Source organism: Pseudoalteromonas sp. MTN2-4, from assembly GCF_042848605.1.
Taxonomy (GTDB): Bacteria; Pseudomonadota; Gammaproteobacteria; order Enterobacterales; family Alteromonadaceae; genus Pseudoalteromonas.
The window spans coordinates 1-57,671 of the sequence record NZ_BTGK01000010.1; the positions used below are offsets into that span (position 1 = coordinate 1).

The window sequence follows — 57,671 nt, forward strand, 5'->3', positions numbered from 1 at the left end:
ATCGCTAGCCTTTTACACCTTCCTTGCACAAAAGAAGCGCTCTCACTGCGTTCGCAGTCGCTAATTTTGCACGATAGCGTCGATGATAGTGTGGGCGCGGCCAGCCTGGCTTCCCATGTGAAAGAAGAACATCGCCAGCAAAGGTTGCCCCGGACAATTAAAGAAACCCGTTGCAGCAATGCAGCGGGTTTTTTGTGTTTATAGTGCAGAATTTTCGCATCGATATGTAAGTGTCTTAGCGCTTGTTAAAATGGATTGGTTCACCTTGAGCAAATCAAATGTGCTCGCTGTAATTAATTTTGCACTTTATTGCATTAAATCTATCCAGATTTAGTTTGCCATTTTGACATAACTGTATATACTCACAGTATCTTTACCTGTATGGAAAACCAGTTGTATGCGACCACTAACGAAACGACAAGAACAAGTATTTGAACTAATCAAAGTCTTTATCAAAGATACAGGTATGCCTCCTACACGTGTTGAAATTGCTGATGCGCTTGGTTTTAAAAGTGCAAATGCGGCCGAGGAACATTTGAAAGCCTTAGCTAAGAAAGGGGTGATAGAAATGGTGCCAGGAGCTAGCCGTGGAATACGTCTAGTCGACGATGGCTCTTCTGAAGATGCAGGTCTTCCCTTGATTGGTAAAGTTGCTGCAGGAGAGCCTATTTTGGCTCAAGAACATATCGAAAGTCATTATGAGGTTGATCCGAGCTTATTTAAACCTGCTGCTGATTACTTATTACGTGTAGATGGAATGAGCATGAAAGACATCGGTATTCTTGATGGTGATCTTTTGGCTGTACATAAAGCGCAAGTTGCTCAAAATGGTCAAGTTGTTGTTGCTCGAGTAGACAACGATGTAACAGTTAAAAGGTTAGAACAAAAAGGTTGTAAAGTGCTGTTACATGCTGAAAATGAAGAGTTTTCCCCAATCGAGGTTGATCTAGAACACGAATCTTTTGCTATTGAAGGTCTTGCTGTAGGTGTTATAAGAAATTCTAATTGGATGTAACTTCTATATAATTCTAACAATAGGTTAGCTGTACTCTTCTTCTGTTTCTTCAGTCAGCTAACCATATCTCTTCTTACTTTCCATTTTAATATATCAAATTCTTCTATTTTACTTTCTTGCTAATTGTTTATTTATTGACTAATTGTTAATAGGTCATGTATTGCCTTCGACTTTAGTCGGATCCTATGACGGTCATCCAATAATTCTAACTGCGAACTTCTTGCTGAAGTCGATAAATGGGGGCGTCGTATGAGAATAAGTAAATTTGCTTATTTGCTTACTTTTTTGTTGCTTAGTCCACTTTCATTAGCCAATAGTGACTACAACATGAGAAAAGGGGTTACTGATGTAAGTCATAGTGTTTATGAACTACATATGACCATTTTTCTAATCTGTTGTGTAATCGGCTTGATTGTATTTTCGGTGATGTTTTGGGCTTTATTAAAGCACCGAAAATCAAAAGGAGCTGTAGCTGCACAGTTTCATGAAAGTACTAAAGTAGAAATTGTTTGGACTGCAATTCCTTTTCTTATTCTTGTCATCATGGCGATCCCTGCAACTAAGACTTTAATTGCTATGGAGGATACCAGCAAGGCTGACATAACAATTAAGGTCACAGGCTCACAATGGAAATGGCACTATGAATACCTTAGTCATGACGTCGATTTCTTTTCTGTGTTATCTACGCCTTTATCTCAGGTTAATAATGAGGAAGAAAAAACAGAGACCTACCTATTGGATGTTGATAAACCGCTGGTAATACCTACAAACAAAAAAGTGAGATTTTTAATGACGTCAGATGACGTTATTCATTCATGGTGGGTACCTGATTTTGCGGTTAAAAAAGATGCTAATCCGGGCTTTATCAATGAAGCTTGGACCAAAGTAAATGAAGAAGGTATTTACCGAGGCCAGTGTGCTGAGCTATGTGGTAAAGACCATGGCTTCATGCCTGTTGTTGTTGAAGCTGTCTCGCCTGAAAAATTCGAACAATGGTTAACTCAACAACAGTTAGCCAAAGCAGAAGCAGTGAAAGAGGCCGAAGCTCTACTATCACAAACTCTAAGTAAAGAAGAGCTGATGACAGAAGGTCAGAGTGTTTACATGGGTTATTGTGCAGCTTGTCATCAACCGACAGGGTTGGGGCTGCCTGGCGTCTTCCCTGGTCTTAAAGATAATGCGGTTGTTAAAGGGGATCTAGATGAGCATATAGATGTGCTGCTAAACGGTCGCCCAGGTACAGCAATGCAGGCATTTGCAAAGCAGCTTACAGTCAAACAAATTGCGGCTGTTATCACTTACAAACGTAATAGCTGGGGTAATGATACGGGTGAAGTTATCCAGCCAAGCCGAGTTCAAGCATTCATCGATAAAACGTCAGGAGAGTAATCATGAGTACTCAAGTTCAAAGTTCAGAACATGCTCATGAGGAGCATCTTACAGGCATCAAGCGCTGGCTTTTTACAACTAACCATAAAGAAATTGGTTCTCTTTATTTAATCTTTTCACTAGTGATGTTTTTGATTGGTGGGGCTATGGCTATGGTGATCAGAGCTGAGTTATTTCAGCCTGGACTACAGCTAGTTGATCCACACTTTTTTAATCAAATGACCACTGTGCATGGTTTGATCATGGTGTTTGGCGCTGTTATGCCTGCCTTTACAGGCCTCGCTAATTGGATGATCCCCATGATGATAGGCGCACCGGATATGGCGCTGCCTAGAATGAACAACTGGAGTTTTTGGATTTTACCTTTTGCATTTGCAATCTTACTTGCTTCACTGTTTATGGAAGGTGGAGGTCCAGCATTTGGATGGACTTTCTATGCGCCTTTATCCACGACATATAGTAACGACAATACTGCATTGTTTGTGTTTGCTGTTCATATAATGGGCATTAGTTCAATCATGGGAGCAATTAATGTCATTGTAACCATTGTCAATTTACGCGCCCCTGGTATGACATGGATGAAGTTACCTCTCTTTGTATGGACATGGCTAATAACCGCTTTTTTGTTGATTGCCGTAATGCCTGTATTGGCTGGCGCTGTAACTATGGTACTTACCGATAAATATTTTGGTACCAGCTTCTTTGATGCCGCGGGAGGTGGGGATCCAGTTATGTTTCAGCATATTTTCTGGTTCTTTGGCCATCCTGAAGTTTATATCATGATACTTCCGGCATTTGGCATAATATCGACGATAGTGCCTACTTTTTCTCGGAAAAAGCTATTTGGCTACTCTTCCATGGTATACGCGACCTCTTCTATTGCTTTTTTATCTTTTATCGTATGGGCACACCATATGTTTACCACAGGTATGCCATTGGCTGGAGAGCTATTCTTTATGTATGCGACCATGCTGATATCTGTACCAACGGGTGTCAAAGTCTTTAATTGGGTTGCAACTATGTGGCGTGGCTCGATTAGTTTTGAGATCCCCATGATGTTTTCCATCGCATTTATTGTGCTCTTTACGTTGGGGGGCTTCTCGGGTTTGATGCTTGCGATCACTCCAGCAGATTTCCAATACCATGATACCTATTTTGTTGTGGCGCACTTCCATTATGTACTTGTAACAGGGGCCGTATTTTCGATTATGGCGGCAGTTTACTATTGGTTACCAAAGTGGACTGGCCACATGTACTGCATCACCACAGCGAAGTGGCATTTTTGGATGTCATTAATTAGCGTCAACATTTTATTTTTCCCAATGCACTTTGTAGGCCTTGCCGGTATGCCAAGGCGCATACCTGATTACGCACTTCAGTTTGCTGATTTCAATGCCATCATTAGCATTGGTGGTTTTGCCTTTGGCCTTTCCCAGCTCATTTTTGTGTGGTGCGTATTCAAATGTGCTCGAGGTGGTGAATCGGTGCCAGCTAAAGTGTGGGATGGTGCAGAAGGACTAGAGTGGGAGGTACCTTCTCCAGCACCTTTGCATACATTTAGTACCCCTCCTGAGGTGAAATAGTATGCATGCGGCACTTGTTAAGCAACTCATTATTGCTGTTGTAGGTATGTTTGCTTTTGCTTTTGCACTGGTACCGCTTTACGACGTCTTTTGTGAAGTAACAGGCTTAAACGGAAAGCCAGATATGGAAGCGGCAAAGGCCAGTAGTTTAGTGGATGAATCTAGAATGGTTGATGTGAGTTTTATTACTCAAACTAAGCAAGGTGTGCCGTTTAGTGTGAAAGCAAAACAGTTTTCTGTCGCTGTAAAGCCAGGAGAGATGTCAGAGCTTATTTTTGTCGCTAAAAACCTAAGTGAATATCAGAGAGTGATGCAGGCAGTGCCGTCTGTTTCACCGGGAAAAGCAGCCAAATACTTACATAAAGTAGCTTGCTTTTGCTTTGATAGACAGCCATTCGAACCTAATCAAGAAGTTGAGTTCAAGCTCGTATTTTATGTTGATACAGAGTTACCTCAAGACGTTCAAGAGCTAACCTTATCTTACGCCATTTTTGATATCAGTGACGTCGCGTTAGTGCGTGATGGCGCGAAAACCGAACCTTACAAAGGTTAGGAGGAATTATGCAATCTCAAAGTTATTATGTACCCGCCCAAAGCCCTTGGCCGATTGTAGGAGCTGTGGCTATGTTCTTTATTGCCGTTGGTGCAGGCCTGACTGTCATGCAATTGGGGAGTGAAGATTTAAGTGGTGTTCTCATATTAGGATTAGGTGTCTTGATACTACTTTATATGCTTTTTGGCTGGTTTAAGCATGTTATCCAAGAGTCAGATAAAGGCTTATATTCAGCGCAAATGGATCGTTCATTCAAGCAAGGTATGAGCTGGTTTATTTTTTCTGAAGTAATGTTCTTTTTTGCATTCTTTGGTGCGCTTCTTTATGCGAGGGTATTTTCTGTACCTTGGCTAGGAGGAGCCAGTAATAACCAGATGACGAATGAGGTTTTGTGGCCAAACTTTGAAGCAATGTGGCCGCTACTTGCTACACCCGCCGGTGATGTAACACAGAGTATGCCATGGTATGGCTTGCCACTTATTAATACAGTTATTCTGCTTACTTCATCAGTTACCTTACATTTCGCGCATAAAGCCATAGAGTCAAATAAGCGTAAACCGCTTACGATTTACTTACTAATCACAGTAATACTTGGGTTTATATTCTTAGCGCTTCAAGCCCAAGAGTATGTACATGCATATGAAGCGCTCAACTTGACGCTTCAGTCAGGTATCTATGGCAATACCTTTTATCTTTTAACTGGGTTTCATGGCATGCATGTCACCATAGGCGCAATTTTATTAACGATTGTATTAATAAGAGTTACAAAGGGACATTTTACCGAAGACAAACATTTCGCTTTTCAAGCCGCTGCTTGGTATTGGCACTTTGTCGATGTTGTATGGGTTTGTTTATTTGTTTTCGTTTACGTTTTATAGGTGCGAAATGAGGGATTTATATGGCTTTAATCAAAGCGCTGCCATGGCAAGCTATAATCATTTGGCTAGTATGCATCACGGTTGTGACAACGTGCCTAGGTTTGTCTTACTGGCAGTTTTCTAGAGCAAAAGAAAAGCAGCTTCAACTTGATGAATTTAGTCAAGTTGAGCTGACTTCGTTCGAGTTTATCCAAGCATTGCAAAATCGCTCTATTGAAGGGTTGCATGGACAGGCTGTTTCTTTAATGGGAAGACTAGAGAAACAATACACTTGGTTTTTAGATAATAGAATTGTAGATGGACGTGTCGGTGTTGATGTTATTTCTCTTTTTAAAGTTGCGGGTTTAGAAAAGTATCTATTGGTTAATTTAGGGTTTATACCGCTTCAAGGCCGAGGACAGCCTGAAAAACTCTCTTTTGACGAAATTCAAAACTTAAATTTAGTGATAAAAAGCCGCCATTTAGAGCACTTTACTTTGGCAAAGTCAGCGCTTGAAGCTCATTCTCAGCGGTTACAGTTTATAGATCATTTGTACTTATCAAATTTAACAGGTAAAGATATCTACCCTGCCATTTTTTATCAATTACCTGACTCAGCAGTGATTGCTGAACCTCACTATCAACCAGTAGTAATGAGTCCTGAAAAACATCATGCCTATGCTTTGCAGTGGTTTTTAATTGCAGTCGCAGCGGCTTTTATCGCATTCAAAGCAACAAGAACAGAGGTGCCGAATGAAGCTTAAACCAATGTGGATGTTTGTTATCTGCTGTATTACGCCATTTATTTTAGCTTATGCGGCAATTCAGACAAATTGGCTACCAAATGACACAACCAATAAAGGACGTTTATTAAGTAGTGAAATACAAGTGCCCAATTGGCAGGCTCATGAGCATGCGCTTTGGAGCATCGCATTATCAGCTCCAATTGATTGCGGGTTAGTTTGTACTCAACAAAATCAACGCTTACAAAATGTGTATCAAGCTCTTGGCAAAAAACAAGACAAAGTAAGTCTAGTGATTTTTGGTGAGGTGAAAAATAATGACATGACTCAGTATCCGGCACTACCTGAGTTGCAAGCTGGATGGCTTTATCTTGTCGATCACCATGGTTTAGTTGTGCTTGCTTATCCATACGAAGAAAGTGAGCAAAAAAGTAGAGTGTTACATAAAGGATTGTTATCGGATCTAAAGAAGTTACTTAATTATGCGCGCAGTAGCTAGGAGGAAAAATGAATAAAAAATATATTTACCTCACTGTAATTAGCACATTTATTACTTTTTGTGTCGTTGCTTTAGGGGCTTATACTCGCTTGAGTAATGCGGGGTTAGGGTGCCCAGATTGGCCAGGGTGTTATGGCTTTTTAACTGTTCCTAACACTGCAGATGAGTTAAAAGCGGCGGCTAATGCCTTTCCTGGTAGTACAGTTGAACCTTTTAAAGCTTGGATTGAAATGATCCATCGTTATTTTGCGTCTTCGTTAGGTCTGTTGGTGATTGGCTTGTTGTATTTTGCGCTTAGGAAGCGTGTTGAAGAAGTGCCCAAAAAGTTAACTGTAGCTTTGTTTGTGTTGATTTTACTGCAAGGTAAGTTAGGCATGCTGACAGTCACAATGAATCTGCAGCCCTTTATAGTGATGGGCCATTTACTCGGTGGATTTACTATTCTGGCACTACTTTCAATGCATTGCTTTTATATATTTACACCAGAAAAGCGTTTTCTCGTATCTCCTCCAAAAATCCCTACTAGGTTGTCAGAAATTAGCTTGATTGTCTTGGTGTTACAAATCGCATTAGGCGGCTGGGTCGCTGCTAATTATGCAGCACCACACTGCGTCGGATTGCCTATTTGTGAGAATATCCATTTATTTTCTGTAGAAAGTTTATTTCATCTTCCCATTGGTGAGTTGAACTATGAATATGGTGTATTGCCATTTGAAACTCGGCTATCCATACATATGGTTCATAGAGTGTGGGCGGTTGTCACAGTACTTACACTTGGTATATGGGCATGGTATGTGTTGACTAATAGTAAAGAAAAACTCTTAAAGAATACTGCAAGTTTACTTATTGCTGGCTTAGTTCTTCAGCTGTTTTTGGGGGCATTGATCGTGCACCTGCAATTTCCAATATTAATTACACTCTTTCATAATCTAATGGCGGCATGTTTGCTGATTGTTAGCTTATTTTTGTGGTTTCTACTTGCTTATAAAAGCACCGAGGAGGCAGTATGAAAAGTCTTACTTTAAAGTCCGAAGCACTGTTCCAAACATTTAATTTATCTGCGTACTTGGGTATTTGTAAGGTAAAAGTGGTCGTTATGCTAGTTATTACCGCTTGGGTAGGGTTAAAGCTTGCGCCTGATATGAACAGAACGTTCCTTGAGCAAAGCATGAGTTTATTAGGTATAGGGCTATTGTCAGCATCGGCAGCTGCGATAAATCATGTCGTAGATCGAGAGATAGATAAAAAAATGGCAAGAACACGACATAGGCCGCTAGTGCAAACTCAACTGAGCGTGAAACAAGCACTTGGGTTTGCAGCGCTTATTGGTCTGATAGGGAGTGTGGTGTTATTTTATTGGAGCAATACTTTAACGCTCTTTATGACACTGGGCGCATTAGTTGGCTATGCGGTGGTATACACCATGTTTTTAAAAAGAGCGACACCACAAAATATTGTTATTGGTGGTTTGGCGGGTGCAATGCCACCGTTATTGGGGTGGATCAGTGAAACAGGTCAGCTCGATGTGCAAGCTTGGCTGCTAGTCATGATAATCTTTATTTGGACGCCGCCACACTTTTGGGCTTTGGCCATAGCAAGAAGGAATGACTACAAGCGCGCAGATATACCTATGTTACCTGTGACACATGGCAGTGAGTTTACTCGATTCTTCATTGTAATTTATTCAATTCTTTTATTTGTAGTTTGCTTGTTGCCTTATCTAGTTACTATGTCAGGCAACATATATTTGCTTTGTGTACTTATACTTAACAGTGTTTTCTTATATAAGAGCATCGTTCTGTATATAAAACGTTCAGATGAATCTGCGATGGCACTTTTTCATTTTTCAATTACTTATTTACTGCTACTCTTTATATCGCTATTTATTGATAGATGGATCCTTTGATGCGCTATATATTGTTTTTGCTAGCTTTATTATTGTTTGGCTGTGATGAAAATGTGCCTGTTTCAGAACATACTATTCACTATAAACAAGCAAAAGAAATCCAAGATTTTAATTTGCAAGATCAGTATGGCAATACAGTCACAAAGCGAGACTTACTTGAGCAATGGACATTGATATTTTTGGGATACACAAGTTGTCCTGATATTTGTCCAATGACACTAGCAAAGCTTACCGAGATAAATACTGAATTAGCACAGCAACATAATGTTAAAGTTTGGTTTGTTTCGGTCGATCCTAATAGAGATACTCAGCAACAGCGCAAGGCATATATAGACTATTTTAACTCAGACTTTAAGGCGGTATCGGCAGAGCATGCAAACCTATTTCCTTTTGTCAGAAATATTGGTTTGATATATGCCATCAATAACAGTAAGGAAACAGAATATTATGTGGACCACAGTGCCTCAGTTGCACTGATTAACCCACAAGGAAATCTAAGTGGTATTTTTAAGGCTAAATTTTCAGCGAATGAAGTACCATTAATTGATGCAGCGCAAGTAATAAAAGATTTTAATGCTATCGTGCATTAGAGTGCTTGAATAAACTGGGTGAGCTTTGTGATTTATTCATAAATCGAGCTAACACCCTAATAATTTTTAGCTTTTAGTTAATAACTTTTATGGCATTTCTGCTAACTGGGTCTAAGCTAAAAATATAAAAATTACACAAGGAGAGCGCATCGCGCATGTTAAAACTTCCTTCAGAACTAACAATAAGTCATGTTGAAGAGTTTCATCAACAGGTATTGCAAGTGCTTCATGCTGAGCACGATGTCAGTATTGATGTGTCAGATGTGATACGTGTAGACACAGCATCAATACAAGTTTTATGTGCTTTGCAAAAGCATCTTCTTGAAATTAACAATGGAATTCGTTGGCATGGTGAAAGTCAGTCGCTTAATAAAGCGGTTGATGAGCTTGGTTTAACAGAATTACTCGCCCTATCGGCGTGAATTAAGAGGTCATTATGAAAAAGATTTTGGCAGTGGATGATTCAGCATCTATGCGACAAATGGTTGGCTTTACTTTAAAGAAAGCGGGTTTTGAAGTAGTTGAAGCAAAGGATGGCAGTGAGGCTTTAGGTATTGCTAAGCAACAAAGCTTTGATGCCGTGATCTCCGATGTCAACATGCCTGTGATGGATGGGATTACACTTATTAAAGAGCTAAGAACATTACCTAGCTATAAGTTTACACCACTACTAATGCTTACGACCGAATCAGGTCTAGACAAAAAAACTGAAGGTAAAGCCGCAGGCGCGACAGGGTGGATTGTTAAACCTTTTAACCCAGATCAGTTACTAGCTGTTCTTAAAAAAGTTATTCGCTAAGCTAGGATTTTATTATGAGTATTGATTTAAGTCAGTTTTTCGAGGTCTTTTTTGAAGAGAGTCTCGAAGGGTTAGATGCAATGGAAGCGGAGCTCCTAAACTTAGAGCCCGGAAATGAAGACATGGAAACCATCAATACTATTTTTCGTGCTGCGCACTCTATAAAAGGAGGAAGTGGCACGTTCGGTTTTACTTCTGTTTCTGATTTCACACATGTATTAGAAACATTGTTAGATCAAATCAGAGATGGTCAACGTGCATTAACAGCTGAGCACGTAAACCTTTTACTGAAATCAGTTGATTGTTTAAGAGGCATGTTGGCAGCGTTACAGGCAGAGCAAGAGCCAGACTTAACAGAAGCCGATGAAATTAGAAAACGCTTTGAAGTTATTTTGGGTTTTTCTGAAGATACTGATTCAACCAGCTCAGAAACTCCAGAAACACAAAGCGAAAATACTTACCAAATTGACTTTAAGCCTCACCCTCATTTATTCAAAACGGGTAACGAGCCCTTATATATGATTTCAGAACTTGCCGAGCTAGGTGAGTTAGAAACGCAAGCGTTTTATGATGCCATACCCGATATAGATTCATTACATGCTGAAGAGTGCTTTTTAGCTTGGCGCTTTTTCTTAACGACATCTAAGCCTGAATCTGCGATTTCTGAAATATTTGAGTGGGTTGAAGACGATGCCGATATAGGCATAGTTTTATGTGGTGGGCTCTTTGAATCTGACTTATCAGATGATGAAGACTCCACTCCCTCAATTCAAGTGTCCACTGAATCTGAAAGTCGAATAGAAAACCCAGAGCCTGAAATCAAAGCGGTCACGTCAATCTCGACAAATGCACCTGTTGTAAAAAAAGCAGAGGCTAAGAAACCATCTGACTCTTCAGCAACCTCTATCCGTGTTGGTATAGATAAAGTTGATTCGTTAATTAATATGGTGGGTGAGCTTGTGATAACGCAAGCTATGTTGAGTCAAATTGGTGAGCAAGAAATTACTGAGTCAACGATTACAGCATTACAAGAAGGGTTAGCCCAACTTGCCCACAACACTAGGGATTTGCAAGAAAATGTCATGCGGATCCGCATGCTACCTATTAGTTTCGTGTTTAGTCGATTCCCAAGACTAGTTAGAGATACATCTCAGAAACTTGGTAAGCAAGTTGAATTGAAATTATTAGGTGAACAAACTGAACTTGATAAAACCGTCATGGAGAAAATATCAGATCCTATGGTTCACCTTGTGAGAAACTCTTTAGATCATGGGTTAGAGACGCCTGAGCAGCGTGTTGCAGCTGGTAAGGAGCCGGTTGGTACTGTGACGTTAAATGCGTTCCATCAAGGCGGTAACATTGTCATTGAGATTATGGATGATGGACAAGGTTTAAATACTGAAAAAATAAGAAGCAAAGCCATTGCCAACGGCCTAATTCAAGAAACTGATGAACTTTCGTCGGATGAAATAAATGAGCTAATTTTTATGCCAGGCTTTTCTACGGCTGATGAGGTAAGTGATATATCCGGCCGTGGCGTGGGCATGGATGTTGTCAGAAGAAATATTCAAGCGTTAAATGGTTCGGTTGAAGTCGCCTCGGCACCAGGAGTAGGATCAACCTTTACAATTCGTCTTCCGCTAACTTTGGCTATTTTGGATGGCCAATTAGTTAAGGTTGCGCAACATACTTACATTATCCCGCTCATTTCAATTGTTGAGTCATTACAAATAGATATTAGTAAAGTCAGTCGTGTAGGGAAAGACCTTGATGTGTTAAGGCTGAGAGATGAATATATTCCGATTCTTCGTCTATACGATATTTTCAACCACGATGGTGCCATTGAAGAATTAGATAAAACATTACTCGTTGTTGTCGAAAGTGATAACCACAAAGTTGGCTTATTGGTCGATGATTTACTTGCTCAACAGCAAGTGGTTATTAAGAGCCTTGAAGCGAATTACCAAAAAGTTGATGGTATCTCTGGTGCAACAATCTTAGGCGATGGCAGAGTGTCTTTAATTATCGATATCAGTGGTTTAATTAAATTAAGTGGTTTAAAAAGGCCAGGTTCCCAAGACTTAATTGTCGAGCAAAACGCAGTAGGGGGGGCAGCATAAATGTCAGAACAGGCAGGACACAATCAGCAGTTGATCTTGGAAGGTCAGCACGATGAGAATCAGTACCTGACATTTATGATGGCAGGTGAAGAGTACGGAATGAATATTCTGGCTGTACAAGAGATCCGCGGATGGGAAGATGTCACTGCGATCCCTAATTCTCCCAGTTTTGTGAAAGGTGCCATTAATCTACGTGGCACAATTGTACCAATTATAGATTTAAGACTACGATTCGGTATTGCAGATAATGAGTATGGTCCACTTACAGTTGTTATTGTTGTCGCAGTTGAAATAAATGGTCAGAACAAAGTAATGGGTATCGTGGTTGATGCTGTTTCAGATGTATATAGCATTTCTGAAGAGCAGGCTAAAGATGTGCCTGATTTTCAAGATTCAGATAACGCCGAGTTTGTTCATGGATTGGTTAATGTTGGGGAGAAAATGGTTGTTCTTCTTAATTTGGAAAGCGTTTTAAACTTAGAGTCAAAATAAACACGGGTAGGGTCAAGATGAGTGGTAGAAACGTTCAAAGTGAAATAACCAATAAGTTATTGATAGCAGCGGTAGTTATAGTGGCGTCAATCGCAATTGCATTGCAAATTTTAGGTGTTCCATTGAGTGGTGAAAATGCGATTGGGTTAGGCTTGCCTTTCGTCATCACTCTAGCGGTTATGTTTTATTTAAAGCAAAGTTTCAGCACTTATGCTGCACAATTAGAAACGGTTGATAGTGCAATAAACTTGTTAAAGTTTAAAGATGAAGAAGCCGCACAGCGATTACACTTAGATGCCTACCCTCAATTACGTACTTTGTTGGTTTCAGATAATACAGAAGCAGAGCAGGTGGATGATGGCCAACTTGTTGAAAGCATGATAAGTGCACTACAAGTATGTCAGGCAAATATTATGATTGCCGACGTTGATTTAAACATAAGTTACCTGAATGATTCAGTAACCGATATGCTCTCTGCTAATGAACATAAATTACAAAGAGATCTACCTAATTTCAATGTCGCCTCTTTAGTGGGTCAGAACATTGATGTTTTCCATAAAAACCCAAGTCACCAAAGAAGCTTACTAGCTAATTTAAGAACGGTTTATAAGACTCAAATTAATGTGGCTGGCCTTACCTTTGACTTGATTGCGACGCCTGTGTTTGATGCTGAACAGCAGCGTATCGCTACACTGGTAGAATGGAAAGATATCACTGAACAATTAGCGAATGAAAAAGAAAAGCAAGAAATGGCAGCAAATAATGCGCGTATTTCAAGCGCATTAGATGTGTGTCAAGCTAATGTCATGTTGGCTGACACAGACCTAAATATTGTCTTTGCAAACCATTCAGTACTTGAAATGTTGAGTAATAATCAAGCGCAGTTACGCACAGCACTACCAAACTTTGATGCAAGTAATTTAATTGGAGAAAACATTGATGTTTTCCATGCAAATCCAGCGCACCAAAGACAGATGCTTAATGCTTTAACAGATACTTATAAAACAGATATTAATGTTGCTGGGTTTACTTTTGGATTAATCGCCACCCCTGTTTATGATGATCAAGGCGAGAAAGTAGGTACCGTAGTCGAGTGGGACGATAAAACCCAACGACTAGCTGCTGAAGAAGCTGCAGCTAAACTTGCGAATGAAAATTCACGTGTTAAAAGTGCACTCGATAATGTTACTACAAATGCGATGATAGCCGATGCAGAATTTAACATTGTGTATTTAAATGATGCAGTTATAAGCATGATGCGCAATGCAGAAAGTGACTTGAAGAAAGACTTACCTAACTTTGATTCATCAAAGTTATTGGGTGCTAATATAGATATTTTCCATAAGAACCCTGCGCATCAAAGGGCAATGCTAGAAAGGCTAAGTTCAACATATAAAACAGAAATTGTTGTCGGTGGAAGAACTTTTGCTTTGGTCGCAAACCCAGTTTTCAACGATGAAAATGATAGAATTGGCACTATCGTAGAGTGGAATGACAGAACAAGTGAAGTCGTGATAGAAAAAGAAGTCGCAGACCTTGTTAGTGCAGCTTCAGAAGGTAATTTGACTCAGAGAATTAATGAGTCGGGTAAGGAAGGGTTCTACCTCAGATTATCACAAGGCTTAAACCAACTGGTCAGCATTGTAGATGATGCAGTAACAGACACTGCACAAATGCTTGATGCATTAGCGAATGGTGATTTAACACAAAGAATTACACAGGAATATCACGGTTCATTTGATAAATTAAAACGCGATGCGAATGTTACAGCTGATAAATTAACTGAGGTCATTAATCGTATTAGTTCGTCCGCGACGCTTGTGGCCAGTGGGGCTGAAGAAATCTCGCAAGGTAATGCAGACCTAAGTCAGCGTACAGAAGAACAGGCATCTTCGCTTGAAGAAACAGCTTCAAGTATGGAGCAAATGACAAGTACTGTTCGTCAGAATGCAGATAATGCAAAAGTTGCCAATGAACTTGCAGAAGAAACAAGCTCCAAGGCAATGCAAGGTGGCGAAGTTGTGAACCGTGCAGTACAAAGTATGTCTGGGATTAACGAATCTAGTAAAAAGATTGCTGATATCATTGGGGTTATTGATGAGATTGCTTTCCAAACCAATCTGCTTGCATTAAATGCAGCTGTGGAAGCGGCTAGAGCTGGAGAACAAGGGCGAGGTTTCGCAGTTGTGGCAGGTGAGGTTAGAAACCTTGCACAGCGTTCAGCTGGTGCTGCGAAAGAAATCAAAGACTTGATCCGCGATAGTGTTAGTAAAGTTGAAGACGGAACACTTCTCGTGAATGAGTCAGGTGAAACGTTGAAAGATATTGTCGCGTCGGTGAAGCGTGTTACTGACATGATTTCAGATATTGCAGAGGCTTCTGTTGAACAAAGTTCTGGAATTGAGCAAGTCAATAAAGCCGTGACACAAATGGACGAAATGACGCAACAAAATGCGGCATTAGTAGAAGAAGCTTCTGCTGCTGGTGAGTCTATGGCAGAGCAAGCTAATGATATGCGCCGTTTGCTTAACTTCTTTACAATAGATGACTCGACTTCAACATCGATGATGCTTTCAGAGGCTAAGCCAAATAAAGCACCAACAAGAATAGCTCCGACGCCCTCGGCTGTTCAAGAAACTAAGTCAGAGATCCAGTCACCAGTGAAGCCTCCTGTGAATCCTGTAGCGACTGCCAATAAATTCGCAGATAGCGCTGATGAATGGGAAGAGTTTTAATTAGGTATGAAGAAGGTGCTTATTATGAGCACCTTCAAATCTTAAATACACCTTTCTTGTTGAGTCACTCGTTTTAGTGTTGCCTGTTTATAGGATAAATGATGAGAGAATTTGTACTATCTGATCAGGATTTTCAGACCATTGCACAAAAAGTCTATAAAGCATGTGGTATTGTTCTTGGTCCTCATAAAAGGGAAATGGTTTATTCAAGACTGGCGAGGCGAATTAGGGCAAATCAGTTGGATTCATTCTCTTCATATTTAAGTTTCTTAGAAGAAAATGAAGAACAAGAGTTCAGTCAATTTATCAACGCTATCACGACAAACCTCACTTCATTCTTTCGAGAAAATCATCATTTTGAATATTTATCGAATACAGTTATTCCTAAGCTGCTAGAAGATAATAAATTCTCTAAGAGAATACGTATTTGGTCGGCTGGCTGCTCTACAGGTGAAGAACCCTATAGTATCGCCATGACAATCGCAAACCGTTTCCCGCCTGATTGGGATGTGAAAATTCTCGCAACAGATTTAGATTCCAATGTGCTCTCGAAGGCACAAAGTGGTGTTTATGATGCTGGCAATGTGACCGGGCTTGATAATGACGTTTTGAAAAAGTGGTTTTTGAAAAGCGCTGACAATCAAGCATATAAGGTTAAACCAAACTTGCAGTCATTAATCTTTTTTAAAAGGTTAAACCTACTTGAAAAATGGCCTATGAAAGGGCCCTTTGATGTGATTTTTTGCCGCAATGTGCTGATTTATTTTGATAAGGAAACAAAAGATAAGTTGTTTAAAGGTTACCACCAGATGCTAGGTGAAGACGGGCACTTATTTATTGGTCACTCAGAAACCATGGGTAAAGAACACCATGAGTTTAAGAACTTAGGCCGTACTATGTATCAAAAGGTATAGTATGGATAATCGATTTAAGCCGGTTATCAGAGGCTTTGAACACGTTAAACGATTTTGGGATTCAGGCCGAGGCTGTGTGATAGCTAAGGTGTTACCTGGCGAGTTTTATGTCTCTAAAAATGATGAACTTATCTCAACTGTATTAGGGTCATGTATTGCTGCTTGTGTATATGATGATAAGTTGGGCGTCGGTGGGATGAACCACTTTATGCTACCAGCAGCAAAAGGGATTAAAGAAATTCATGCCGATGATTTGACTTGCCGTTACGGAAACTGGGCAATGGAATACCTAATCAATGAAGTGCTCAAGAACGGAGCATCAAAAGCTAATCTGAAAGTTAAACTTTTTGGTGGTGGTAAAATAATTCGCTCAATGACAGATATTGGTATTGGCAATATTCGTTTCGCACATGCTTACATACAAGAGGAAGGACTCGAGTTGGTTTCTCATGATGTCGGTGGCCCATGGCCACGTAAAGTGGTATTTCATCCACAAACAGGTCGTGCGCAAGTTAAGAAATTAAGAGAAATGCATAACGACACGATTGAAAGACGAGAAGTGCGTTATTTACATGATATTGAATCGCAAGATGCACAGACAGATATTGAGCTGTTTTAGGAGTTGGCATGATAAAAGTTTTAATTGTTGATGACTCGCCTTTAATCCGAGGGATACTGACAGAGGTGATCCAACAGGCTAATGATCTTGAAGTGGTGGGTAGTGCTGAAGACCCTTACCAAGCGAGAGAGATGATAAAATCGCTTAATCCTGATGTGATTACGTTAGATATTGAAATGCCAAAAATGGACGGCATTAGCTTTTTAAGAAACCTGATGCGTCTTCGCCCTATGCCAGTTGTGATGATTTCTACTTTAACACAACAAGGCTCGCCTATTACGTTAGAGGCGCTAGAGATTGGTGCCGTAGACTTTATTGCCAAACCCAAAGTCAATGTCGCTGAACAGCTGCAACACTATGCAGAAACAGTGCAAGAAAAAGTTCGCACAGCTGCAACTGCCCGCTTACGACCATATCGTACGTCTGAGGCTGCAGCGCATAAAGCGCAACTAGCATCAGGGCAAGCGTTCGAACGAAACTCAATTATTGCTATTGGTGCTTCAACAGGTGGCACTGAGGCAATTAAAGAGGTTTTGGTTCAGATGCCAAAAGATGCACCACCTATCGTCATTACTCAGCATATCCCTCCTGTATTTAGTACGTCGTTTGCTATGAGGATGGATAAGACCTGTGCAATGCATGTAAAAGAAGCTGAAGATGGTGACATTCTTGAGTTTGGTAAAGTTTATATTGCGCCAGGTGATAAACACTTAAAAGTGGTCAGTAAAGGGCTAAATAAAGTCTGTGTTTTAGACGATGGTGAGCTTGTAAACAGACATAAACCAGCGGTAGATGTTTTGTTTGATTCCTTGAAGCCATTTGCAAAAAATGTTTCAGCAGTGCTACTGACAGGCATGGGGAGTGATGGCGCAAGGGGTATGCTGGGCTTGTTAGAGGCGGGTGCTAAAACAGCTGCACAAGATGAGCAAACTTGTGTTGTGTGGGGAATGCCAAAAGCGGCTGTCGATATGAACGCTGCGCAAAAAGTGCTACCACTACAAAGTGTGGCAGCACACCTGCTCAAGTCTAGTAGTCGTTAGTTTGCAGCACCCAAGGTTGTGAAAACCAATAAAACTGACCTGAGTGCTTGATGGAAGGGGCTGTACAGTTATAACGTGTACGGCCTTTTTTAATGTCTTTAGGTGAAGTGACCGACACCCTTTTCTCATTTTTCCAGATAATATCAGCACGTCCAATACCTGAAACAAAACATGCAAATTGAGATTTGTAAAAATCTTTACTGGCAAACTCTATCTCAATAGTAGGTGTTCGGTTGGTTGTCACAGAATCCGTGTAAGAAAGCTCTGAGATAGCAAAAGGCAGAGAGTGCAATTTGGTTTTTAAGGTATCTAACTTACTGTAAAAGCCCGATGCAGGGTATCGAGGAACACGTGTGTAGTCAGTAAATTCTGACACTGCACCAGAGTGTTGTCCAATACCAATAAAACCGAGTTCTTTAACGAGGTTTTGTAGTGGCCTATTGAACTCACCATAGGGGTAGGCGAGTAACTTTACATTATGGCCCACTTCTTCTTTGATACGCCTTTCTGAGAATAGGATATCTTCACGGACCCGCTTCAGCCATTGCGCTTGGGTTTCACCGTCTTGTTTTAAATGTAGGTAATCATGCTTCGCGCTGTGATTGGCAATTAATGCGCCGCGTTTTGCTAAAGCTCTGAGCTCCTCCCAAGTCATCACATACGATTTATTTTCATCGATAAGCTGAGGATTTACAAAAATGGTATACGGATAGCCAAACGCTTCAAGAATGGGAGCCGCTTGCTCGATGTTATTGTCGTAACCATCATCAAAAGTGATGGCCACGGTTTTGGCAGGCAGTGCCTTACCTTGTTGTGTATGATGCAGTAACTTATCCAAGTGAATAACATTAAAGTCATTTTCTTTTAGGTAGGTTAAGTGGGTTTTAAAGGTTTCTTCACTCACTGATGTTACCGCTGGTAGCTTCTCGCTGACGTGGTGATACTGTAAAATCACCGCTGATAGAGATGGGATTGAAAACAACAACAAAGCGAAAACAAAACAATGAAAGAGATATTTAAAAATCATAAAACGTACCATATAAGTCTGCTATTGCTAGCGGGTCCGATGATTTTATCAAATATATCTGTGCCATTGTTAGGGTTAGTTGATACAGCGGTGATCGGCCATCTATCAGAAGCTCACTTTCTGGCTGGTATCGCATTAGGGTCGGGCAGTATTTCATTGCTATTTTGGCTAGCAAGCTTTCTAAGGATGAGCGCCACAGGCGTGCTTGCGCAGTCTTTTGGGGCGAAAAACTGGCCTAGATTACAACAGCAGTTATTAGCCAGTTTATTGATTGCTTGGACTTTTTCAATCTCATTAATATTACTCTCTCCTTGGTTACTGGATAGCATAAAAGTCTTATCGAATGCTTCTCCGGATGTGTTTGCCCAGGCGAAAAGCTACTTTGAGATTCGAATATTTAGTGCTCCAGCCGCGATGACGAACTTGGTACTATTAGGTCTTATGCTGGGCATGCAATACGGAAAAGGGCCATTCTACTTACTGCTATTTACAAATATCACTAACATTATTTTAGATGTGCTGTTTGTGATTGGCTTTGGTTGGCAAGTGGCAGGCGCTGCTTGGGCATCTGTGATTGCAGATTACATGGCACTGCTGGTCGCGGTTGTATTAATTAAAAAGCAACTGGCACAGCACCAAGTTCATTGGCGTTGGTTGCTGCCAAACAAAGCGCAGTTTTTGGCATTGTTATCACTAAATCGAGATATTTTTATTCGCTCACTGTTATTGCAGCTTTGCTTTAGTTTTATGACTTTTTATGGCGCACGATTGGGCGAAACGACACTGGCGGTCAATGCCGTTTTATTAAATTTTTTAATGTTGGTGAGTTTTGCTTTAGATGGCATTGCTTATGCTGCAGAAGCAAAAGTAGGTCAGGCCAAGGGTGAAAACTCAGAAGCAAAAGTGAAAATTTGGGTCAACTTAAGCTTGTTTTGGGGGGCTGTGTTCGCGTTGCTCTACAGCTTAATCTTTGCTGTGTTTGGCTTAAGTATCGTCAAGCTTTTAACAAATATTCCAGAGGTTATCAGTGCCTCAAAAGCTTATCTATTCTGGCTCATTCTTTTACCTCTATTGGCAATGTGGTGCTTTATATTTGATGGGATTTTTGTCGGCTTAACCCGAGCTCAAGATATGCGAAATAGCATGTTCTTTTCTGCTGTTTTTGGGTTTATGGTGCCTATTTGGCTTACATTGGAGCATGAAAACCATGGCCTTTGGTTTGCTATGAGTTGTTTTATGTTATTGAGAGGTGTTACTTTGGTTTATCGTTATCGTCAAATTCAACGACAGGGTTTATTGTTGCAATAACTTGTGAGAAGCGGTTAGCAAAGATACCTAAATAGCCCCAACCTGCAAAGAAAAGTGCTGGCGCGAGAAATACCAGGCCAATTATTTGCACCCAAGGTTGGTGATAATAACCCCAAGCAATAAAAGCAACCGCAATAGCAAACAGCCCCAAACCGATAAAAAAGCGTTTGAGGCTGAGTTTAGGTTGTTGCCCTAGACGGTAAATTATGGGCTTCAACATAATTAATAGTAAGAGTGCTCACCAGCTTGGTGCTCTGTGATATCACGTACCCCAGTGATTTCTTCGAACTTAGCAACCATCTCTTTTTCGATGCCTTCTTTTAACGTTACATCGATCATTGAACAACCATTACAGCCACCACCAAATTGCACCACAGCGATACCTTCAGCTGTAATTTCAACTAGGCTTACTTGACCGCCATGATTGGCAAGTTGTGGGTTTACCTCAGTCGTTAGCATATGCTCAACACGCTCAGCTAAAGAAGCATCATCTTTAAGACGTTTAGCTTTAGCGTTAGGCGCTTTAAGTGTTAACTGAGTGCCCATTTTGTCAGTTACGAAGTCGATTTCAGCTTCATCTAAAAATGGTGCGCTTTCTTCATCAACAACCGCGTCGAAACCATTAAATGGTAGGCGAATATCAGTTTCTTCAACAGCATCAGGTGGACAGTAAGACACACCACATTCAGCTTGAGAAGTACCAGGGTTTACAACGAAAACACGAATGTTTGTGCCTTCAGTTTGATCAGCCAATAGCTTGGCAAAGTGACTTTGTGCAGTTTCAGAAATTGTGATCATAATCGAACTATACTTGACTAAATTACTCGGTTAATGGCTATGATACTCCGCTGGTGGCATTGTCGCCAGTGTTGAACGTAAAAATTTGGCTTATCTGATTTTGCTTGTTAGCTTACTTGCTACAATTTTAAGCAAAAGGTTTTAGTATGCGCACGCTCCTCGCACTCACATTGTTTTGCTGCACTTACTTACTCTCAAGTAGTGTAATAGCAAAACCGGTTTCCTATTACTTCCAACAAAATGTCCAGTTTGACCCCGCTATTCCAAAGCCTGAAGAGGTATTAGGTTATCAAGTCGGTCAGTGGCATGTGCGTCATGACCAATTGGTTCAGTATATGCGGGTGTTAGCTGAAAAAAGCCCTAGAGTGAGTATTGAAACCATAGGTTTTAGTCATGAAAAGCGACCGCTACTGCTACTAAAGTTTAGTAAATCAGAGAATATAGCTAAGTTAGATCAGCTTCGTGAGCAGCATCGCGCACAAGTATTTGCAAAGCAGCCAGCGAAAAATTTACCTGCTTTCATTTGGATGGGATATAGCGTGCATGGTAACGAATCATCTGGCAGTAATGCCGCTTTATTAGTTGCTTATTATTTGGCTGCCGCACAAGGAGAAGAGGTAGAGCAACTGCTAAATAACTCTGTGGTGTTACTAGACCCTGCTTTAAACCCGGATGGTTTGGCGCGTTTCGCTCAATGGGCAAATAGTAATCGAGGGCAAACCTTATCTGCAGATCCGCAACATAGAGAGCATGTTGAGCAGTGGCCTTCAGGTCGTACAAACCATTATATGTTCGATTTGAACCGAGATTGGCTGTTACTCCAACATCCTGAATCGCGCGCTCGAATCGCCGCATTTCATAAATGGCAGCCACATGTTTTAACTGACTTTCATGAAATGGGCCCTAACAGCACGTATTTCTTCCAGCCGGGGATCCCAACGCGTACTCATCCACTCACACCCAAGCAAAACACCCAGCTAACAACAGCGCTTGCAGATTTTCATGCGCAAGCTTTAGATGCACAAAATCAGCTTTATTTTACACAAGAAAGCTTTGATGACTTTTACTACGGAAAAGGCTCAACATACCCTGATATCAATGGCTCTGTGGGTATTCTCTTTGAACAGGCTAGTAGTCGAGGCCATGTCCAAGAGACCATTAATGGTCAGCTGACGTTTGCACAAAGCATTAAAAACCAAGTTACAACCAGCTTGTCTACTTTTGCTGGTGCGATGGCAAACAAGCAGCAATTAATTGACTTCAAGAATAACTTCTACCATCAAGCTGACACTTTGGCTGATAAAGAGAAGTTTATGGGCTATGTCGTTGCCAAGGGTCAAGATCCACAACGTTTCAATGAGTTTATGTCGGTACTTTCACAGCATCAAATTAAAGCCTATGCCTTAAATAAAGTCATCAAAGCATCCGATCAAAGCTTCGCTCAGGGTGATGTTTATATTCCATTGAAACAAGCGCAATTCCGTTTAATTAAAGCCATCTTTTCTGAGCAAACAAGTTTTCAAGATAATACCTTTTATGATGTATCGGGTTGGACACTACCACATGCTTACAACTTAAAGTTTGGTCAAGTATCTAGTCGTTGGGGGCTAGATGTATCAAAGCAAGCTTGGCAGTCAGAAAATGCTGGTTTTTCTGCAGTAAAAGAGAGTTATGCTTATGCCTTTGATTGGCAGCCAAGCGCAGCGCCTAAGCTATTAAATGCACTTTTACAGCAAGGGATTGATGCACGTGTTGCACTTAAAGGTTTTAAAGCAAAAACGGCACTGGGAAACCGAGAATTCAAAGCGGGTAGTATTGTTGTCGCTTCAGGTGTGCAAAGGCAATCAAACATTGTAGCCATCATGCAACGAGCACAAGCTGACTATGGTGTACAAATTCATGCAATTCAAAGCGGCTTAACCAGCGAAGGCGTTGATCTAGGCTCTCGTCAGTTAAGGCCAATTAAAGCACCGAAAGTCTTACTGGTAGGGGGAGCAGGCAGCAGTCAGTATGAAGTGGGCGAAGTTTGGTATCATTTAGATACACAGTTAGGTATAGCACCCACTATTATTGAACAAGACAGATTGCATCGTGCAGATCTCTCTAAATACACACACATTATCTTAGCTCATGGCAGTTATCGTCGTATGGCAGAAAAAGCCAAAACTAAAATTGCTGCTTGGGTGAGTAAAGGTGGGGTGATCTGGGGTCACAAAGGCGGTGCGAAATGGTTAGTTGATAATCAACTTTTGAGCGCACAATTGATCTCGCCTAAGCAGATGGCAGAGCAGTTTGATACTGCTGGTTTAAGTTATGGAGATAGAGAAGTATTATCAGGTAAGCAGCGTATTGCTGGTGCTATCTTTGCGTCAAAACTTGATTTAACACACCCACTCAGTTTTGGTTATGAGCGTGAATTGCTGCCGTTATTTAAAAATAGCACACAGCTTTTTGAGATGCCCGGCAAGCCATTTCTAACGGTTAGCCAATATCAGTCAAAACCTTTATTGGCAGGATATGCTGCTACAGAAAATGTCACTCAAATTGCAAACACGGCAGCATTGATAGGTCACCGTTATGGTCAGGGCAGTGTTGTTGGTATGATCGATAACCCTGTGTTTAGAGGTTTCTGGAAAGGCAGCAGCCGTTTACTAACGAATACATTATTTTTTGGTCACACTTTGGCTGTGCAAGGGCGTTAATGCTGTGGCATAAGCCCATATCTCATCAGCGCCTGCTGTATAACACGCTTTTGCAGCAGCGTTGATAGTCGACCCTGTGGTGATCACATCATCGATGATCGCCACTTTCTTACCTTTTAGATTTTGCTCTACTTCAAATGCGCGTTTTACATTTTGCTTGCGTTGTTTGAGACTCAAAGCACTTTGCGCTTTTGTGGCATTGATGCGTTTTAAAGTATCGGTACTTACTTTTGTATGAGGTAAATGACTTAACCAGGTCTGTGCAACTTGGTTAAATCCACGGTCGATTAAACGGTTTTTATGAAGCGGTAAAATGATATATAAATCGGGTGAGAAGGTGGATGTACTTTCAAAGTGAGCAAGTTGAGTCGCAATAACTGCATTGATAGCCGTTTGATAATGGCTCTGTTTGGTAAACTTAAATTCACTCAGCCATTGTCTCATAGCACCTTGATACCAAGCACATGCCATTAATCCATGACAATGAGGCAAATTAAAAATGCGTGCTATGTCAGGCTGGAATAGTAAGTTTGGCTGTTCTAATGAGATAAAAGGAAAGTCTGAGAGACAAAGTTGACAGATCCCTTCGTTACTTGAAAGTGGGTTATGGCACATATGGCAGTGACTTGGGAATAAGGCATCTGCTAAATTTCTTAATAGTGACATTGTGTTCATCCTTGGTATCAGTATCATACGCTTAAGTTTGGTTTAGAGTACAAATAATGCAAAAAGAGATAGTGCTACTTCATGGCTGGGGTATGAACCGACAGGTTTGGCAGTTATTAGAGCAAGAATTACAAGGCGTTGTTGAAGGGCAGGTAAAAAGTCTAGACTTACCGGGCTTTGGCTATGCTCAAATGCCAGAACAAACATATTCTCTTGCCTCCGCTGCAGCGCTTATTGCTGAACAACTAGCAGATAATTCAACCTTAGTTGGTTGGTCACTTGGTGGCTTGATTGCGCTTCATATTGCAAAGTACTATCCACAAAAAGTAAATAAAATAGTATTGATCGCTTCAACGCCGTTCTTTGCCGAATCAGATAATTGGTCAGGTATTAAGGTAGAGGTGTTAGAAAACTTTAAAGCACAATTACTCGAGAATAGTGCCAAGACCATAGAGCGTTTTTTAGCGATACAAGCTATGGGGTCAGAACACGCTAAGCAAGATGTTAAACAATTAAGAGCTTGGTTATTAGAAGCACCAGAGGCAAATTCCGAAGCCTTGAGTGCAGGGCTTGATATTCTATTAAATGATGATTACCGGGACGTTTTTAGTAAGCTTGAACAGCCAATATATGGCTTATTTGGTAAATTAGATTCTTTAGTGCCAAGACGAAGTATTGCAAAGATGAAGGCTTTAAATAGCAACTTCCAGGTAGAGGTTTTGTCTAAAGCATCACATGCGCCTTTTATCTCACACCGAACAGAAAGTTTAAATTTCCTAAAATCAGTACTTTAATAAAAAGCGGCAAAAAATTGCCGCTTTTTACTGTCGAAAACTTTATTTTGCACTACATTTGCGCAATAATTAAACATATTTTAGATTTTTGCAAAGGTGCTTATTATGCCAATTGGTGACGTGCTAAATAACGGTATAGACGGTTACAATCGCGCCAGTCAAGGTATTGAACGCGCTACGGCAGAGATAAATCGTTCTGCGGTGACCGAACAAGATGAATCTCAACTTGCACAACAACGTCAGTTGCAAGGTGCTAGCCCCGACGAAGCTGTCACTGCGCCTGTATCTCAGCCTGCAAAAATTGATGAGGCTTTAGTTAATCTCAAAGTTGAAGAGTTTAATGCTAAAGCAAATACCCAATCGATCCGAACAGCGGACGAGGCTTTAGGAACAATAATAGATATTTCAGTCTAATTCTAATGAATATTGTAACGCCGCAGCCGGCGATTAATCATAATACTTCAAACGTCTACACAGAAACCGCTAGGCGAGACAACCAGCTGCGCGAAGTGATACCTAAACCAGCCCCTTCCAATGCAAGTCACTCCGAAAATAAAGCACTGAATGACGGTGACAAATCGCGTCCTCAACTTGCTGATGACGGCGGTACTTACGACAGTACAGGTCAGTTGCAACAAAATAAGGTTATTGCAGAAGATGGTGAGGATCAAAATTCAGAGCAAGAAAACTCTAATTCTGAAGAAGAGAATTCAGAACAAGAACAGCGCAAAGAAGAGGCCGAACAGCAGAAAATTGTAGAGTTAAAGGCACGAGATCGCGAGGTTAGACTTCACGAAGAAGCGCATGCGCGTGTCGGCGGACAATACGCTGGCTCGCCAAGTTATGAGTTTCAGCGAGGGCCAGATGGCAATAACTATGCGATAGGCGGTCAGGTGATGATTGATGTTGCTGAGATCCCTGACAATCCACGTGCAACCATAGACAAGATGCAAACAGTACGCGCAGCTGCACTCGCCCCAGCCGAGCCCTCTGGCGCTGATCGAGCAATTGCTGCAGATGCAAACCAAAAATTAGCATCAGCTCAAGCTGACTTGGCAAAAGAGTCGATTAATGGTGAAGAGCAAGAAAAGAAAGTTTCATCAATAGGTGCATACCAAACACGTCGTTTAAGTGAAGATACAGAAAGAAGTTCTGAAGTTGAGCCAAATGATAGAGTAGCCTTACAAAGTGCCTCTGAACCATATTCTGTCGCGTTGCCGATAGCAGCAGACCCTGAAATTCAGGCAAGATCTTTACGAATTAACGATTTTTATCAGCATGTCGCGGTGCCAAACCCCGCTAGTAATTTTTCTTTGAACGTTTAGAAAGCAATTTTTTATTAAGCATTTGTAATGCATTATGAAACACAAGTCACTTTTTACGGAATATGCTAGTAAGCTGAGAATAAAAATTATGCTGCTGTGTTTTTACGTATCTTTTGTTTTAGAGAATATTGGAATAAGAATTAGGTTCGATAGCTTTAGCAAACAATAGACCAGCTTCTAATTAAAGATCTGGTCTATTGTTAAAAGTATTATCACTTTTTCAATTTAGCAAATGCTTCAGCAAAGGCATTGCCCATTGCGGCATTACCAGCCTCTTTTTTAGGACGCTGTACTTTAGCTTGCTTATTAGTCGGCTTGCTTTGTGAAGGTTTATTTGAAGTGGACTTACCCTGAGGTGCAGCTTGCTGAACTTCATCATCTAGGCGCATTGTAAAACTAATGCGCTTTCTAGGCACATCGACTTCCAAAACTTTCACTTTTACGATATCTCCCGCTTTTACGACTTCGCGCGGATCTGAAATAAATTTATTGGTGATCGCAGAAATGTGAACTAGACCATCTTGATGTACACCAACATCAACAAAGGCGCCAAAGTTAGCCACATTTGAGACCACACCTTCTAAAATCATGCCGACTTTAAGATCTTGAATGGTTTCGACACCGACTTTGAAGACCGCCGTTTTGAATTCAGGTCGAGGGTCGCGGCCCGGCTTGTCTAGTTCAGAAATGATGTCAGTGACAGTTGGTAAACCAAATTTGTCATTAGTGAATAGAGTAGGCTCGAGCTGTTTTAAAACATCGCTGTTACCAATTAGGTCACTCACTTCGATATTTTTTTCAGTACAGATCTGTTTAACCACAGGATACGCTTCAGGATGAACCGCTGAGCTATCAAGTGGATCAGCACCATTCACGATACGTAAGAAACCGGCTGCTTGTTCGAATGCTTTAGGCCCTAAGCGCGCGACCTTTTTCAATTGCGTGCGGTTATTGAATGAACCGTTTTCATCTCTGAACTGCACAATATTGCTTGCCAGCGTTTTGTTTAAACCTGAAACGCGTGTAAGCAATGGCACTGACGCGGTATTAACATCAACACCCACCGAGTTTACACAGTCTTCAACCACAGAGATCAGTGACTGACCTAGCTGACTTTGAGAAACATCGTGTTGGTATTGGCCTACACCAATTGATTTAGGCTCAATTTTTACCAGCTCTGCAAGTGGGTCTTGAAGTCGGCGAGCAATTGAAACTGCACCACGTAACGATACGTCTAAATTAGGGAATTCATTCGCGGCAAACTCAGAGGCAGAATAAACCGAAGCACCGGCTTCACTGACCATGATTTTGCTCATGTTGAGCTCTTTGTTGTTAGCCAGTAGTTCAGCTGCAAGCTTGTCTGTTTCTCGAGAAGCTGTACCGTTGCCAATGGCGATTAGCTCTACTTTATGCTGGCGACATAATTGTTCTAAAGTGCGTACTGACTTATCCCAATGGTTTTGCGGTGCATGTGGGAAAATAGTATTTGTCGTTAACAGCTTACCTGTCGCATCAACTACAGCCACTTTACAGCCTGTACGCAGGCCAGGGTCTATCCCCATAGTCACGCGCGGACCAGCAGGGGCTGCCATCAATAGATCTTTTAAGTTCTTGGCAAATACATCAATGGCTTGTGTCTCTGCTTTTTCACGCATGGTGCCTAAAAACTCATTTTCTAGGTGCAGAGATAGTTTTACTTTCCAAGCCCATTGAACCACTGATATTAACCAAGCACTTGCTGTTGCTGAGCTTATATTTAATTGATAATGATCAGCGATGATTTGAGCACAATACTGCGCTGGATTTTCGCTGCTCGGCTCAGGGTTAATGTTTAACTGTAATATTCCTTCGTTGCGGGCACGTAGCATAGCTAACGCACGATGCGAAGGGACTTTCGTGAGCTTCTCTGAATGCTCAAAGTAGTCGCGGTATTTAGTACCAGCGTCTTCTTGGCCTTTAATTACTTTAGCTTCGATCACACCTTGTGTGTCGATTTGTTTTCTAAGCTTTGCCAGTAACTTAGCATCTTCAGCGAAGCGTTCAATTAAAATAAATTTAGCGCCGTCTAGTGCTGCTTTGACATCTTCAATGCCTTTTTCAGCATTTACGAATTGAGCCGCGTGGCTTTCAGGGTCTAAATCAGCATCCTTATAAAGGGCATCAGCAAGTGGCTCTAAACCCGCTTCAATTGCAATTTGACCTTTAGTACGGCGCTTAGGCTTGTAGGGTAGATATAAATCTTCTAACTCGGTTTTGCTCTGCGCGTTGTTGATATCGCCAGCAAGGGCATCACTTAACTTACCTTGCTCTGAAATGGTATCAAGAATGAAGCGCCTTCTGTCTTCTAGTTCTCTTAGATAACCAAGTCTCTGTTCTAGAAGACGTAATTGCGTGTCGTCTAGACCGCCGGTTACTTCTTTACGGTAACGAGCAATAAATGGAACTGTGGCACCTTCATCAAGAAGTGCAGTGGCAGCAATGACTTGCTGTTCTTTTGCATTTAGCTCTTGTGCCAAACGTGCAGAGATGTTGCTCATGCAAAATCCTTATAAATTCAGATGTATACGTGCTGTCTAAGCGTATCTTATGTGGGCGATCATAGCATAGCGTCTATGAATGAGAAGCTTATTTCAGGTATTCGATAGTATTTACATACCAGAGCTTTTCTCCCTCTGGTGTGCGCACGACAAACTCGTCGTCGACTTCCTTACCTAATAGTGCTCGTGCCATTGGTGCGTCTATAGAAATATAGTCTTTCCGGTCATAAATTTCATCTGGACCGACAATTCTGAAACGTTTTATTTCCTCTTGTTCATTTTCAATTTCAACCCAAGCGCCAAAGTACACTTTGCCGGCTTGTTGTGGGTCATATTGAACAATCTTTAAATCGGGTAAACGTTTTCTTAAATAGCGTACCCTACGGTCTATTTGCCTTAATAAGCGCTTATTAAAGGTGTAATCAGCATTTTCAGAGCGATCACCTAAGCTGGCTGCCCAATTCACTATTTTGGTGATTTCAGGACGTTTTTCATACCAGAGGTGGTCATGCTCTTTTTGCAGTTGGTTATAACCCTCAGGGGTAATTAAGTTAGTTTTCATACATAAACTAGGGTCATTTCTACTCCACTGACACGGTAATAAAAAATCATCTGGGTGTCGAGCTAGCAAAATATTAAAAAATTGTAATGTTCGGTAACAAAACTCTTCATAGTAATGGTGTCGAGAAATCACATTTTCAATTATATTAAGCAAAGATATTGGATAAAAAGAAGAAATCAATCATGGGAAATGAAACTACCAAGGTATTAGTTGTCGACGATGATATGCGTTTACGCAGTTTGTTAGAGCGTTATCTCGTTGAACAAGGTTTTATTGTTCGTGCTGCGGCTAACAGTGAGCAAATGGATCGCTTACTGGAGCGCGAAAACTTCCATTTAATGGTGTTAGATTTAATGCTTCCTGGCGAAGATGGCTTGTCTATTTGCCGTCGCCTGCGTCAAAAAGAGAACGAGATCCCAATCGTTATGTTGACTGCTAAAGGTGATGAAGTTGACCGTATCATAGGGTTAGAGTTAGGGGCTGATGATTACATCCCTAAACCATTTAACCCAAGAGAGTTATTAGCGCGAATAAAGGCAATTTTGCGTCGTCGTGCCAAAGAAGTGCCGGGTGCGCCAGCTGCCGAAGAAAACGAAGTAGAGTTTGGTATTTTTAAACTGAACCTGGCGACCCGTGAAATGCAAAAGGGCGATGAAGTTATCTCGCTAACCAGTGGTGAATTTGCGGTATTGAAGGCTTTGGTGAGTCATCCAAGAGAGCCATTGAGTCGTGACAAATTAATGAACCTTGCACGTGGCCGTGATTACAGTGCCCTTGAGCGTAGTATCGACGTTCAAGTGTCGCGCTTGCGCCGCATGATCGAAGAAGATGCTGCGAACCCTAGATACATCCAAACTGTTTGGGGTCTAGGCTATGTGTTTGTGCCAGACGGTGAAAAGTAGTTTCGTTTATGAGCTTTTTTCCACGTAGCGCGTTTGGGCAAACAGTTTTCTTTGTTGGTGCTTTATTGCTTATCAACCAAATCGTTTCTTATATCACCGTGACACTGTATGTGTTTAAGCCAACCTTCGAGCAAGTAAATTTGATGTTGGCTAAGCAAGTCAAAACAGTATTCATTGATTGGGAAGAAGGGGTTGAAATAAATAAAGCGACCTCAGATAAGTTCTTTGAAATAACGGGCATCGAAGTAATGACCCAACGACAAGCCTATATGAATGGTTTAGAGAAAGCCAAAGAATATAGCTTGTTGTCAAAGAGTATGTCTGAGCAGCTTAATGGCTCTGCAAGAGTGAGGATCAGCCAAGGCGACCCTGTGGTCTATTGGGTGGAAGCGCCGCAAGCGCCTGGCTATTGGGTCAGAGTTCCACTGACAGGCTTTAGTGAAACAAAAATGGAGTTTTTGATTTTCTACCTGTCGAGTATTGGCTTTTTAAGTGTATTGGGAGGCTGGTGGTTTGCAAGACACCTTAACCGTCCTCTTAAGGCACTTCAAACTGCGGCTGGTCGAGTCGGTGTAGGAGACTTTTCTACCCGACTCGTGGAGCGAGGATCAACGGAAGTTGTTGAAGTAACACAAGCGTTTAACAAAATGTCGAAAGGCATTGCTGAGCTTGAGAATGACCGACGTCTTTTGATGGCCGGTGTTTCTCATGACTTGCGCACACCACTGACCCGTATTCGCTTAGCGACTGAAATGATGTCAGATGAAGAAGACTACTTAAAGGAAGGGATCATTGATGACATTGAAGATATGAATGCCATTATTGATCAGTTTATCGAGTATCTTCGTCACCACAACAGTGGTGAGATGCATCCTGATGATGTGAATAGTTTAGTGTCTGAGGTTGTGCATGCTGAGCAGCAACATCAGCGTGAAATTAATTTAACAGCCGCTGAGAGTTTACCAAGAGTGATCATGAATACGGTTGCGTTAAAACGCGTTGTCACCAATATGATAGAAAATGCTATTCGTTATTCGGATGAAGCCATTGATGTTAGTACAGCATACAACCCGCGTAAGAAAATGGTGATTGTCACTGTGAAAGACCGTGGACCGGGTATTCCTGAAGCTGAGCTTGAGAGTGTCTTTGAGCCTTTTAAGCAAGGAGACCAAGCAAGGGGTAGTGAAGGCAGTGGTTTAGGCTTGGCGATTATTAAACGCATAGTCGCGACACATGGCGGTACGGTGAAGCTTCGTAATCGTCAAGAGGGTGGTTTAAGTGCTGAAGTCTATTTACCGGCATTAGCCTAATATGTGATTTAGAAAGCAAAAAGGATGGCTCAGCCATCCTTTTTTGTACGTTATTAGATGAGCAGTGCTTAAATAACGCGTGAGAATCGCGTATTTTTAATCTGCTGTTGTAAATATGCGTCAAAGCACATACATATAATGCGAATGAATAAATTGCCTTTGCTGGTGACTTCAATACGCTGCGCTGACAATGTCACGAGCTCATCTTCTGCCAGAGGTTTGAGTGCTTCTAGGGCTTCGCTAAAGTAATCGTTAAAGTCGATATTATATTTAGCCTCAATCGCCTTGATGTCTAATTCAAAATGACAAATAAGTTGTTTGATAACATCGGCTCTGAGCTCATCGTCATTATTCAGACGCATCCCTTTATGGGTCGCACAGCCAATCTCGTTAATGTCTGAGTAATAGGCTTTAAGCTCTTTTTGGTTTTGCAAAATCGTATTACCAATTTGTGAAATAGACGAAACTCCTAGGCCTAATAAGTCGCAATTACCATGTGTTGTATAGCCTTGGAAGTTACGATGAAGCTCACCATTTCTTTGCGCAACTGCTAGCTCGTCGTCTTTTTTAGCAAAGTGGTCCATACCGATAAACTGATAACCTGCCTCAGTCATTTGCTGTAGCGTATTTTTAAAGATCTCGAGCTTTTGCTGCGGACTTGGCATATCCGCTTCTTTTAGTTTACGTTGCGCGGCAAATCTATCTGGGAGGTGAGCGTAGTTAAACACCGACACTCTGTCTGGGCCCAATGCTATCAGTTGCTCAATGCTTTGCTTAAAGCTTTCAGGTGTTTGGTGAGGTAAGCCGTAGATCATATCGGTATTGATTGATTTAAACTCGAGTGTTCTTGCTTGTTTTACCAATGCTAAAACCTCTTCGACACATTGCGGGCGGTTTACTGCAGCTTGTACTTCATCATTGAAATCTTGAATACCAAATGAAACTCGGTTGAAGCCTAAGGTTTTTAAAGTGACTAACATGTCGTCAGCAATAGAGCGTGGATCAATTTCAATACCGCGTTGCGCGTCTTCGGTGAAGTTGAAGTGTGCTTCAACAATATGAATTAGACGTGCCATCTGCACGGCAGTTAAAAACGTTGGCGTACCGCCACCTAAATGCAATTGCTCAACGCGGTAATGCGCAAACACAGAAGACTGCGCCTGTACCTCTTTCTCTAGATGATCTAAATAGACGTCAGCTTTTGACTGATAGCGTGTCACGATTTTATTGCAACCACAGTAGTAACAAAGCTGGTGGCAAAATGGGATATGAACATAGAGCGATAATGCTTGGTTTTTTGACTGCTTCACTGCGGTATGTAAATCAGCCTGTTGATAACCGCTTTCTAATGATAATGCAGTTGGATAAGAGGTATATCTTGGTCCAGATACATTATATTTGTTGATTAGGGATTCATCCCAAGTTGGTAAATTAATCACGATACGCACTCATCTATTAAATTAGAGCGTGTAGTGTATGACGAGAAGTGAAAGTGGATTTTGATCTGTAGCAAAGCAGGGCATAAATCATGCCCTGCTCAGAATAGTTAAAGCTTGAATTGGTTTACTGTACTATTAAGTGATTTAGCCAATCCATTTAATTCATGTGCCTCATCAGCCAAAGTGTGAGCGTGATTCGCTGTGCTGTTAACTAGATCATTAATCGCATTTAAGCTGGTGTTAATATCTTCAGCCACAATAGTCTGTTGCTCAGTCGCGGTTGCAATTTGATGGCTCTGATCTTGAACCGTTGCCACAGAGCTGGCGATTTCTTGCAATGAATCGAGCACTTCTTGTGTCTGTGATACAGAGCCTTCAGCTTGATCTTGGCCTTGTTGCATCATAGTGGATGCTTGCTGTGCAATTTGTTGTAGTCGCGTGATCATATTGCGAATATCGTCTGTTGATTCTTGCGTCCTACTAGCCAGCGAGCGCACTTCATCAGCAACTACTGCGAAGCCTCGACCTTGCTCACCAGCACGTGCCGCTTCAATCGCAGCGTTGAGTGCCAGTAAATTGGTTTGTTCTGCAATTCCATTGATCACGTCAATTACCGCGCCAATGTTAGTCGTTTCTTTTTCAAGACCTTCAACAACTTTCGCAGCCTCACCGATGTGGCTAGCCAATTTTGTCATAACAGTTTGTGCTTGGCTTGATCGCGTCGCGCCGTCGTTCGTCATGTGCTGTACTTGCTCAGCAGCGTAGCTTGCTTCTTGTGCATTGCGTGAGATTTCAGTCACAGTTGCAGCCATTTCTGTTACCGCAGCACTGACACTGTCAACTTGCTCTTTCTCTTGTTGGATCTCACTATTGGTACTAGCAGACACAGAGCTTAATTGTTCAGAGGCATGACCTAGTTGAGAGGCTTGTTGCGCCGTGGTTTGCATCATGGCACGTAGCTTTTCGATAAAGGTGTTCATATGGGAAGCAAGCTGACCAACTTCATCATTGCTTTCAATATTGATCCGACGCGTTAAGTCGCCTTCACCTGACGCAATGTCACGCATAGTGTCAGCAAGAGACACTATCGGTTTAGTGATCATTTGTGTCGCCCATAAGATCATAAGGACCACAATGCTAATAATCACTAGGAAGGCGATAACGGTACTCATGACGGCTTCATTTACCGGCTCTTCAATAAATGATACAGGGATCATGACACCCACATGCCAATCGAGTAATGGTTCATCGAGTTTTACGCTGTTATACACCACGTAATAGTCTTGCCCTTTGAAGGTAACGACTGACGTGCCTGACTCATGATTTTTAATTTCAGAGTTTAATGCTCGGAAGCCACTGGTATTTGAAAACTGTTTTTCTAACCCGTCTAAGCCTTCTTTTCCATTCGGACCCTCATCGGTAATAGACAGCTTGTGGCCTGTTTGTTTTGATAAATGAACAACGTTTAAATTGTTATCTAGCAGGAAGCCGTACCCTTGGCCTTGAAAGCGGATCTGCTCAACCAACTGGTTGATTTGTTCCATTTGCAAATCAATACCTGCGATCCCCAATAACTTACGTGATGAATTGTAGACAGGTAGTTTGATCACGGCAGATACGTCGCCTGTGTTTGCATCGACTGAAACCGGACTCACATGCAATTTACCAATCGCCATTGCCTCTGGCCACCATCCACGCTTATAAGCAAAATATGGACGACCATCAGAGAAGTGAGAAGTACGCTCGTTTTCTTTGAAGTACTCACCTGTAATAGCAGACGCAAAGAAAGTTGACAACACATTGTCATTATTTGTCGTGAGCCTATCAAAATCTCGGTTTACTAAATCATACCCCGGTTGAGTTGATAGCTCTGCTTCGCGTTCTGTATATTGTTCGAAAAAGTCCACAACATGTGCACTTTGAGCAAACGTACTAACTAGTTCACCATATTGTGCAAAAAAGGACTCCATCGACAACTTTTCAGCATATATATAGCTTTGTGCTTCACGCTCCACACTATCACGAGATATGGTAGCAAGGTGGTTTACGAAATAGCTAGACGCAATAATAAGCAGTACAGAAATTGTACCACCGATAAGTAGGAGTATTTTTCTCCTGAGGGATAAGTTGTTAAGCATGATATATTCTTTTTATTGGTAACCGCACTACACAATCAAATCATATCTGAGTCGCTTTGACCACAGTTTACATTAGATTGACGTTATATTGTTCCTATAATAATACATTTGCGGTTTGAAATTAATACAGAGGTATGAGATGAAGCTAGTTATTTTAGGGGCTGGTTGGTTGGGAAGTGCACTAATTGAGAGCGCCAAACTGGCGAATTGGCAAGTGCAGGGTACAAGTCGTAGCTCAAACTTTAGTAGTGCAATTATTCGACAGTTTACATTGCAAGGAGATAAGTTAATTCATTCTGTGGATTTAAAAGACGCTTATTGGGTGTGCGCTATTCCTCCGAGAGCACGTCATGCTGACAGCAATTATCTTGAAACTCTATCTGCTGCGTTAAGGCTTTCTGATAAATTAGCGTGTAAAGGGTTCTTGTTATGCTCAAGCACAGGTGTGTATTCAGAGCTAGATGGTACTTATACCGAAAATAGTGAATTAGATAGCGAAACCACGCGTAAAAAGGTTTTGCTTGCAGCAGAGCAAAAAGTATTTGATGCCAAGGGGAAGGTTTTACGTTTGGCGGGACTGGTGGGGCCAAATCGAGAACCTGGGCAATTTGTTGCGGGTAAAACACTTAAAAGTAGCAGTCAAGCGGCTGTAAACATGGTGCACCAAGCCGATGTCGTTACCGCCATTGAGACTGTAATACTTAACTGGGCAGAAGCTGACACCATTTATAACGTGTGTCATCCTTACCACCCAACTCGTCAAGATTATTACCAGCAAAGGTGCGCTAAATTAGGCACACAGCCCCCTTCATTTGCAAGTGACATCGCCAGTGCAAGAGTGATAGATGGTTCAGCCATTGAAACACTGGGCTTTTGCTATCAAGCTGAGATTTAACTGTTTGTTATTTCGTTTTTTTTTAAAGGTGAGATGACCGCCTAGACGGTATTTGCTACCTGGAGAAATGAGCCGGGTAAAGCTGACAATACCATTAGTACTCCATGTTCTTCTGATCATTTGTAAGCAAGGCTCTTCGTTATATAAGCCAAGCCACTGGCAAACATCTTGGTTTGGCATAATGGCTTCAATGGTGTGTTTTGCTTCAGTCAGCGGCGCCACTGCCGAAAGGTATTCATGTGGTGTGACGATAGTAAAATCTTGCGCCAGATAATCAGGTGCAAGTGCTGGGGTGACAAAGCGCTCTTCAGCTTGGAGTGCTAGGCCATTTTCATGGTGAACAATCACGCTGCGGTAGACTTTGCTGTCTATATCAACACCGAGTGCGATAGCGATAGGGGCCATGGCAGCGATTTCTTCTAGGGCTATGACCTCAGCACTGTACTCACCATTTCTCTCTTTTACTTCATCGGCGATATTTTTAATCTCCAACATAGAAGACTGTGACTTGAGGCTTGCTACAAACGTACCTAAACCCTGACTCCGCGTTAATACTCCACTGTCTGTCAATTCACTCAAAGCACGTCTGGCGGTCATACGACTTACACTAAATTGCTCAGCAAGTTCATTTTCAGAGGGAACACGTTGGTCTTCTTTCCAAATACCGGCACTAATTTGGTCGGTGATATGCTGCTTTATCAATGCAAATTTAGGTTCGTTGGCCATACTAGATAATGAAATAGAGAATACATGCCATTAAAAATGGCACAGATTTCTTGTATATACAAGTTTGCATGATAGGCTTATAGGCAATTAAACAAACTCAAATGAGGCAGTGATGTTTGAAGCAGATTTAGTGATCACCGATGTTAATTTGGCAACCATGGATAGCAATATAGATGTCCCTTATGGTGCTATTGAACAAGGCGCGTTAATAATCAAAGACGATAAAATTGTTTGGTTGGGTAAGCAAAGTGACTTGCCTGAGTTCGATGCTCTCGCAACACCTGTGATTAACGCAAAAGGACAGTGGTTAACGCCTGGCCTAATTGATTGTCATACGCATATTCTTTTTGCAGGAAACCGCGCTGGTGAGTTTGAACAACGCCTAAATGGTGTTTCTTACCAAGAGATAGCACAACAAGGCGGTGGTATTGCCAGTACCGTTCGAGCAACTAGACAGGCGGATGAAGAAACCTTGTTTGTAGCTGGGAAGAATCGTTTAAATAGCCTTATGAGTGAAGGTGTAACAACGGTTGAGAGTAAGTCGGGGTATGGCTTAGATCTAGACACTGAAATTAAATTACTTGAAGTGAATAAAGTCTTAAATGACAACCACCCAGTTGATATTCAAAGTACATTTTTGGGCGCACATGCATTACCGCCTGAATTTAAGCATGACTCAGATGCATATATCGATTTAGTATGCGATGTCATGTTGCCAAAAGTGGCTGAGCTGAACTTGGCAGATGCGGTCGATGTATTCTGTGAAAATGTAGGATTCAGTTACGCGCAAACAAAGCGGGTATTTGAAAAAGCACGCCAACTAGGCTTACCAGTAAAGTGCCATGCCGAACAATTATCTAATCAACATGGCACTGAGTTGGTTGCTGAGTTTAAGGGCCTATCGGCAGATCATATTGAGTATCTCGATGAAGCGGGTGTAAAAGCGATGGCCGAAGCCGGAACGGTTGCAGTGTTATTACCTGGTGCTTTTTATTTCCTACGAGAAATACAAAAGCCACCGCTTGAGTTACTTCGTCAATACAAGGTCCCGATGGCGATCGCCAGTGACTTTAACCCAGGCACAGCACCGCTGTGCTCATTACGTTTGATGCTGAATATGGGTTGTACTCTATTTAGATTAACACCAGAGGAGACTTTGCAGGGGGTAACGGTAAACGCTGCGAAAGCATTAGGGCTGGATGATCGAGGTATGCTTAAAGTGGGGATGCGAGCCGATTTAGCCCTGTGGGATATTGCAACACCAGCACAATTAAGTTATCAATTTGGTGTAAATGAGCTATCAAATTTGTGGATCTCAGGTAAACTGATCCAATAAGAAGTATTTAATTTATAGGTGAAAGTTGGTGATGACCTTACTAGGTACATTGACCAGCTTTCCTGTATTCAATGGATTGCAACAGGGGGAGCTGGCACTACTAACCGCATTTTTTGGCGGGTTAGTGTTAATGGGTAGTATCGCTTTAATTATCCTTACCCATTCGCAATTAAACCGTGCGCTTCATGTTGTCACTATGCTGGTGGCTTTTACCGCATTGCTTCCCAATATGTGGGCAACTTATGCAATCTCTCTGGTGCTATTTGGCCATCTTTATTTAGCGCTTAAACTTGGCTCAAGGGCTTTACTTATAGTGTCGTTTCTCGCGGCTGCAGCATATTTAATGTTGCTGGGGGGGTCGATAGTCTGGTACTGGCCTATTCAGTTAACGTTACTGCCTTTACTTTTGATCTATATTGCACAGCTCTATGAATTCTCTTTAAAGTCTAGTAAAGATACCCACTCAGATTTACTTGAACAGGGCAACCTAAGAAAGCAAGATGTGCTAGGCTTCCCCCCTAGAAGTGCGCTGAGAGATGCTTATTATGCTCACACAGAGCAAGATGATTCTCCTATGGTATTAGTAATGATCCGCCTCGAAGGTTTTGAGCAGGTAAATTTTCACTTGGGTCGGGAGTACGGTGATTTATTACTTGCACAATCCGCAAACAGAATTAAGCAGCAATTGCAAAACGAAGACATTGTAAATATAGAACAAGGGGATGAATACGCTAAGCTTGCGCACTTAGGAGGATTAAACTTTGTGTTCTTATGTTCTTTGGCTCATCAACAACATCTTCATGAACAAGTAATAGGGGCCATAGTGCAAACTACGTTAAAGCCGTTTAACGTAGGCCACTGCACCATAGAGATAAAAGCCAAGGCAAGTTATGTCTCTTTCGCTGATAAAGTCAGTGATTTTGATAATGCCATCACGTGTGCATTTTTAGCGCTCGATTCAGAGCCTCATAAGGTCGTGACTGAATATCAAAATAGCATGCGAACAGCGAAACAAGAGCAGCAAGCGCGTTTGGCTGAGCTTACTCATCACGACTTTAGAGATCAGCTCGAGCTTTATTTTCAACCAGTTATTCGTCATAGCGACAATGGTATCGAGTTCCTAGAGCTATTGTTACGTTGGCAGCACCCAAAGCAGGGAATTTTAGCTGCTGGTAAGTTCATCGATGATATTCGTATTGCAGGGTTAGCTTTGCCTGTCGCTCAGTTCGTGATAGAGCGAGCGGCGGAGATTGCAATGGCGCTAAAAATGGAAGGGATCAAAATGGCGTTGAGCGTCAATGTTTTTGGCCCAGAAATGCTGCATGAAGAATTTATCGAGTTTTTAGACGATGTACTGCTCACTCACCACCTTGAAGCTGGTGATTTAATTATTGAGTGTCCATCTGCACTGTTTATGTCTTTGGATGCACAGGGGGTGGCCATGATCGCGCGTCTTCGTAGTATTGGTGTTCGTCTGTGTGTAGACGGCTTTGGAGAAGCTCCGCTGGTATTGGCTAAGTTACCTAAATTAACCGTTGATTATGTCAAAGTAGGGAAGTCCCTTACCCGAGATCATCAACATCAAGGTGCACTCAGAGGCATTGTCAGAGGACTAGTAGACATGCAGCATCAGTTAGATTGTGCGGTTATTTGTGAGGGCGTTGAAAGCCAAGAGCAGCTTAACTTTGCGCAAAGCTTAAATACCTTTGCCGCTCAGGGATATTATTTCGAAAGGCCGTTGAGTAGTGTGGGTATGTTAAGCTGGATAAAGCAATATCAGCTTGAGCACCATCATTTAGTTGATCACTCAAAGGGGTAGCGTTGTGCTACCCTTGCTGTTTACCCAATAAATAACTACAGACTAGACCACTTAGTACTTGCCCAGCTTCAGTTATGCCTTGCTCTAAGCCATTCGGGTGTGTCGAAGGTGCTGCCTCACACAGGTGTAAATAACGGCTAGCGCTGTGTGTTGCACCCAGATAGACAAAATGTTCTGCATCGCTGACAGAAAAACCACAATTCGTGAAAGCGCTGACAGGCATGCCACTAATGGCGTCTACATCAACTTCGATACCTAATGGTTTATCAATTTTAAAGCGGGCTAAACTGTGTGTGCAGTCTGAAGTTAAACTGCGGCTGCGCATAACTTGTAGGGTTTGGTAAGTGGTGTAGGTAAACCCGGCATTAGTCAGTGAGCTGATAATGGTTTGATTATTTTTTTGCTCATGCATGCCAACCACATGGTAATCATATAAATATCCGTCTTGATATGCATAGTGGAAACCGTTGCCACTATGACGACCTTCAATGGCCCTAAAATCAGCATGTGGATCGAAGTTAATGGCATTACACGACTTAGCTTCACTGGTGCTTAAGGCCTTTAAAATTGGGTAACAATTATTGTGGCCACCACCAATGACAATGGCTTCTAACCCAGCATCAAAAACCGGTTTCAAAACGGCTGTTACTCTTTCATCTAATTCACTACATAAGCTTCTTAATTGTGCTAAATCTGCAGCATTTGCGTTATCTAATGCTTCGCTTTGCGATTGCAAATCATCACAATTGACCTCGCCTAACAGCAATACTGATTTTGGATCTAGAAACTCATTACTAGGTAAGTTTAAAAAGCGTTTTAAAAACGCTTGCCAACCTTGTGTTGCGCCTCCGCGACCACAGTTTGCTCTTGGGCCAATGTCCTCGTTAATGCCGAGTAAAACATATTTAATACCAAATTCAGCCGCATCTTTTAGTGCACTTTCTAAAGGCGCTGACTGGTCTAAAAAGGAGATTGATTGCCAAAAGCGAGTTTCATTCGCTCTGCTTGTGTTAAAGCACTTTATGTCGGCTTCACTATATCGAATTAACCAGTTGCCCATTATGCTTCGACTTCTTCAAGCGCATCTTCGAGTACCAGCTCTTCGGCGGAAATGATAATCCCAGTGCTGTCAGCATATAGATAATCGTCTTCGTAAAACGAAACTCCCGCAAAGTTGACGGGGACACCTTGCTCGCCACTGCCTTGGCTATCAGCTGCGACAGGAATAGACGCAATAGCTTGTATACCTAGTTCACACTCTTCGAGTTCATCAACATGTCTAACTGCGCCATAAACAACAATACCTTGCCAATGATTTTCTACAGCCAGCTCAGCTAATTCGATATCGATAAGTGCTCGGCGCGAAGAACCACCACCATCAATTAATAGAATTTTGCCAGTACCGTCTTGTTCTAAAATCTCTTGAATCAGTTCGTTGTTTTCAAAGCATTTCACTGTAACGATGCGACCGCAAAATGCAGAGTGTCCACCAAAGTTAATGAACATGGGTTCAAGTACATCGATTGCATCTGCAAAATGATCGCATAAGTCAGATGTGCTGTAGTCCATATTGAGTTCTCCAGAGAGTATGTGTTTGTTCCAGTATACTCTGATGCAAGCTCATAGCAATGGCAAAATTGCTGTAAAAGCAGGCACTTTGTACGTTCAATCAAACTCTTTTGAATTCCATAATAGTGTCTTAAAAAGTTCACCCAACTGTTATTTTTAAAGTCTAAAGTTTAATCAGTAGACAACGGTTTTGTGTAAGAAGTACCAGTTATGACAACGCCCTGGTGTTCTTGCCACAAGGAATGAATAAGGTGAAGTGCATTGAAAGTATTATATGCAGCAAAAATCATCGATCTTGCACAATTACAGCAAACACTCTTGTTGATTAAGTGCTTCAAAGCGCATCAGGTGAATACAGATGTGATCCTATCAGGTAATATCCTGTCAAAACCTATGAGTAAACAGGTAGTTGCTGAAATTGAAGCACTCAAAGTGGGGAGTTGCTTAGTGAGGCATAAACCAAATCGCTTTACGAAAACCTTCAGACAAAAAGTTTCTGACATTTTCACTCATCGAGCATACTTTAAAGTTGCGAATTATAATTTAGTTATTACTGACAACGAGTCTATCGTTGCCTGGTCGGCAAAGCTTTCAAGTATTCCTGTGCTCGCTTTGGGACATCATGTTGCAGTAAACCATCACCAACTGCCTTTTGAAGGGGCGAATTTAACTAGAATTTGGCAGCAATGGTTAGTCCCTGCAGATTACCGCTTAGGGTTTCACTGGATCCCTTTTGCGAAAAATATTTTACCGCCTATCGTACCAAGCTATCACACGACTTGTATTAAAAATAAGGTGGTCGTTTATTTGCCGTCAGAAAAGTTAGAGGCGATAGAGCTATTACTGGCAAGTTTTCCAAACACGGAATTTTATTGCTTTCATCCAGCAGCTGAGATGAAGTCGGTTGGCAATATTCACTACCGGCCCGATGATCATGATCAGTTATTACATGACATGAAAAGCTGCAAAGGCGTGATTGCACATGCGCAATTTGAAGTACTGAATGCAGCGCTGAATATGGGAAAAAGCCTATTAATTAAACCACTTGAGCAAGAACTAACACAGGTGATTGATGCAAGCTTGTTAATTAAACTTGGCTGGGCAAAGCAGATGCATTATTTAAATGCCAATGCAGTTGAAGATTTTTTGGACACCGCGCCTAAAAAGTCGGTGGATTTTTCAGCAGATCCGTGTGCCCTTGTTGAGTGGATTAAAGCAGAGCAATGGCATGATGTCAGCGCATTGCATGATTTCGTTTGGAAATCATTGAAAGTTGGATAGTTCCAAATAGAAAATCCGTTTAATTATTGCGCATGTTGGCACTTTTTTATTGTTTTTATGTGAAATCTAAAAGCCTAATTTTCAGCCTTGGTCTATACTAATCATATGTTTCATAACCTTAGGTAACGGTATGGCCTTATTAGAAAATTTAACCATCAAAAGGCGTTTACAGCTCAATGCGATAGTTGTTGGTATCGCAATGCTGGTAATGCTAGCGGTGATTATCTTTGAAGCTCGCACAATGCTTAAACTCAACGAAGCAATTCAGTACGCTGAAGAGCTTGAAATTCATGAGTTATCCATGCGCAAGTTTGAGAAGAATTTTCTATTCTATAAGGACACGGAAGCGCTTAGTAAATTTGATAAAGAATATCAGCACTTAATCACAAAGATAGATCTATTAAATGTTTTACTGGATGACTTATCTATTGATCAAGGGGAGCTTGAAAAGTTTCGTGGGTTAAGTCGATCTTACAAAGAAACATTTGAAACTGTAGTCGTTCTGCAAAAGAAGATTGGTTTACACCCTAAAGATGCATTATATGGTGCGTTACGTTCTGCGGTGCATGAAGTCGAAACAGGATTGAAGCAGCATAACAACTTCGAATTACTAAGCTTGATGCTTCAACTTAGACGAGCTGAAAAAGACTTTATGCTTCGCCTAGATACCAAATACCTAGGTAAATTTAATAAAACCTACGATGAGCTTTACCCCAAATTACAGTCTTACGGCTTATCACCTTTACTTTTGGAATATAAAAACAAGTTCACTAACCTTGTTGATGCACAAGTCGAACTAGGTGTATCGCTTGATAGCGGTGCATTAGGCGAGATGGTTAAAATTGTAAAGCAAGGTGATGCAACGGTTGAGAATATTGTACTGCAAACAAAGCAAGCTATTGAGGATAATGCTAGAGCAACGCAAGCTGCTGCCATAGGTATATTTGTCGTCGCAGCGATTATCGTTATGATTTTGGTACTGTCTACCAGTCGTTCAATCATTGGACCTGTGGAACGTGTCTATCAAACCATTGAGCGAATTCGCCGTGAAAACAACTTAGCAATTAAAATTGAGTCTACTGGTAATGATGAAATTACCACGATGACAGAAGATTTTAATAGCTTGATAGGTGACTTCAAGATTCTGATCTCAGAAGTAAACACGGCTTTAGGTACGATTAATGAAGCGACTCATCATTTAAGTGAAACTACCGCACAAACCAGTGCGGGTATGCATGAGCAATTGCACGAGGCAGATATGGTAGCGACAGCAGCGACTGAGATGCAGGCTACGATTCAAGATATCTCCCATAATACTGAAGCTGCAGCGAATAAAGCTGAGTCAACCAATGGTAATGCGCAACAAGGTAGGGTAGAAGTTGACGCGACAATTCAGCGTATTATGGCGTTATCTGATTCGTTAGGTGGCGCATCAGACGTTGTTTCGCAACTTGAGCGTGATGCAGAAACAATAGGCTCGGTTTTAGATGTAATCCGTGGTATTGCAGAGCAGACAAATTTACTTGCTTTGAATGCAGCAATTGAAGCTGCACGTGCAGGTGAGCAAGGTCGAGGCTTTGCTGTTGTTGCTGATGAAGTTCGATCTTTAGCACAGCGTACACAAGACTCGACACAAGAAATTGAGAGTATCATTTCTACTCTGCAAGAGCGCACCCAGTCTGTTGTGAGTATCATGCAACAATGTCGTACTCAAGGTAGTGAGAGTGTTTCTCAAGCCGAGAAGGCAGGTGAGTTGCTTAGTTCGATTACAGCGGATGTTCAAACTATTATGGAAATGAGTACGCACATCGCAACAGCCATTGATGAACAGAACCAAGTTGCTTCTGAGGTGAATAAGAACGTAGTTCGCATTCGAGATATTGCACAAGTTGCATCTGAGCATGCACAGAGTAATGCCCAAAGTAGTGAAGAGGTTTCAGAGCAAGCCAAAGTACTACATGAGGCGGTTGCCAAGTACCGCTACTAGATTGCTAATAAAACTAAAAAACGCAGCGTTTGCTGCGTTTTTTATATTCAAGTTTTAAGACTCAAAATTAAGGCGTGAACTTGATTGGAATGCGATCTTGATTGGCATGATAGTCCTCAACTCTCGCTTGGTATCTCTGCCAACGCTCAGACTGTTCTTCTGATAGTGCACGTAAATACTGCCAGCTATACAGACCGGAGTCATGGCCGTCATCAAAAATAAGTCTCACAGCATAATGTCCAACAGGCTCAAGCTTTCTGATGGCTACTTCTTGCTTATTTAACACCAAGTTCAGAGGGTCTTTAGACTGATTACCATGCCCTTGTACTTCAGCAGATGGAGAGTGTGTTCTTAAATACTCACAGCTTAACGTGAATATTTGTTTATCATCGAAATGAATGTCGAGCGCTTTGGAAACGGTATGATAGTGAAGTTTATTGACAATATACATTACTGCTCTCAATGAGTATTTTATCTGTATCTTACAAAAAAGCGGGGCACAGGCCCCGCTTAATAATAGCGCATAATCTTTGCTAAACTTAAAGAATAAAGCGGCTTAAGTCTTCATCTTGTACCAGCATGTCTAAATGCTGCTCAACATAGCTTGCATCGATAGTTAGCGTTGTGCCTGTCTTCTCAGAAGCATCAAAAGAGATTTCTTCCATCAGTTTTTCCATCACAGTGTGAAGGCGGCGTGCACCGATGTTTTCTGTTTTCTCGTTTACTTGCCATGCTGCTTCTGCAATCTTAGTGAGCGCATCATCAGTGAAGTCGATAGTCACTTGCTCTGTGCCTAGAAGTGCTTGTTGCTGTTCAGTAAGCGATGCATGAGGTTCGGTAAGGATGCGTTTGAAGTCAGCTGCCGATAAAGCTTCCAGTTCTACACGAATAGGTAAGCGGCCCTGCAACTCAGGAATTAAGTCAGACGGCTTTGCCATTTGGAATGCACCAGAGGCAATGAAAAGAATATGGTCAGTTTTAACCATACCGTGTTTCGTGCTGACCGTTGAGCCTTCAATTAGAGGCAGCAAGTCACGCTGTACACCTTCGCGGCTCACGTCTGGACCTTGTGCTTCACCGCGCTTACAGATTTTGTCGATTTCATCGATGAACACAATACCGTTTTGTTCTACGGCAAAAATAGCTTGTTCTTTCAGCTCTTCTTGATTCACCATTTTAGCGGCTTCTTCTTCAACAAGTAGCTTGAAAGCATCTTTGATTTTCAGCTTACGGCTCTTACGCTTGTCGCCACCCATGTTTTGAAATAGACCTTGTAATTGGTTGGTCATTTCTTCCATACCCGGTGGTGCCATGATCTCAACTTGAGGTGCAACTTCAGCAACATCAATGTCAATTTCTTTGTCGTCTAGCTGACCTTCACGCAATTTCTTACGGAATACCTGGCGTGTGCTGCTATTTTCTGCAGGCTGAGCTTCGCCCCAGGCGTCTTTCGCAGGTGGAAGTAGCGCATCAAGAATGCGCTCCTCAGCGGCTTCCTCAGCACGGTGTTGGTGCTTTTTCGCTTGTTGCTCACGCGTCATTTTGATTGAGATGTCAACAAGATCACGTATGATAGTCTCAACTTCTTTACCTACATAGCCCACTTCTGTGAATTTAGTTGCTTCAACTTTCAGGAAAGGCGCATTTGCAAGTTTTGCTAAACGGCGTGCAATCTCCGTTTTACCGACACCTGTTGGGCCGATCATTAGAATATTCTTTGGTGTAACTTCAGAGCGCAAATCGTCGTTAAGTTGCATACGACGCCAGCGGTTACGAAGTGCAATTGCCACGGCTTTTTTGGCTTTATCTTGACCGATAATGTGCTGATCTAACTCGTGCACGATCTCTCTTGGGGTCATCGCAGTCATGGCAATCCTCTATAGTTCTTCGATGGTTTGGAAATTATTAGTGAATACGCAAATATCGCCAGCAATTTTTAGGCTTTTTTCTACAATTTCACGTGCACTTAGCTCTGTATTCTCTAACAGTGCAGTTGCAGCAGATTGTGCAAAGTTACCACCACTACCAATGGCGATTAAATCATGCTCTGGTTGCACTACGTCACCGTTACCTGTGATGATCAATGAAGCGGTTTCATCAGCAACTGCCAACAGGGCTTCTAGTTTACGAAGCGCGCGGTCGCTACGCCAGTCTTTCGCCATTTCCACAGCTGCTTTGGTTAAATGGCCTTGGTGCATTTCTAGTTTGCTTTCAAAGCGCTCAAATAATGTAAATGCATCTGCAGTACCACCGGCAAAACCCGCTAATACTTTACCGTTATAAAGACGGCGTACTTTTTTGGCATTACCTTTCATTACTGTATTGCCAAGTGACACTTGACCGTCGCCGCCGATAACAACTTTGTCGTCACGACGCACGCTTACGATAGTAGTCATAAAATTCCTTACTGTGCGTTAACTCACACTTGTCTTACTTAAATATCTTAGATTGCTGTAGGTATATGGGCTATTAGTGAGAAATCAAGTCCAGCCCCAAATTCCACAGCTTACGATGTTGATACGCTTGAGCTTATTTTTATCGCTTTCCGCTTGTCGCTTACTTTCATAAGGGCCTAGGCGTACTCTAAACCAGACACCATTTGACCCTTCGGTTCTGCGGATTTCAGCAACTAGGCCAACAAAAGCAATTTGTGCTTTCATGCTCTCTGCGTCTTCGTGTTTTCTGAATGAACCACATTGCATCTGGTATGGACCGCGTTTTTTGATTTCTTTAATCTCGACTTTGATTTCTGCGTCTTTAATTTCTTGAATAAAGTCAGGATCTTTAGGCTTAGGTTTCACCACTGGTTGCTCTTTTTTGGCAATTGGTTTGGCGGCTTCTTCTACTTTTTTAAGATCGGCATTTTGTGTGATATACCAAAGACCATATGCAAAACCGCCAACGAGCAGTAAGGCCAGCAAGATAAGCAATTTTGAGACGGGTTTTGGGCTAGGCGCCGCTTTTTTGGTATTTCTGCCTTTTGGCTTTTTATTTATAAAGTCGTGTTGTGCCATAAGTTACTTAATAAGTATCCATAGGATCTATGTCTATACTCCAGCGCAGTCGGTTTGCTAATGGGTGCTTATCTACATAGGCTAATAACTGAGTTAAGTAACTATGAAGAATTGCACGGTCCTGCGCTTGAATATGTAATTGATATCGATATTTTCCTGCCACGCGCTCCATCGGCGCGGGAATTGGTCCGAGCAATTGTATACCAGAGAATGGGTTTGCAGGAACCAGATCCGATAAAAAGTCGCTGACTAATTTGGCATTGTTAGCTTCGGCGCGTATTAAAGCTAAGAAAGAAAATGGTGGTAATGCAACTTCTTCACGCTCTTTGAGTGCATAACGGGCAAAGTCGCCGTAGCCATTATTAACTAGATCTTGTAATAGCGGGTGTTCGCAATAATGAGTTTGTAATAATACCGTGCCGGGTTCGCCACTGCGCCCAGCGCGTCCAGCAACTTGAGTGATTAACTGAGCCATATGTTCTGTGGCTCTAAAGTCACTACTGTATAAACCACTGTCGACATCTAAGATAACCACTAGGCTGACATCGGCAAAGTGGTGACCTTTCGCCAGCATTTGAGTGCCAACCAGAATACGTGCGCCACCTTCATTAATTTCATTGAGGGCTTCTTCGAGTGCGCCTTTACGGCGGGTTGAATCTCGATCTATACGGCTCAGTGGCGCGTCGGGAAATTGCAATTCTAAAAACTGTTCAACTTGTTCAGTGCCCAAACCCACTGGCAAAATATTGGTACTGCCACAGTCAACACACTGGGGTGGCACATAGCTTTGCTCACCACAGTGATGGCATACTAAGCGTGACATGCCTTTATGGTAGGTGGCACTGGCACTACAGCGGTGACACTCGCTGAGCCAGCCACACTCATGACACATTAAAGTTGGCGCATAACCCCGTCGGTTTAAAAACACCATGACTTGCTTACCACGTGCAAGCGTACGTTCAATATGTTGTAAAGTAGTTGGTGCAAAACCATTTTGATGTGGCTGGCCTTTCATATCAACCAACAAGTAGGCGTTATCTACTTTAGTTTGTGCACGCTTGGTCAGCGACACTAATTGATATTTGTCACTGAGTGCATTGTGTAGGGTTTCTAGTGCGGGGGTTGCAGTGCCTAATAAAAGCGATATTTGCTGTGTTGCACAGCGGTAAACAGCCAAGTCTCGAGCGTGATAACGCAGTCCATCTTGTTGCTTAAAAGATCCGTCATGCTCTTCATCTACCACGACCATGCCTAGGCTTTTAAAAGGTAAGAAAATCCCTGAGCGAGTTGCGATAACTAGCGCGCTACTACCTTGCTCAGCGCGTCGCCAAGTGTGTAATCGCTCATTATCGGTTAAATTTGAATGCCATAAATCAATGGGAGTATTTGGAAAGCGACGCCTGAAGCGGTTTACAGTTTGTGGCGTCAGGCCAATTTCTGGTACTAAAACCAGGGCCTGTTTACCATCATTAAGTACTTTCTCTAAACATTGTAAGTAAACTTCAGTTTTACCACTGCCCGTGACGCCTTCAATTAAGAAAGTGCGATACCCTGCTTGTTGATTAACGGCAGCACAAATGGCAGCTTGCTCTTCATTGAGGCGTGGTTTGCTTGCAATCTCAAGTGTGTCTGACGACCAAGCTTCACAGTGATTAATGGCTTCTGTGATTAAGCCTTTCTCTTTGAGCGGTTTAATTTGTTGTGTTGTAAACCCTAATGCTTTTAACTCAGTGAGGCTCGTTACGCCCGAGCCTTTTAAATGCTCAATCAATGCTAATTGCTTTTTAGCGCGAAGCTTGGGAGAAGCTTTTCCTTCCTCAGTGAGTGTGTAATCGGGTACTTGGGTTTTATCTGGGTGCTCACCTTGACGCAAAGATGCTGGTAGCGCAGTAAAAATGGTTTCGCCTAGCGAGTGGCAATAATAACGTGCTGTAAATTTCAAAAAGGTAAGATAAGCATCACTGATAATAGGGCGCTCATCAATGACAGAGGTAATGTCTTTGATTTTATTATCGGGCACACCTGACTGAGTCTTGATATCAACGACCATGGCGACCAATTTTCTATTGGCAAAAGTCACCCATACACGACAGCCTTTTTGAACTGTAATATTCGGGTCGATTTTATAATCAAAGGTTCTATGTAGTGGGACTTTTAGGGCAACTTCAACAAATAGCATGAATGTTCGAACATGGCGGTAGATGGTTATAATGTACTAAAGCAGACCTTGAAATCCCAGTGAAAAACGTGAGGTAAATTGCTGTTCAATGGATTGGGTGCAATGAACGCCGAATTTATTTACTTTTTGTGCAATTATTGCTTGTAGATCTCGGACTACTTCAATAAAATACGCGTCCACTAATTTGAATATAACTACGTATGGTGCCAAACTTCGGGTTTGGAGAGCGATACGGCCTAACCTAGAGGTTTACTATGAAAGAAGGTATCCACCCTAAGTACGAGTCAATCACAGCAACTTGTTCATGTGGTAACAAATTCGAAACTCGTTCAACACTATGTAAAGACATTCACCTAGACGTATGTTCTTCATGTCACCCGTTCTACACTGGTAAGCAGAAGATCCTTGATACAGGTGGTCGTGTTGATCGCTTCAACAAGCGTTTCGGTGCTCTTAGCAGCAAGAAATAAGCATCGCTTGTTTGAGAAAGGCACCCATTTGGGTGCTTTTTTATGTCTGAATCTCATTAATCTTCTGAATATTCATTATTTCCAGCTGGCTTGGCATTGCTTATCTGATCGTTCTTCTGCAAAATTATTTCTGATACATCAAACCCTTTTCGTAGCACAGCCGTAGAAAATGGCGTAATAACTAAATGCATAACTTTGCACTTTTTATCGAGATTGTCTTTAGCTTTCTCAAAGATATGGTTGCTTTAACTGGTTTTTTTTAGAGTTAAAGTTATCTAAATGTGTTTAAAAGAGTCTAAAGTGCGGTAAATGTAGCTAAGTTGGGTTTTCTTTCTATGTTTGGTATGGTGACATTTTTAGTCGTATAAATTGCTGGTTTATTAAACGTATTGACCCTTTTTTAGGTCAGTAAAATGTCAAAAAAGCTAAAAGAATGTTTCATAAAATCTGCAAAATTACGGCATCTTGCAGATAAATTTCGCTAAAAAGTGGATAGACCTGAAATTGCTTGAATATATCTAGAAAGCGAGTATCTTTTAGTTATTGCAAATTATTTCACTCTCACTTTTAACTTCTTTGCAGGAAAAAATCGCGTCATGTCAGACTTTCGTGAACAAGCTTTACATTACCACGCTCATCCCGTTCCAGGTAAAATCAGTGTTGAATTAACTAAACCAGCCGAAACAGTTAAAGATCTTGCGTTGGCCTACAGCCCAGGTGTGGCTGAGCCGGTTCGAGAAATTGCTGCAGATCCTGCTAATGCTTACCGATATACAGGTAAAGGCAATATGGTTGCGGTGATCAGTAATGGCACTGCAATTTTAGGTTTAGGTAACTTAGGCCCACTTGCTTCTAAACCAGTCATGGAAGGTAAAGCGCTATTATTCAAACGTTTTGCAGGCTTAGATTCAATCGACATTGAAGTAAAGCACCGCACTACAGAAGATTTTATTAATACGGTTGCGAATATTGCAGACACCTTTGGTGGTATCAACCTTGAAGATATTAAAGCACCAGAATGTTTTGAGATTGAAAAAGCGCTCATAGAGCGTTGTGATATTCCTGTATTCCACGACGACCAGCATGGTACTGCGATTGTAACTGCTGCGGGTATGTTGAATGCACTGGAAGTACAAGGCAAAGACATTCATGACGCTATCATTGTATGTTTAGGTGCAGGTGCTGCAGCAATCGCATGTATGGAACTGCTGATTAAATGTGGCGCACAGCGTGAACACATTTACATGCTAGACCGTAAAGGCGTTATCCATACGCGTCGTGATGACTTAAACGAGTATAAAAAGCTATTTGCTAACAACACTGATAAGCGTACGCTTCAAGATGTAATTGCAGAAGCCGATGTGTTTGTGGGTGTATCTGGCCCTGATTTACTTTCTCCAGAAGACCTAAAGCTTATGGCAGACAAGCCAGTCGTGTTTGCATGCTCAAACCCTGACCCTGAAATTAATCCAGAAGTTGCACATGGTGCACGCAACGATTTAATTATGGCGACAGGTCGTTCAGATTACCCTAACCAGGTTAACAACGTTTTATGTTTCCCGTTTATCTTCCGTGGTGCACTTGATGTGCGTGCAACAGCGATTAACGATGAAATGAAAATCGCAGCGGTAGAGGCCATTCGTGGTATTGCGAAAGAGCCAGTGCCTGAGCAAGTGCTTAAAGCAGCCGATGTTGAGTCGTTAGAGTTTGGCGCTGAGTATATTATTCCTAAGCCAATGGATCCGCGTTTATTGCCTCGCATTGCTAAAGCTGTAGCACAGGCTGCGATTGATTCTGGCGTTGCGCAAATCGAACTACCAGAAAACTACATGGCACAATTTGAATCTTAATCTTAGAAAAGACTAGATTAATAAAAAACCTCGCAACGGCGAGGTTTTTTTATGTTTTCTTTGTAATAACAAAAAAGCTGATTAACCTTCTTCGTTAATCTCTGGGATCTCTAAGCCCATCTCTTTCATAATGTTACGCACTTCAACAGGGATCTTCTCTGGGTTGTCTTTACGTAAGTCCTCGTCGCTCGGCAACGGTTGGCCTGTAAAGGCATGCAGAAATGCTTCACACAGTAACTCGCTGTTTGTTGCATGGCGCAAGTTGTTCACCTGACGGCGGGTACGCTCATCAGTTAATACTTTTAATACATTTAAAGGAATAGATACGGTGATCTTCTTCACTTGTTCTGATTTTTTGCCATGCTCTGCATAAGGGTGAATGTATTCACCATTCCATTTAGCCATAATATTTTCTGATGCCTTAAGAGTAATTACTGCCAATAAGACTACGCTCGTTTGCGACGGTTTTAATTGACTTAGTTTGACTAACGCCCAACTCAAACTAAGGTTAATGTACCGATTTATGGTCAAAAACCCAGTCTTATTAACAATATTAGTTAACGAAGTGGCGAAATTTTATCGGTTTAAAAAAGATAGTCAAATTCTAGTTAAATAGCCATTTAGCAGTATAAATGTTTTGACTTCTCTAATTTGATCATCTAACCTTTTAGACGTCTAAACATCCATATACTAGGTGGTGATATGAGCCAACGCAATAAGTCAACAGTCGCAGTCAGACATGGTATCGAAGCCGATAAGCATCATGGTGCGGTTGTGCCTCCTCTTTATCTTTCAACAACGTATTCGTTCGCTGATTTCGATACTAAGCGTGATTATGACTATGGTCGTAGCGGTAACCCAAATCGCGATATTCTAGCTGAAGCATTAGCACAGCTTGAAGGCGGAGAAAAAGGTATCATCACAGCGACCGGTATGGCAGCTGTACACCTAGTAACACAACTTTTAAATCACGACGATACATTAGTTATTCCACATGATTGTTATGGCGGCAGTTATCGTTTATTTACATCACTTGAAAAGCGCGGTCTGTTAAAGCTGAAGGTTTTGGACTTAACTCGCACTGACAGTCTTGCACAAATTGCAGAGATCAAACCTAAACTGGTTTGGATTGAAACGCCGAGTAACCCAATTCTTCGTCTTACAGATATTGAGGCGGTTGTGAATGCAGCCCATGTAGTGGGTGCTTTAGTGGGGGCTGACAATACGTTTTTATCTCCAGCGCTACAGAACCCAATTTCATTTGGTGTTGATATTGTGGTGCATTCGACCACGAAATACATTAACGGCCATTCTGATGTCGTTGGTGGCGCGGTGATTGCGAAAACTCAAGCGTTAGGTGAAGAGCTGGCTTGGTGGGCAAATAACATTGGTATTACTGGTGCGCCATTCGATAGTTATCTTACATTACGTGGTTTAAGAACCCTTAAAGTACGCCTTAAACAACATGAAGAAAATGCCCTAGCTATCGCCAAATACTTAGAACAGTCTGAGTACGTTCGCAAAGTGTATTACCCTGGTCTTGAATCACACCCGCAACACGAACTGGCTAAAAAGCAGCAGTTAGGGTTTGGTGGCATGGTGAGTTTTGATATCGCAGGTGGTCTTGAAGATGCGGCGGCATTCTTAACAACAGTGAAAGAGTTCTCGTTGGCTGAGTCTTTAGGCGGTGTTGAGAGTTTAATTTGCCACCCAGCGACCATGACACATGCAGGCATGGAACCTAAAGCACGCTTAGAAGCAGGTGTAGGCGATACTTTGATCCGTATTTCTGTTGGTATTGAGGAAGTAGCAGATCTACTTGCAGACCTCGAAGCGGCTTTTGCTAAAACACAGCCAGGCAAGGCACCTGCGTCTGCTGATAGCAAAGCTTGTAAATTAACACCTGCCCATCCGGCACTTTGGTAAAAGAAAATGACAAGAGTAGTACATAAATTTGGTGGGTCGAGCTTAAGCTCGGCTTCGCGTTATGAGGCTGTCGCACAAATCGTGGTTGGCCAGTGTCAGTTGGGCGATTGTGTTGTGGTTTCTGCCGCAGGTAAAACCACCAATACCCTAGTTAAACTATGGCAAAGCTATCAGCAGCAAGAGCAGCAAAGTTTTAACGATATTTTGTTGCAGGTTGAGAACCATCAAATCGAACTGATTAATGCATTATTCCAGGGTGAAAAGCAGCGCCAACTAGCCGATACTCTATTGACTGAATTACAAGTTATCACCCAAGCCGCGAACAGTAAAACTCTAAATGAAGCTGAGCTATTAGCACATGGTGAATTATGGTCTGCGCGCATTCTAGCGAGCTACCTATCTGAAAGCGGTTTACAAGCCCAACCGATTGATGCCAGAACGTTATTTACTGTACATAACGGTCAATTAGTGCATCAAAAAAATAAGCAAGTGTGTTTAGCGACCTTAGATAACGATCATATTTTTGTGGTCACAGGTTTTATTGCAGCAGATGACCAAGGCAATACTGTGACGTTGGGACGTAATGGCAGTGACTACAGTGCAACATTGTTAGCAAATTATAGCGACGCAGAAGCAGTCTCAATCTGGACCGATACGCAAGGTGTATTCAGTACTGATCCTCGTAAAGTCAGCAATGCAATTAAATACCCTAAAGTTTGTCGAGAGCAGGCAAATCTGTTGGCGCGTTTAGGTAATCCTGTATTGCATGCTAAAACTTTATCTCCTTTGAAAAGTACGAGCATCAAGTTGCAGGTTCGTAGCAGTTTTGACCCTGAAGCACCAGGTACTGAAATTGTTAAAGCAGGTTACAGCAAGGCGAAACGTTTTATTACTTCATTTGATAACTTAGATCTTGTGCGTGTTGATCGTTTAGGTGTAAATGAAGTGCGAGAAGTGAGTCAGCTTATTCAGCACAGCATTCATCACTTTGTACAAAATGGTGAAGAGTTCTTATTGCTACCAGGCGCTTTTACACATCAAGTTAGCCAATATTTTACAGGGCGTCTCACTTTGGTTGAAAGTCACTTACAAGGCTTTGCGTTGGTAGCACCAAAGGCGGACATAGCTGCGTTAGAAGTGCAGGCGAAATCAGTACTAGCAGAGCAAGACGTCGTACTCAGGTTTGCGCACAGTGACGAAGATTATGCACTGTTCTTAACTGACCAAGCGATTGACAGCGATGTTTTGGCGATTCTACATGACAAACTAGTGAATAAAGGCCGAGAGCTGGCCGTTATCATAGCGGGCTTAGGTAATGTCGGAGAAGTTTTCCTTGAACAATGCCAAACTCAGGTTGCTCGTTTACAAGCGCAATTTGATTTAAAAGTCGTTGGCCTATTACGTTCACAGCAAATGCTATTTGCAGCCAGTGGTTTGAATTTAGATAACTGGCAAACTCAGTGGCAAAATGAAGCGCAAGCATACGAGCAAAATGAAGTGCTAGAGCGTATTGAAGAGCTAGATTATGAGCATAAAGTGGTGGTTGATATCACTGCGAGTGAGTCATTTAGCTTGTTATACCCAGAGTTCGTTAAGCGTGATTGCCACCTTATCAGTGCTAATAAGTATGCCGGCACAGCTCAACAAGACTGGTATTTGTCTTTGCGTCAACAGCTTGAAGAGCGCAATTTACTCTGGCGTTATAACACCAGTGTCGGTGCGGGTTTACCAGTTAATTTTGCATTAGCTGATTTGCAAAATAGTGGTGATAAAATCACTCAGGTCGAAGGGGTGTTTTCGGGCACTTTGTCTTGGCTGTGCAGCGAGTATGATGGCAGCAAAGCTTTCTCAGATTTAGTGCTAGAAGCACAAGCTATGGGCTATACCGAGCCAGATCCTCGCGAAGACTTATCGGGACGAGATATGCAGCGTAAGTTGTTAATTCTTGCTCGAGAGCTTGGTCTTTCACTGGATGTAGATGATATCGGTTTAGAGCCATTAATGCCTGAGCATTTAGCTGCGGGTAGCTGGCAAGATTTTCTTGCTAAGAAAAATGAGCTAGACGCGTTTTATGAGACTAAGTTTGCACAGGCGAAAGCCAATAATTGCGAACTGCGTTATACCGGCTTATTAAGTATCGCGGAAGATGGCAAGGTTGACGCAAAAGTGGGTATTGCGTTTGCTGAACAAGGCTCTGCGATTGCCAATTTAACACCAGGCGATAATATCTTTGTAGTTAAAACGCTATGGTATGATGCGAACCCACTGGTTATCCAAGGGCCTGGAGCAGGTAAAGAAGTGACTGCAGCAGGCATTCACTCAGATTTATTCTGGCTATGTCAGAATCTTAAGTAGTGAATAGCTAAGCCAGTTTAGAACCAAAAAAGCGAAGTGTTTTTAACACTTCGCTTTTTTGTTAAGGCGATTTTTATATTAATTAAAACAGCTCATCTTGTTCAGGTAAAGAGTCAGAAGAGAATGGAGTTTTTGACTTATCTTGCTGTACATATTTAGTAGGTACAGTGTCAGACTCAAAGTATTCGAAACGGCTAGTGTGATCGTTTTTAGAACTTAATAAGCCAGTTTTTAAATCAACTCTAACAGAAGTTAAGCCTGGTGCTGGGTCAACCGGTGCGAGCGGTTCGTTTTGAAGTGCCGTTTTCATAAAGCGCACCCAAGCTGGCTGAGCGGTAATCGCACCGGCTTCAGCACCTACGGCTTGGCCTTTACCTAAATTGCTGTTATATGCTGCGCGACCAAGAGATTTGCTTGCATCATCAAAGCCCACCCACACTGTGGTTAATACATTTCGATTGTAGCCTGTAAACCAAGTATCCACTGAGTTGTTGGTAGTACCTGTTTTACCTGATAAGTCTCTACGTTTTAAAGCTTGGGCTCGCCAACCTGTACCAACCCATCCTGTTTTGTGTTTCCAGCTACCACCACCCCAAATCGCGCTATGTAATGCACTTGAGACGAGAAAAGCATTTTGTTCACTGATTATTTGTGGTGCACATTGCATGGTATTTTCGAGACGCAGTTCTTCATCACATGCGATTAATGGTTGGGCTTTACCTAGTGAGTTACCATATGCGTCTGTTATCTCATTGATAAAATAAGGTTCGATTAGGTGACCGCCATTAGCAAAGGTACTCATGCCGCGTGCCATTTCTAATGGTGTGATTGCAGCGCTACCCAATGCTAAAGATTCACTGCGGTTAATGTCTTCATCAGCAAAGCCAAATTTAAGTAAATGA

Annotated in this window: 53 protein-coding genes (1 of these 53 running past the window's edge); 35 read left to right on the plus strand and 18 right to left on the minus strand. The window is 41.8% G+C overall.

The window, feature by feature from the left end; translation table 11 throughout:
* The 19 genes from ACGHEH_RS18185 to ACGHEH_RS18275 all read left to right on the plus strand — a co-directional run.
* Window positions 1–204: hypothetical protein (locus tag ACGHEH_RS18185; RefSeq protein WP_390448208.1), on the plus strand; the 204-nt coding region annotated here is incomplete at its 5' end.
* Between the two features lie 193 nt (window positions 205–397).
* The gene (lexA, locus tag ACGHEH_RS18190) at window positions 398–1,015 is read left to right on the plus strand and encodes a transcriptional repressor LexA (protein WP_390448211.1); all 618 of its coding nucleotides are present in this window, start codon (window positions 398–400) and stop codon (window positions 1,013–1,015) included.
* Between the two features lie 249 nt (window positions 1,016–1,264).
* Window positions 1,265–2,404, plus strand: coding sequence for a cytochrome c oxidase subunit II (coxB, locus tag ACGHEH_RS18195; RefSeq protein WP_390448213.1), 1,140 nt, complete (start codon window positions 1,265–1,267; stop codon window positions 2,402–2,404).
* Window positions 2,405–2,406: 2 nt separating this feature from the next.
* Entirely contained in the window at window positions 2,407–3,987 is a 1,581-nt protein-coding gene (gene ctaD / locus ACGHEH_RS18200) for a cytochrome c oxidase subunit I (protein ID WP_138478192.1), read from the plus strand.
* 1 nt (window position 3,988) lies between these two features.
* Window positions 3,989–4,540 carry a cytochrome c oxidase assembly protein gene (locus ACGHEH_RS18205; protein WP_390448217.1) on the plus strand — a complete coding sequence of 184 codons (552 nt, stop codon included), beginning with the start codon at window positions 3,989–3,991 and terminating at the stop codon, window positions 4,538–4,540.
* An 8-nt stretch (window positions 4,541–4,548) separates the two neighbouring features.
* The gene (locus ACGHEH_RS18210) at window positions 4,549–5,418 is read left to right on the plus strand and encodes a cytochrome c oxidase subunit 3 (RefSeq protein ID WP_390448220.1); all 870 of its coding nucleotides are present in this window, start codon (window positions 4,549–4,551) and stop codon (window positions 5,416–5,418) included.
* A gap of 20 nt (window positions 5,419–5,438) precedes the next feature.
* A complete protein-coding gene (locus tag ACGHEH_RS18215) occupies window positions 5,439–6,161 on the plus strand; it encodes an SURF1 family protein (RefSeq protein ID WP_390448223.1) in 723 nt (240 codons plus the stop codon).
* On the plus strand, window positions 6,151–6,639 hold the full coding sequence (locus tag ACGHEH_RS18220; RefSeq protein WP_390448226.1) for a transmembrane cytochrome oxidase associated protein: 489 nt from the start codon (window positions 6,151–6,153) through the stop codon (window positions 6,637–6,639). Before ACGHEH_RS18215 ends, ACGHEH_RS18220 begins: the two co-directional genes overlap by 11 nt.
* Window positions 6,640–6,647: 8 nt before the next feature.
* Window positions 6,648–7,649 carry a heme A synthase gene (locus ACGHEH_RS18225; protein WP_390448228.1) on the plus strand — a complete coding sequence of 334 codons (1,002 nt, stop codon included), beginning with the start codon at window positions 6,648–6,650 and terminating at the stop codon, window positions 7,647–7,649.
* Window positions 7,646–8,545 carry a heme o synthase gene (gene cyoE, locus ACGHEH_RS18230; protein WP_390448230.1) on the plus strand — a complete coding sequence of 300 codons (900 nt, stop codon included), beginning with the start codon at window positions 7,646–7,648 and terminating at the stop codon, window positions 8,543–8,545. Before ACGHEH_RS18225 ends, cyoE begins: the two co-directional genes overlap by 4 nt.
* Window positions 8,533–9,135, plus strand: a complete 603-nt coding sequence (locus ACGHEH_RS18235) for an SCO family protein (protein WP_390448233.1) — start codon at window positions 8,533–8,535, stop codon at window positions 9,133–9,135. The genes cyoE and ACGHEH_RS18235 overlap by 13 nt, the downstream gene beginning before the upstream one ends.
* Window positions 9,136–9,290: 155 nt before the next feature.
* Window positions 9,291–9,557 (plus strand): STAS domain-containing protein, encoded by a 267-nt coding sequence (locus tag ACGHEH_RS18240; protein WP_138478207.1) that lies wholly within the window; start codon window positions 9,291–9,293, stop codon window positions 9,555–9,557.
* A gap of 14 nt (window positions 9,558–9,571) precedes the next feature.
* Entirely contained in the window at window positions 9,572–9,934 is a 363-nt protein-coding gene (locus ACGHEH_RS18245) for a response regulator (protein WP_058031180.1), read from the plus strand.
* Window positions 9,935–9,948: 14 nt separating this feature from the next.
* Window positions 9,949–12,054, plus strand: a complete 2,106-nt coding sequence (locus ACGHEH_RS18250; RefSeq protein ID WP_390448237.1) for a chemotaxis protein CheA — start codon at window positions 9,949–9,951, stop codon at window positions 12,052–12,054.
* Complete coding sequence (locus ACGHEH_RS18255; protein WP_390448240.1) at window positions 12,055–12,546, plus strand: chemotaxis protein CheW; 492 nt, start codon at window positions 12,055–12,057, stop codon at window positions 12,544–12,546.
* 17 nt (window positions 12,547–12,563) lie between these two features.
* Complete coding sequence (locus tag ACGHEH_RS18260) at window positions 12,564–15,281, plus strand: methyl-accepting chemotaxis protein (protein WP_390448242.1); 2,718 nt, start codon at window positions 12,564–12,566, stop codon at window positions 15,279–15,281.
* A 101-nt stretch (window positions 15,282–15,382) separates the two neighbouring features.
* Window positions 15,383–16,195, plus strand: a complete 813-nt coding sequence (locus ACGHEH_RS18265) for a CheR family methyltransferase (protein ID WP_390448569.1) — start codon at window positions 15,383–15,385, stop codon at window positions 16,193–16,195.
* 1 nt (window position 16,196) lies between these two features.
* Window positions 16,197–16,814, plus strand: a complete 618-nt coding sequence (cheD, locus tag ACGHEH_RS18270; protein WP_390448244.1) for a chemoreceptor glutamine deamidase CheD — start codon at window positions 16,197–16,199, stop codon at window positions 16,812–16,814.
* Window positions 16,815–16,822: 8 nt separating this feature from the next.
* On the plus strand, window positions 16,823–17,854 hold the full coding sequence (locus ACGHEH_RS18275) for a chemotaxis response regulator protein-glutamate methylesterase (RefSeq protein ID WP_390448246.1): 1,032 nt from the start codon (window positions 16,823–16,825) through the stop codon (window positions 17,852–17,854).
* Here ACGHEH_RS18275 and ACGHEH_RS18280 read toward each other — a convergent pair.
* Window positions 17,841–18,881, minus strand: coding sequence for a polysaccharide deacetylase family protein (locus ACGHEH_RS18280; protein ID WP_390448249.1), 1,041 nt, complete (start codon window positions 18,879–18,881; stop codon window positions 17,841–17,843). The genes ACGHEH_RS18275 and ACGHEH_RS18280 overlap by 14 nt on opposite strands.
* On the opposite strand from ACGHEH_RS18280, the gene ACGHEH_RS18285 reads away from it, so the two are divergent.
* Complete coding sequence (locus tag ACGHEH_RS18285; RefSeq protein ID WP_390448252.1) at window positions 18,858–20,189, plus strand: MATE family efflux transporter; 1,332 nt, start codon at window positions 18,858–18,860, stop codon at window positions 20,187–20,189. The two genes, ACGHEH_RS18280 and ACGHEH_RS18285, sit on opposite strands and share 24 nt — an antisense overlap.
* Here ACGHEH_RS18285 and ACGHEH_RS18290 read toward each other — a convergent pair.
* Window positions 20,134–20,409 (minus strand): hypothetical protein, encoded by a 276-nt coding sequence (locus ACGHEH_RS18290; RefSeq protein WP_390448254.1) that lies wholly within the window; start codon window positions 20,407–20,409, stop codon window positions 20,134–20,136. The two genes, ACGHEH_RS18285 and ACGHEH_RS18290, sit on opposite strands and share 56 nt — an antisense overlap.
* A 2-nt stretch (window positions 20,410–20,411) precedes the next feature.
* Window positions 20,412–20,987: a Fe-S biogenesis protein NfuA gene (gene nfuA, locus ACGHEH_RS18295; RefSeq protein WP_138478225.1), complete on the minus strand. Its 576-nt coding sequence runs from the start codon at window positions 20,985–20,987 to the stop codon at window positions 20,412–20,414.
* 146 nt (window positions 20,988–21,133) lie between these two features.
* Here nfuA and ACGHEH_RS18300 point away from each other — a divergent pair, with 146 nt between their 5' ends.
* Entirely contained in the window at window positions 21,134–23,689 is a 2,556-nt protein-coding gene (locus tag ACGHEH_RS18300; RefSeq protein ID WP_390448257.1) for a M14 metallopeptidase family protein, read from the plus strand.
* Here the strand turns inward: ACGHEH_RS18300 and ACGHEH_RS18305 are convergent.
* Window positions 23,651–24,355 carry a ComF family protein gene (locus ACGHEH_RS18305; protein ID WP_390448260.1) on the minus strand — a complete coding sequence of 235 codons (705 nt, stop codon included), beginning with the start codon at window positions 24,353–24,355 and terminating at the stop codon, window positions 23,651–23,653. The genes ACGHEH_RS18300 and ACGHEH_RS18305 overlap by 39 nt on opposite strands.
* Window positions 24,356–24,411: 56 nt before the next feature.
* Here ACGHEH_RS18305 and bioH point away from each other — a divergent pair, with 56 nt between their 5' ends.
* From bioH to ACGHEH_RS18320, 3 genes are all read left to right on the plus strand, one after another.
* Entirely contained in the window at window positions 24,412–25,149 is a 738-nt protein-coding gene (gene bioH / locus ACGHEH_RS18310) for a pimeloyl-ACP methyl ester esterase BioH (RefSeq protein ID WP_390448262.1), read from the plus strand.
* 105 nt (window positions 25,150–25,254) lie between these two features.
* A complete protein-coding gene (locus ACGHEH_RS18315) occupies window positions 25,255–25,563 on the plus strand; it encodes a hypothetical protein (protein ID WP_390448264.1) in 309 nt (102 codons plus the stop codon).
* Between the two features lie 5 nt (window positions 25,564–25,568).
* On the plus strand, window positions 25,569–26,474 hold the full coding sequence (locus ACGHEH_RS18320; RefSeq protein WP_390448265.1) for a putative metalloprotease CJM1_0395 family protein: 906 nt from the start codon (window positions 25,569–25,571) through the stop codon (window positions 26,472–26,474).
* A gap of 212 nt (window positions 26,475–26,686) precedes the next feature.
* Here ACGHEH_RS18320 and ACGHEH_RS18325 read toward each other — a convergent pair whose 3' ends face one another.
* On the minus strand, window positions 26,687–29,011 hold the full coding sequence (locus ACGHEH_RS18325) for a Tex family protein (RefSeq protein ID WP_390448266.1): 2,325 nt from the start codon (window positions 29,009–29,011) through the stop codon (window positions 26,687–26,689).
* An 88-nt stretch (window positions 29,012–29,099) separates the two neighbouring features.
* Window positions 29,100–29,573, minus strand: coding sequence for a transcription elongation factor GreB (gene greB, locus ACGHEH_RS18330; RefSeq protein ID WP_058031162.1), 474 nt, complete (start codon window positions 29,571–29,573; stop codon window positions 29,100–29,102).
* A 182-nt stretch (window positions 29,574–29,755) separates the two neighbouring features.
* On the opposite strand from greB, the gene ompR reads away from it, so the two are divergent.
* Entirely contained in the window at window positions 29,756–30,475 is a 720-nt protein-coding gene (gene ompR, locus ACGHEH_RS18335; RefSeq protein ID WP_058031161.1) for a two-component system response regulator OmpR, read from the plus strand.
* Window positions 30,476–30,483: 8 nt separating this feature from the next.
* Window positions 30,484–31,785, plus strand: coding sequence for a two-component system sensor histidine kinase EnvZ (gene envZ / locus ACGHEH_RS18340; protein ID WP_390448270.1), 1,302 nt, complete (start codon window positions 30,484–30,486; stop codon window positions 31,783–31,785).
* Between the two features lie 68 nt (window positions 31,786–31,853).
* On the opposite strand, the gene hemN is transcribed toward envZ, so the two are convergent.
* Together hemN and ACGHEH_RS18350 are read right to left on the minus strand one after the other, a co-directional pair.
* Window positions 31,854–33,224 (minus strand): oxygen-independent coproporphyrinogen III oxidase, encoded by a 1,371-nt coding sequence (hemN, locus tag ACGHEH_RS18345; RefSeq protein ID WP_390448272.1) that lies wholly within the window; start codon window positions 33,222–33,224, stop codon window positions 31,854–31,856.
* 107 nt (window positions 33,225–33,331) lie between these two features.
* Complete coding sequence (locus ACGHEH_RS18350; RefSeq protein WP_390448273.1) at window positions 33,332–35,362, minus strand: methyl-accepting chemotaxis protein; 2,031 nt, start codon at window positions 35,360–35,362, stop codon at window positions 33,332–33,334.
* 124 nt (window positions 35,363–35,486) lie between these two features.
* Here ACGHEH_RS18350 and ACGHEH_RS18355 point away from each other — a divergent pair, with 124 nt between their 5' ends.
* Complete coding sequence (locus ACGHEH_RS18355; protein WP_390448573.1) at window positions 35,487–36,257, plus strand: NADP-binding protein; 771 nt, start codon at window positions 35,487–35,489, stop codon at window positions 36,255–36,257.
* On the opposite strand, the gene hutC is transcribed toward ACGHEH_RS18355, so the two are convergent.
* The gene (hutC, locus tag ACGHEH_RS18360) at window positions 36,213–36,983 is read right to left on the minus strand and encodes a histidine utilization repressor (protein WP_390448276.1); all 771 of its coding nucleotides are present in this window, start codon (window positions 36,981–36,983) and stop codon (window positions 36,213–36,215) included. The two genes, ACGHEH_RS18355 and hutC, sit on opposite strands and share 45 nt — an antisense overlap.
* A gap of 112 nt (window positions 36,984–37,095) precedes the next feature.
* On the opposite strand from hutC, the gene hutI reads away from it, so the two are divergent.
* Both hutI and ACGHEH_RS18370 read left to right on the plus strand, forming a co-directional pair.
* The gene (hutI, locus tag ACGHEH_RS18365) at window positions 37,096–38,319 is read left to right on the plus strand and encodes an imidazolonepropionase (protein ID WP_390448279.1); all 1,224 of its coding nucleotides are present in this window, start codon (window positions 37,096–37,098) and stop codon (window positions 38,317–38,319) included.
* A 31-nt stretch (window positions 38,320–38,350) separates the two neighbouring features.
* A complete protein-coding gene (locus ACGHEH_RS18370; RefSeq protein ID WP_390448576.1) occupies window positions 38,351–40,138 on the plus strand; it encodes an EAL domain-containing protein in 1,788 nt (595 codons plus the stop codon).
* 7 nt (window positions 40,139–40,145) lie between these two features.
* Here ACGHEH_RS18370 and ACGHEH_RS18375 read toward each other — a convergent pair whose 3' ends face one another.
* On the minus strand, window positions 40,146–41,198 hold the full coding sequence (locus ACGHEH_RS18375) for a formimidoylglutamase (protein WP_390448282.1): 1,053 nt from the start codon (window positions 41,196–41,198) through the stop codon (window positions 40,146–40,148).
* Entirely contained in the window at window positions 41,198–41,707 is a 510-nt protein-coding gene (rraA, locus tag ACGHEH_RS18380; RefSeq protein ID WP_349285111.1) for a ribonuclease E activity regulator RraA, read from the minus strand. Before rraA ends, ACGHEH_RS18375 begins: the two co-directional genes overlap by 1 nt.
* A 261-nt stretch (window positions 41,708–41,968) precedes the next feature.
* Between rraA and ACGHEH_RS18385 the strand changes: the two genes are divergently transcribed.
* Both ACGHEH_RS18385 and ACGHEH_RS18390 read left to right on the plus strand, forming a co-directional pair.
* Window positions 41,969–42,988, plus strand: coding sequence for a glycosyltransferase family protein (locus ACGHEH_RS18385; RefSeq protein WP_390448286.1), 1,020 nt, complete (start codon window positions 41,969–41,971; stop codon window positions 42,986–42,988).
* 130 nt (window positions 42,989–43,118) lie between these two features.
* Window positions 43,119–44,975, plus strand: coding sequence for a methyl-accepting chemotaxis protein (locus ACGHEH_RS18390; RefSeq protein ID WP_390448289.1), 1,857 nt, complete (start codon window positions 43,119–43,121; stop codon window positions 44,973–44,975).
* A 67-nt stretch (window positions 44,976–45,042) separates the two neighbouring features.
* Here ACGHEH_RS18390 and ACGHEH_RS18395 read toward each other — a convergent pair whose 3' ends face one another.
* The 5 genes from ACGHEH_RS18395 to priA form a co-directional block, all read right to left on the minus strand.
* Window positions 45,043–45,426 carry a gamma-butyrobetaine hydroxylase-like domain-containing protein gene (locus ACGHEH_RS18395; RefSeq protein ID WP_390448292.1) on the minus strand — a complete coding sequence of 128 codons (384 nt, stop codon included), beginning with the start codon at window positions 45,424–45,426 and terminating at the stop codon, window positions 45,043–45,045.
* Window positions 45,427–45,514: 88 nt separating this feature from the next.
* Entirely contained in the window at window positions 45,515–46,843 is a 1,329-nt protein-coding gene (gene hslU, locus ACGHEH_RS18400) for an HslU--HslV peptidase ATPase subunit (protein ID WP_390448295.1), read from the minus strand.
* A gap of 9 nt (window positions 46,844–46,852) precedes the next feature.
* Complete coding sequence (hslV, locus tag ACGHEH_RS18405; RefSeq protein WP_130254176.1) at window positions 46,853–47,371, minus strand: ATP-dependent protease subunit HslV; 519 nt, start codon at window positions 47,369–47,371, stop codon at window positions 46,853–46,855.
* A gap of 84 nt (window positions 47,372–47,455) precedes the next feature.
* A complete protein-coding gene (locus tag ACGHEH_RS18410) occupies window positions 47,456–47,989 on the minus strand; it encodes an SPOR domain-containing protein (RefSeq protein ID WP_390448298.1) in 534 nt (177 codons plus the stop codon).
* A gap of 7 nt (window positions 47,990–47,996) precedes the next feature.
* The gene (priA, locus tag ACGHEH_RS18415; protein WP_390448301.1) at window positions 47,997–50,168 is read right to left on the minus strand and encodes a primosomal protein N'; all 2,172 of its coding nucleotides are present in this window, start codon (window positions 50,166–50,168) and stop codon (window positions 47,997–47,999) included.
* A 254-nt stretch (window positions 50,169–50,422) separates the two neighbouring features.
* On the opposite strand from priA, the gene rpmE reads away from it, so the two are divergent.
* Window positions 50,423–50,638, plus strand: a complete 216-nt coding sequence (gene rpmE, locus ACGHEH_RS18420) for a 50S ribosomal protein L31 (RefSeq protein WP_390448304.1) — start codon at window positions 50,423–50,425, stop codon at window positions 50,636–50,638.
* 596 nt (window positions 50,639–51,234) lie between these two features.
* The gene (locus tag ACGHEH_RS18425) at window positions 51,235–52,488 is read left to right on the plus strand and encodes a malic enzyme-like NAD(P)-binding protein (protein ID WP_349285105.1); all 1,254 of its coding nucleotides are present in this window, start codon (window positions 51,235–51,237) and stop codon (window positions 52,486–52,488) included.
* 81 nt (window positions 52,489–52,569) lie between these two features.
* Here the strand turns inward: ACGHEH_RS18425 and metJ are convergent, their stop codons facing one another.
* Window positions 52,570–52,893, minus strand: a complete 324-nt coding sequence (gene metJ / locus ACGHEH_RS18430; protein ID WP_058031143.1) for a met regulon transcriptional regulator MetJ — start codon at window positions 52,891–52,893, stop codon at window positions 52,570–52,572.
* A 297-nt stretch (window positions 52,894–53,190) separates the two neighbouring features.
* Between metJ and metB the strand changes: the two genes are divergently transcribed.
* A complete protein-coding gene (metB, locus tag ACGHEH_RS18435; protein ID WP_390448308.1) occupies window positions 53,191–54,414 on the plus strand; it encodes a cystathionine gamma-synthase in 1,224 nt (407 codons plus the stop codon).
* 6 nt (window positions 54,415–54,420) lie between these two features.
* Window positions 54,421–56,769 (plus strand): bifunctional aspartate kinase/homoserine dehydrogenase II, encoded by a 2,349-nt coding sequence (metL, locus tag ACGHEH_RS18440; RefSeq protein WP_390448311.1) that lies wholly within the window; start codon window positions 54,421–54,423, stop codon window positions 56,767–56,769.
* 82 nt (window positions 56,770–56,851) lie between these two features.
* Here metL and ACGHEH_RS18445 read toward each other — a convergent pair whose 3' ends face one another.
* On the minus strand, window positions 56,852–57,671 hold the end of the coding sequence (locus ACGHEH_RS18445) for a penicillin-binding protein 1A (protein ID WP_390448314.1). It continues 1,631 nt past the right edge of the window; 820 of the gene's 2,451 nt are visible here — the last part of the coding sequence; its start codon lies off the right edge, out of view; the stop codon is at window positions 56,852–56,854.

What these genes read in the sequence shown, in the direction of transcription:
- hslV (WP_130254176.1), bottom strand. Translation starts at nt 47,371, where the DNA reads ATGACTACTATCGTAAGCGTGCGTCGTGACGACAAAGTTGTTATCGGC.
- ACGHEH_RS18265 (WP_390448569.1), top strand. Translation starts at nt 15,383, where the DNA reads ATGAGAGAATTTGTACTATCTGATCAGGATTTTCAGACCATTGCACAA.
- coxB (WP_390448213.1), top strand. Translation starts at nt 1,265, where the DNA reads ATGAGAATAAGTAAATTTGCTTATTTGCTTACTTTTTTGTTGCTTAGT.
- ACGHEH_RS18300 (WP_390448257.1), top strand. Translation starts at nt 21,134, where the DNA reads ATGCGCACGCTCCTCGCACTCACATTGTTTTGCTGCACTTACTTACTC.
- ACGHEH_RS18255 (WP_390448240.1), top strand. Translation starts at nt 12,055, where the DNA reads ATGTCAGAACAGGCAGGACACAATCAGCAGTTGATCTTGGAAGGTCAG.
- ACGHEH_RS18275 (WP_390448246.1), top strand. Translation starts at nt 16,823, where the DNA reads ATGATAAAAGTTTTAATTGTTGATGACTCGCCTTTAATCCGAGGGATA.
- ACGHEH_RS18320 (WP_390448265.1), top strand. Translation starts at nt 25,569, where the DNA reads ATGAATATTGTAACGCCGCAGCCGGCGATTAATCATAATACTTCAAAC.
- cheD (WP_390448244.1), top strand. Translation starts at nt 16,197, where the DNA reads ATGGATAATCGATTTAAGCCGGTTATCAGAGGCTTTGAACACGTTAAA.
- ACGHEH_RS18410 (WP_390448298.1), bottom strand. Translation starts at nt 47,989, where the DNA reads ATGGCACAACACGACTTTATAAATAAAAAGCCAAAAGGCAGAAATACC.
- hutC (WP_390448276.1), bottom strand. Translation starts at nt 36,983, where the DNA reads ATGGCCAACGAACCTAAATTTGCATTGATAAAGCAGCATATCACCGAC.
- ompR (WP_058031161.1), top strand. Translation starts at nt 29,756, where the DNA reads ATGGGAAATGAAACTACCAAGGTATTAGTTGTCGACGATGATATGCGT.
- ACGHEH_RS18370 (WP_390448576.1), top strand. Translation starts at nt 38,351, where the DNA reads ATGACCTTACTAGGTACATTGACCAGCTTTCCTGTATTCAATGGATTG.
- ACGHEH_RS18290 (WP_390448254.1), bottom strand. Translation starts at nt 20,409, where the DNA reads ATGTTGAAGCCCATAATTTACCGTCTAGGGCAACAACCTAAACTCAGC.
- envZ (WP_390448270.1), top strand. Translation starts at nt 30,484, where the DNA reads ATGAGCTTTTTTCCACGTAGCGCGTTTGGGCAAACAGTTTTCTTTGTT.
- ACGHEH_RS18395 (WP_390448292.1), bottom strand. Translation starts at nt 45,426, where the DNA reads ATGTATATTGTCAATAAACTTCACTATCATACCGTTTCCAAAGCGCTC.
- metB (WP_390448308.1), top strand. Translation starts at nt 53,191, where the DNA reads ATGAGCCAACGCAATAAGTCAACAGTCGCAGTCAGACATGGTATCGAA.
- ACGHEH_RS18425 (WP_349285105.1), top strand. Translation starts at nt 51,235, where the DNA reads ATGTCAGACTTTCGTGAACAAGCTTTACATTACCACGCTCATCCCGTT.
- ACGHEH_RS18305 (WP_390448260.1), bottom strand. Translation starts at nt 24,355, where the DNA reads ATGTCACTATTAAGAAATTTAGCAGATGCCTTATTCCCAAGTCACTGC.
- ACGHEH_RS18210 (WP_390448220.1), top strand. Translation starts at nt 4,549, where the DNA reads ATGCAATCTCAAAGTTATTATGTACCCGCCCAAAGCCCTTGGCCGATT.
- ACGHEH_RS18390 (WP_390448289.1), top strand. Translation starts at nt 43,119, where the DNA reads ATGGCCTTATTAGAAAATTTAACCATCAAAAGGCGTTTACAGCTCAAT.
- ACGHEH_RS18220 (WP_390448226.1), top strand. Translation starts at nt 6,151, where the DNA reads ATGAAGCTTAAACCAATGTGGATGTTTGTTATCTGCTGTATTACGCCA.
- priA (WP_390448301.1), bottom strand. Translation starts at nt 50,168, where the DNA reads ATGCTATTTGTTGAAGTTGCCCTAAAAGTCCCACTACATAGAACCTTT.
- lexA (WP_390448211.1), top strand. Translation starts at nt 398, where the DNA reads ATGCGACCACTAACGAAACGACAAGAACAAGTATTTGAACTAATCAAA.
- ACGHEH_RS18375 (WP_390448282.1), bottom strand. Translation starts at nt 41,198, where the DNA reads ATGGGCAACTGGTTAATTCGATATAGTGAAGCCGACATAAAGTGCTTT.
- metJ (WP_058031143.1), bottom strand. Translation starts at nt 52,893, where the DNA reads ATGGCTAAATGGAATGGTGAATACATTCACCCTTATGCAGAGCATGGC.
- ACGHEH_RS18235 (WP_390448233.1), top strand. Translation starts at nt 8,533, where the DNA reads ATGGATCCTTTGATGCGCTATATATTGTTTTTGCTAGCTTTATTATTG.
- ACGHEH_RS18225 (WP_390448228.1), top strand. Translation starts at nt 6,648, where the DNA reads ATGAATAAAAAATATATTTACCTCACTGTAATTAGCACATTTATTACT.
- ACGHEH_RS18215 (WP_390448223.1), top strand. Translation starts at nt 5,439, where the DNA reads ATGGCTTTAATCAAAGCGCTGCCATGGCAAGCTATAATCATTTGGCTA.
- ACGHEH_RS18285 (WP_390448252.1), top strand. Translation starts at nt 18,858, where the DNA reads ATGAAAGAGATATTTAAAAATCATAAAACGTACCATATAAGTCTGCTA.
- hslU (WP_390448295.1), bottom strand. Translation starts at nt 46,843, where the DNA reads ATGACTGCGATGACCCCAAGAGAGATCGTGCACGAGTTAGATCAGCAC.
- ACGHEH_RS18245 (WP_058031180.1), top strand. Translation starts at nt 9,572, where the DNA reads ATGAAAAAGATTTTGGCAGTGGATGATTCAGCATCTATGCGACAAATG.
- ACGHEH_RS18325 (WP_390448266.1), bottom strand. Translation starts at nt 29,011, where the DNA reads ATGAGCAACATCTCTGCACGTTTGGCACAAGAGCTAAATGCAAAAGAA.
- ACGHEH_RS18240 (WP_138478207.1), top strand. Translation starts at nt 9,291, where the DNA reads ATGTTAAAACTTCCTTCAGAACTAACAATAAGTCATGTTGAAGAGTTT.
- greB (WP_058031162.1), bottom strand. Translation starts at nt 29,573, where the DNA reads ATGAAAACTAACTTAATTACCCCTGAGGGTTATAACCAACTGCAAAAA.
- cyoE (WP_390448230.1), top strand. Translation starts at nt 7,646, where the DNA reads ATGAAAAGTCTTACTTTAAAGTCCGAAGCACTGTTCCAAACATTTAAT.
- ACGHEH_RS18205 (WP_390448217.1), top strand. Translation starts at nt 3,989, where the DNA reads ATGCATGCGGCACTTGTTAAGCAACTCATTATTGCTGTTGTAGGTATG.
- ACGHEH_RS18260 (WP_390448242.1), top strand. Translation starts at nt 12,564, where the DNA reads ATGAGTGGTAGAAACGTTCAAAGTGAAATAACCAATAAGTTATTGATA.
- nfuA (WP_138478225.1), bottom strand. Translation starts at nt 20,987, where the DNA reads ATGATCACAATTTCTGAAACTGCACAAAGTCACTTTGCCAAGCTATTG.
- hutI (WP_390448279.1), top strand. Translation starts at nt 37,096, where the DNA reads ATGTTTGAAGCAGATTTAGTGATCACCGATGTTAATTTGGCAACCATG.
- ACGHEH_RS18280 (WP_390448249.1), bottom strand. Translation starts at nt 18,881, where the DNA reads ATGATTTTTAAATATCTCTTTCATTGTTTTGTTTTCGCTTTGTTGTTG.
- ctaD (WP_138478192.1), top strand. Translation starts at nt 2,407, where the DNA reads ATGAGTACTCAAGTTCAAAGTTCAGAACATGCTCATGAGGAGCATCTT.
- metL (WP_390448311.1), top strand. Translation starts at nt 54,421, where the DNA reads ATGACAAGAGTAGTACATAAATTTGGTGGGTCGAGCTTAAGCTCGGCT.
- rpmE (WP_390448304.1), top strand. Translation starts at nt 50,423, where the DNA reads ATGAAAGAAGGTATCCACCCTAAGTACGAGTCAATCACAGCAACTTGT.
- ACGHEH_RS18250 (WP_390448237.1), top strand. Translation starts at nt 9,949, where the DNA reads ATGAGTATTGATTTAAGTCAGTTTTTCGAGGTCTTTTTTGAAGAGAGT.
- bioH (WP_390448262.1), top strand. Translation starts at nt 24,412, where the DNA reads ATGCAAAAAGAGATAGTGCTACTTCATGGCTGGGGTATGAACCGACAG.
- ACGHEH_RS18315 (WP_390448264.1), top strand. Translation starts at nt 25,255, where the DNA reads ATGCCAATTGGTGACGTGCTAAATAACGGTATAGACGGTTACAATCGC.
- rraA (WP_349285111.1), bottom strand. Translation starts at nt 41,707, where the DNA reads ATGGACTACAGCACATCTGACTTATGCGATCATTTTGCAGATGCAATC.
- ACGHEH_RS18350 (WP_390448273.1), bottom strand. Translation starts at nt 35,362, where the DNA reads ATGCTTAACAACTTATCCCTCAGGAGAAAAATACTCCTACTTATCGGT.